Raw genomic sequence first — 48098 nt, forward strand, 5'->3', positions numbered from 1 at the left:
AACCGTGACTACACCCTGATTATGGGTCTGACCATCTTCATGGGCTTCCTGGTCATTGTTATGAACCTTCTCTCCGACTTGGTGGCCGCCGCGGTGGACCCCCGGATCAAACTGGACAAGTAAGCAGGTGACTGACATGAAGGAAATCATCAAGCAAGCCTCCGCCCCCAATCCGCTGCCGCCCGACGCCTTCGAGCCGCTGCCGGCATCGGAAAAGAACGCCGAGTTCATCGCAATGGAGTCCAAGACCTTCCTGCAGGACGCCTGGCGCAACTTCCGGCGCAACAAGCTGGCGCTCATCAGCCTGTGCTTCATCATTCTCATGTGTCTGATGGCCATCTTTGTCCCCATCCTCTCCCCCTACACCTATGACGGCATGGACGGCAGCGCCCTCAACCAGCTGCCCTCCCTCCAGCACTGGTTCGGCACCGACAAGTTCGGCCGGGATATCTTTGTGCGCGTCATGTTCGGCGCCCGCATCTCCCTGGCCGTGGGCTTTGCCGCCGCCGGCATCAACATGGTCATCGGCATTGTCTACGGCGGCATCGCCGGATATGTGGGCGGCAAGGCCGACCTCATCATGATGCGGGTGGTGGACATGCTCTACTCCATCCCCAACCTGCTGTACATCATCCTGATCATGCTCATCTTCGGCAGCAACATGTTCTCCGTGCTGCTGGGCATCTGTATCTCCTCCTGGGTAGGCATGGCCCGTCTGGTGCGGACCCAGGTCATGTCCCTGAAGGAGCAGGAGTTCTCCCTGGCCGCCTTTGTCATGGGCGCCAGCAAGTCCAGAATCCTGTTCAAGCACCTGATCATCAACTCCATCGGCCCCATCATCGTCTCCCTGACCCTGATGGTCCCGTCGGCCATCTTCCAGGAGTCCTTCCTGGGCTTCGTGGGCATCGGCATCTCCGCCCCCATGTCCAGCTGGGGCACCCTGGCCAACGACGCCCGGCTGGTCATCAACAGCTATCCGCTGCAGATTGTGTGGCCGGTGCTGTCCATCTGTCTGACCATGCTGGCCCTGAACTTCCTGGGCGACGGCCTGGGCGAGGCCCTGGACCCCAAGAAACGGTAGGTGAATGTCATGTCTGTTCTCAGCGTAGAGCACCTTTCAACTGAATTTTCCACCGAGCAGGGGACGGTACGCGCCGTCCGGGACGTGTCCTTTACCGTGGAAAAGGGCGAAATCCTGGGCATCGTGGGCGAGTCCGGCTCGGGCAAGAGCGTCACCATGTTCTCCATCATGGGCCTGCTGGCCGGCAACGGCACCGTTACCTCCGGCAAGGTGATGCTCGACGGCACCGACCTGTCCGTGTCCAGCTTCCCCTCCCCCAAGGAGTACGAGAAAAAGATGCAGGCCACCCGCGGCAACGAGATGGCCATGATCTTCCAGGACCCCATGACCTTCCTCAACCCGGTGCTGCGGATTGAGACCCAGCTGGTGGAGCCCATTATGAACCACACCAAACTCTCCCGGAAGGAGGCAGTGGCCCGGGCCATCGAGCTCATGCGCAAGGTTGGCATCCCCTCCCCGGAGAAGCGGATCAAGCAGTATCCCCACCAGTTCTCCGGCGGCATGCGCCAGCGCATCATCATCGCCATCGCCCTGGCCTGCAACCCCAAGCTCATCATCGCCGACGAGCCCACCACCGCCCTGGACGTGACCATCCAGGCCCAGGTGCTGGACCTGATTGCCGACCTGAAGGAGGAATTCAACTCCTCGGTCATCCTCATCACCCACGACCTGGGCGTGGTGGCCCAGGTGTGCGACCGGGTGCTGATTATGTACGGCGGCAAAATTGTGGAGCAGGGCACGGCGGAGGAGATCTTCTACTCCCCCAACCACCCCTACACCAAGGGACTGCTCAGCTGCGTCACCAACCCGGAGGCGGACGACAGCGTCCTCACGCCCATCCCCGGCTCTCCCCCCGACCTGCTCAAGCCCCCCGCCGGCTGCCCCTTCCTGGACCGCTGTGAGCACGCCATGAAGATCTGCCGGGACTACATGCCGGAGGAGACCGTATTCAGTCCCACCCACTCCAGCTGCTGCTGGCTCAATCAGAGAGAGGGGGCGAGCCAATGACCGAGCCCATTTTAAAGGTGGACCAGTGCTGCACCTGGTTTGACGTGACCAAGGGCGTCCTGGCCAAAAAGCAGATCGTCAAGGCGGTCAACGGCGTGTCCTTTGAGATCTACCCCGGAGAGTCCTTCGGCCTGGTGGACGAGTCCGGCTGCGGAAAGAGCACCCTGGGCCGCACCATTGTGAAAATCTACTCCCCCGCCTCGGGCCATATCTACTACAAGGGCACCGACATCACCACCCTGAAGGGCGCCCAGCTGCGGGACTACCGCAGGCAGGTCCAGATGATCTTCCAGGACCCCTACGCCTCCCTGGACCCCCGCATGACCGTGGGCGAGATCATCCGGGAGCCCATGGACATCCACCATCTGTACACCCCTCAGGAGCGCGAGGACCGGGTGGTGGAGCTGCTGCGGACCGTGGGCCTCAAGCCCGACCACATCCGCCGCTACCCCCACGAGTTCTCCGGCGGCCAGCGGCAGCGCATCGGCATCGCCCGCACCCTGGCCCTCAACCCCGAATTCATCGTCTGTGACGAGCCCATCTCCGCCCTGGACGTGTCCATCCAGGCCCAGGTCATCAACCTGCTGGAGGAGATTCAGGAGCGGACCGGCCTGTCCTACCTCTTCATCGCCCACGACCTGTCCATGGTCAAGCATATCTCCGACCGCATCGGCGTGATGTACCTGGGTCATATCGTGGAGACCGGCCCCAGCAACGAGCTCTACCGCAATCCCCTCCACCCCTACACCCAGGCGCTTCTGTCCGCCATCCCCATCCCCGACCCCCACACCGCCCGGGCCCGGAAGCGTATTGTGCTGGAGGGCGAGATCCCGACCCCCATCAATCCCAAGCCCTGCTGTCCCTTCGCCACCCGCTGCCCCAAGGCCAGCCCGCGCTGCTTCCAGTCCACGCCCCCCACTGTTCAGGTGGACGGGAGACAGGTGAGCTGCTTCCTGTATGAAGAGAGCGGTTCCTCCGCTTCCTGAAAACGCAAAAAGGAGAGAGAGAATTATGAAGAAGATCACACGACTGCTGGCCTGTGCCCTCAGCCTGGCTCTGCTGGCCGGCTGCGCGCCGTCCACCCCCAGCGAGACCGGCTCCGGCGATTCCCCCGACGGTACCCACACCTTTACCTACGGCATCTCCAGCGAGCCCGATTACCTGGACCCCGCTATCTGCATGAACTCCAACACCAGCGCCGTTCTGGCCCAGCTCTACTTCCCCCTGTTCCGCTATGATGAGCACGGCAACGTCCAGAACATGGCCTGCGAGAGCTACACCGTCAGCGACGACGGCCTGACCTACACCTTCAAGCTGGTGGAGGGCAACACCTGGAGCGACGGCCAGCCCGTCACCGCCGCCGACTATGAGTACGGCATGAAGCGCAGCATCGGCTACGGTCCTGACTCCGCCTACGCCTACCTGCTGTACAGCACCGTGGCGGGCGGCGCCGAGGCCAACGAGAACATGCTGGACGTGGCCGACATGACCGACGTGGGCATCCACGCCCTGGATGACACCACCCTGGAGATCACCCTGGCCGCCCCCTGCCCCTACTTCACCGGCCTGCTGAGCAACGTGGTGGCCTATCCCCTCCGCAGCGACTTCGCCGTGGAGCATGAGAGCACCTGGGCCAACGACCCCGCCGTGCCCACCAACGGCGCCTTCAAGCTGGAGGCCGTCCGGGACAAGGAAGAGGTGGTCATGGTAAAGAACGAGCACTATGTCTACGCCGACCAGGTCCAGACCGACACCCTGATCGCCAAGATCATCACCGATCCCCAGGCTCAGCTCTCCGCCTTCCAGACCGGCGAGCTGGATCTGGCCCTGTATGTCCCCGCCGACGTGTCCGTCAACTACGCCGATGACCCCGCCCTCATCCATCTGGACCCTGTGGTGTCCAACACCTTCCTGTGGATGAACTGCACCGGCGAAACCAACCCCGCCCTGGCCAACGCCGACGTCCGCCGCGCCCTGTCCATGGCCATTGACCGTGAGCAGCTGCTGGTCCTCATCGGCGCCAACGACACCAAGTACCCCCTCTACGGCTACGTGCCCAAGGGCATGGCCGATGCCGACGGCGGCGACTTCCGTGAGAACGCCGATGCCGACGGCCGCTACGCCGACTACGACCTGGAGCAGGCCAAGGCCCTGATGGAGTCCGCCGGATACAACGAGAACAACCGTATGCCTCTGACCATCAGCTACATCGGCACCAGCGGCAATACCGATATCTGCGTGGCCCTTCAGGCCATGTGGAAGGAGATCTACGTGGACGTGGAGCTGAGCGCCGCCGAGCAGAAGGCCTATGCCCAGGCCCGTAAGGCCGGCCAGTACGAGGTGGCCACCGGCTCCACCAGCGCCGACTATCTGGACCCCTTCTACTATCTGGAGCGCTGGGTGTCCTACAACCAGTCCTACAAGCAGGTCAACGATACCACCTATGACGCCATGATCGAGGAGGCCAACGCCCAGACCGATCCCGCCAAGCGTATGGAGATGCTCCACGAGGCCGAGAAGTATCTGGTGGAGGAGAACGCCTATACCATCCCCCTGTACGGCTCCGGCGCGGTGGCTCTGATGAACACCGCTGTCTCCGGCCTCAAGCACGATCCCACCAACTCCGTCTACTTCGACGGCCTGACTTACTGATCAGTCTGCGCCAAACGGCGCGCCACTTCCGGCGCGCCGTTTGGTTCCCCATCACGGGCTGAGGAAAGGAACCGATATGAATTGTTCAACCGAAACCCTCTCACTGATGGAGACCCTCACCCAGGCCGTCGGCGTCTCCGGTCAGGAGCGGCAGGTCTGCCGCCTGCTGGCAGACTATTATAAGGACGTATCCGACGAGATTGTCCGCGACTACAACGGCTCTCTCTTTGCCGTCAAGCGCTCCAAGGCGCCCAACCCCTTCCGGGTGATGGTGGCCGCCCACAGCGACGAGGTGGGCCTGGTGGTCCGCCAGATCCGCCCCAACGGCCTGATCCGGGCCCATGTCATCGGCGGGCTGTGGGAGGACGTGCTGCCCGGCGCCCGGGTGCGCATGCGCACCGACCAGGGCAGGGAATTCAAGGGCTGTGTCTCCGCCCTGTCCGTCAAGATTCTCCGGGAACGGATCGGCAGCGGCCGGGTACCTCTGGACCAGCTCTACCTGGACTTCGGCTTCCTCAGCGAGGAGGACGCCAGGAGCCAGGGCGTGCTGGAGGGCTGTCAGATTGTGGTGGACGGCCCCTTTGAGGTGCTCAACGGCGGTCAGAGACTGCTCTCCAAGGCCTGGGACGACCGCTTCGGCTGTATTCTGGGCGTGGAGCTGCTGCGCAGTCTGCGGGACGTGGAGCTGCCCTTTGACCTGTATGTGGGCGCCGATGTGCAGGAGGAGGTAGGCCTGCGGGGCGCCCGCACCGCCTCCAACCTGGTCAAGCCCGACCTGGCCATCATCCTGGACTGCACCGCCGCCAACGACGTGGACCGCTTTGAGCCCCCCTGCGGCGGCATCGGCCAGGGCGTCATGGTCCGTTTCGCCGACGGCACCTATCTGCCCAACCGCACCATGTTTCTGGACTACCTGGACCTGCTCCGCAGCCGGAACATTCCCTATCAGTTCCACCAGTCCAAGGGCGGCACCGACGCCGGGTGCATCAATACCTCCGGTCTGGCCGTGCCCGCCCTCACCGCCTGCATCTGCGCCCGCAACGTCCACACCGGCAGCCTGATGATCGACGCCGGGGACTACCTCCACTGCCTGGAGGCGGTCACCGCCTTTGTCTCCCAGCTGGACCGTGAGAAGCTGGAGCGCTACCGCAACAACAACGCATAAGAAAGGAAGTCTTTGTTATGAGTCTGGCTACCAACCGGGACAAAATCGTCCGCCAGTCCGTCATGGGCCGGGTGCACCACCCCGTCCTCACCCCCCAGAAGGTCTACCGGGTAGGCAGCGACGGCGGCGCCCGCTTCACCCCCGCCCACGGCGCCATCACCTACGACATTGAGATTGGCGACAGCTGCATGGGCCTGGTGGGCGACCACATCGAGCCCGGCGTCAGCTCCAAGAACGCCGACGACATCGAGAACCGTGCCTACACCCACCTGTCCTGCATCGGCAACGTGGCCGAGGTGGTCACCGGCAAGGCCGCCGGCGACAAGGGCTTTGTCACCGGCACCCACGGCGGCATCGACCATGTGATGATCTGGTTCTCCCAGGAGACCCTGAACAAGATGGTCTGCGACGACAAGATCCTTGTCAAGGCCTACGGCCAGGGTCTGGCCCTGGTGGATTACCCCCAGGTCAAGCTGATGAGCGTGGACCCCGATCTCTTTGACAAGCTGAACATCCAGGAGGAGGACGGCCATCTGGTGGTGCCCGTGTCCGCCGTGATCCCCGCCTACCTCATGGGCTCCGGCCTGGGCGCCATGGAGGTCTTCGGCAGCGACTACGACATCATGACCCGCGACCCCGCCTCCCGGGCCGAGTTCCACCTGGACGACCTCCGCTTCGGCGACCTGGTGTTCATCCAGGACCACCAGTGCTTCCACGGCCCCGACTACCTGCGGGGCTCCGGCACAGTGGGCGTGATCATCCACGGTGACTCCAACCTGGCCGGCCACGGCCCCGGCGTCACCCCCATCATGACCTGCCGTGAGCCTGTTCTGGTGCCCAAGCTGGACCGCAGCGCCAACATCGCCTTCTATCTGGGCACCAAGCAGCCCAGTTAACCCATGGATACCGTCAAGCTTGGAACCGGCAATATCCGCAGCATCTTCTTCTCCCTGGCAGGCCCGTCCATCCTGGCCCAGATCGTGACCGTCATCTACAACATGGTGGACCGGATCTACATCAGCCAGCTCCCGGACAGCCGGAGCATGATGGCCGCCATCGGCATCACCGCCCCCATCTCCCTGATCGTCACCGCCTTCACCGCCCTGCTGGGCAACGGCGGCGCCCCTCTGTGCGCCATCTGTCTGGGCCGGGGCGAGACGGAGAAGGGCGAGCGCATCATGTCCAACAGCTTCGGTGCGCTGATGGCTGTGGGCGCGGTGATTATGGCGGTGTGCCTGGCCTTCGGCGAGCCCCTGCTCTACGCCTTCGGCGCCCGGGGCGTCACCCTGGAGTACGCCCTCTCCTACCTGCGGATCTACATCTGCGGCACCTTCTTCGTCCAGATCTCCGTGGGTATGAACGCCTACATCAACACCCAGGGCTTTGCCAAAATGGGCATGCTCACCGTGGCCACCGGCGCGCTGCTCAACGTGGTGCTGGACCCCATCATGATCTACGGCCTGCACATGGATGTGGCGGGCGCCGCCCTGGCCACCGTCATCTCCCAGGGTGTGTCCGCCGTGATGGTCATGCGCTTTCTCCTGGTAGGCGGCAGCACCCTGCGGCTGCGCTGGTCCCTCATGAAGCCCAACTGGCCCATCCTGCGGCAGATCATGCTGCTGGGCGTATCCCCCTTTATCATGAAGCTGACCGAGAGTCTGCTGTCCATCGCCTTCAACAACCAGCTCTACCGCTTCGGCGGGGACCTGGCCGTCAGCGTGATGACCATTATGAACAGCGTCTGGCAGATGGCCCAGCTGATGACCCACGGCTTTACCGACGGCGCCCAGCCCATCCTGGGCTACAACTACGGCGCCGGAAAGCTGGACCGGGTGCGCTCTGCCTTCCGGCTGGAGCTGCTCACCTGCTGGGGCTGGACACTGCTGTGCGCCGTGGTCGTGCTGGCCTTCCCCTCCCTGTTCCTGCGGATATTCAACGCCGACGCGGAGACCATGGTTGCCGGTCCGGCCATGCTGCGGGTGTACTTCTTCGGCATGATCTGTTACGGAGCCTTCAACGCCTGCCAGCAGGCCTACATCGCCCTGGGCAACGCCAAGAGCTCCCTGTTCTTTGCCGTGTTCCGCAAGGTCATTCTCCTCATCCCCCTGATTTACCTCTTCCCCGCCCTCTTCCAGGGCGACAAGGTGCTGGCTGTACTGGCCGCAGAGCCGGTGGCGGACATTGTCTCCACCGCCGTGGGCGGCGCCTGCTTCTTCTCCTTTTACCGCAAAAAGCTCAGTACCCAGCCTGCTGCCCCCGGGAAGCCGGTATGAACACACAAAAAGCACCCCTGAACCCAATCGGTTCAGGGGCGCTTCTTTTTATCCGATTTCTATGGTTTTCCGCTTTTCTGCCCTCTGCCGGGCTCCTCCTCCGCCTGGGCCAGACTGCTGCCCAGAAAGACAATGAGAATCTCAATAAACACGAAATTGATGGCCTGCTGGTCCAGGAAGTAGTCCGTGGTCACCATCCGGGTTGTGGGGAGCACCACCTGATAGGTGGCGTAGGGTGCCATCTGACTGTCCCGGTGCATGGTGATCAGCACCGTGGTCACGCCCTGCTGGAAGGAGGAGCGGATAGCCTCCCGGATCACAGGCGTCTCACCGCTGACGGAGAAGTAGATATGCACGTCTCCCGCCCTGCCTGCGGCGGACAGGTCCCGCACCAGCACCGCCTCGGTCACCGCCTCGGCGTCAAAATTCAGCGTGTGGAAGTGGTGGCGCAGCTGCTGGGCGCTGTATCCGTTGCGGTTCATGCCAAAAATCTTCACCCGGCGGGCGTGGATAATCTGCTGGGCAATCTCCCCCATCCGGCTGTCATCCACGCATTCGGAGATTTTCCGCACCGCCGTCTCATAGTAGGAGGCCACCTGCTGAACCCGGTTGGCGCTCTCCTCCTGTGTGACCAGTCCGGCGTGTACAAACAGAGAGAAGTCATACCGGAACTCTGTAAAGCCGGAGTAGCCCAGCTTCTGCGTAAAGCGCAGCACTGCTGAGCGGGACGCGCCGCACAGCTCCGCCAGCTCGGCAATGTTTACCCGCACCGTTTCCGCCTGGTGCGCAAGCACATAGTCGGAAATTTTCCGCTCTGTATTGGTCAGCCTGGAGGAGTGGTACTCCAAACGCTCCAAAAAGTTCACTGTTTCGCCCCCGTCCCCATTGCTCAGGCAGCTTTTTCCGCCCTTCCCCCGGCCTTTTGCGGAGAAAGGGTCCTCTGTCAGTGGTTTTTCTGCCGTCGGAGCGTCCTTGCTCCGGGCTGTCTGCATTTGTTTTATTATACCAACCGCCGGAGCTCTTTGCAACCAAAGGGGCGGCGGGTTTTTCTCCTCATTCCGCCGGATAGGCGGGGATGGGGTGGAGGGCATAGTACCGCTGGGCGTACTGGAGCAGCCGGGCGGGCAGGTCGTCCTCACCGCAGTAGAGGGGTACGCAGCCGCAGAGGTAGCCCTCGCAGGGCAGAATCAGCCGCCGGATGCGGACGTCCGGGTTGGTCACCCGCAGAGCCATGGCCGAGTTCAGTGTGGCCACTCCGATATTCTCCGCCATAGTGTTGATAATGTCCAGATTATGGCTGGAGGCCAGGGAGATCCGGGGGTGGATCTGGGTGAGGACGCAGCAGTAGTCAAAAAACTGCCGCATGGCATTTTCCGGCGATCCGGTGATGAGGGCCTCCCCAGCCAGGGCCCGGAACTCCAGCGGCCCCTCCTCCGCCGCCAGAGGGTGGGTCTTGTGCATGGCGGCGTACATGTGGTCGGTAACAATGCGGCTGGTGCGGAACAGGTTCTCCGGAAAGGGGTTGATGAGAAAGGCCACGTCCAGCCGGTTGTGGAGCAGCTTCTGGATGCACTGCTCCTTGGACCACTCCTGGATCTCCACCTGCACCTCCGGGTGGCGCCGCTGGTACTCCAGCAGGTAATCCGCCCCGCCGCCGCTGGCAATGCCGTAGGCAAAGCCGATACACAGCTTCTGCCGCTCTCCCTTCCCCGTCCCCAGCGCCTGCTGAGACGCCCGGTAGAGCTCCAGAATCTGCCGGTAATAGGGGTAGAGACGATGGGCCGCCTCGGTGGGCTGGGCGCCCATGCGGCTGCGGTCAAAGAGGGTCTGCCCCACCTCCGCCTCCAGAGCCCGGATCTGTCTGCTGAGGCCCTGCTGGGTGATGAACAGGGTCCGGCTGGCCCGGGAAAAGCTTCTGGCCTCATACAGGGAGAGAAATGCCTCAATTACCTTCATCTGCACTGTCTGTCCCCCCATTTTCGTCCTGTCGAATCTTTGATTTCACTATACAATATTTTGTTGTGGACTGCAACGACAAGTTGTTTATTTACGGTCTCAGGAGCAGCTGATACAATCTATGTAGATAATTTCACAATCTCTGCCGGAATGGAGGAGGCGTTGCCGCAATGGCCTTTAAGGTGATTGAAATCAAGCAGGGAATTCTGGAGCACAACGACCGGGACGCAGAGCAGCTCCGGGGGCGGCTGAAGGAAAAGGGCGTGTTTCTGCTCAACCTGATGTCCAGCCCGGGCAGCGGAAAGACCACCACCCTGATGGGCACCATCCCCAGGCTGCAGGAGAGGCTGCGGGTGGGCGTGATGGAGGCGGACATCGACTCGGACGTGGATGCTCGGACGGTGTCGGCCACCGGAGCCAGGGTCATCCAGCTCCACACCGGCGGCATGTGCCACCTGGACGCGGAGATGACCCGCCAGGGCCTGGAGGAGCTGGGCACCGAGGAGCTGGACCTTATCATCCTGGAGAACGTGGGCAATCTGGTGTGCCCGGCGGAGTTCGACACCGGCGCGGTGAAGAACGCGGTGATTCTCAGCGTACCCGAGGGGGACGACAAGCCCCTGAAGTACCCCCTGATGTTCACCGTGGCCGACGTGCTGCTGGTCAACAAGATGGACGCTGCCTCCTTCTTCGACTTTGACCTGGAGGCCCTGACCCAGCGGGTCCACGCCATCAATCCCAGGGTGGAGATCATCCCCATCTCGGCCAAGACCGGAGAGGGCATGGACCGGTGGTGCGCCTGGCTGGAGGAGCAGGTGGCACAGTGGAAGAAATGACCGTCTGAGGCAGGCGGAACATCACAACAGGAGGGAATGCGAGATGGCAGCCAGAAAGAACATCATCAAGCTGGCAAAGAAAATCAGCGGCCCGGTGGCCATGCTCATCACCCTGGATGAGAACGCCCCGGAATACAAGGTCCTCAACTGCGTCGTCACCGACGAGATGGCCGAGGTGGCCCTGGCCATGGAGCTGCGCAAGCCCTTCCCCATCGAAACCATCGCAAAGCGGTGCGGGAAGCCGGTGGACGAGACCCAGCGGCTGGTGAACCAGCTGGCCGGGGCCGGCGTGTGTATCTTCCACTCGGAAAACGGGGTGGACGTGTACGAGCTGCCTGTGTTTGTCCCCGGCGTCATGGAAAAGATGATGAACAACCGGGCCCAGTGCGAGAAGCACCCGGAGATCCCCGCCGGCTTTGAGGAGTACGCCCGGCTGCGGGGCGGACTGCTCTCACCCAAGCTGCCCGTTGGCGCGTCCCCCATGCGGGTCATCCCCATCCAGAGCGCCATCGACGGCGACAGCCACAGCGTGCCCTATGAGGAGGTGGCCACCATCCTCAACAAGAGCACCCGCTTCGCCGTAGCCGACTGCTCCTGCCGCACCTCCCGGCGTCTGCTGGGCGAGGGCTGCGGCCATCTGGAGAAGGATATGTGCCTCCAGCTCAACGCCGGCGCCGAGTACTGCATCCGCACCGGCCGCGCCCGGGAGATCACCCGGGAGGAGGCCTTTGAGATCATCCGCAAGGCCGAGGAGAACGGCCTGATGCACTCGGTGCCCAACATCGACGGCGAGGAGACCTACGCCATCTGCAACTGCTGCGGCTGCGGCTGCTACGCCATCCGCAACGCCGCCTACTACAACGCCCCCGACATGGTCCGCTCCAACTATGTGGCTGAGACCGACAGCGAGAAGTGCGTGGCCTGCGGCCAGTGCGTGGAGAACTGCCCGGTGAACGCCCTCAAGCTGGGCGAAAAGCTGTGCGGCACGGCGGATGAGAAGCAGTCCGAGACCCTCTCCCCCCGTGACCACGTCTGGTCCAGGGACCACTGGAACGTGGACTACCGGGAGAACCGGGAGAACGTGATGGAGTCGGGCACCTCCCCCTGCAAGGCGGCCTGTCCCGCCCACATCGCCGTCCAGGGCTACATCAAGCTGGCCGCCCAGGGGCGGTACATGGAGGCCCTGGAGCTTATCAAGAAGGAGAACCCCTTCCCCGCCGTGTGCGGCCGCATCTGCCCCCGCAGCTGCGAGAGCGCCTGCACCCGGGGCGACGTGGATGAGCCGGTGGCCGTGGACGAGATCAAGAAGTTCATCGCCGACCGGGAGCTGTCCCGCTCGGACCGCTTCATTCCCCCCAAGGCCCACGACTACGGCAAGTCCATCGCCGTCATCGGTGCCGGTCCCGCCGGTCTGAGCTGCGCCTACTTCCTGGCGGTGGATGGCTACCGGGTCACCGTGTTTGAAAAGGAGCAGGTGCTGGGCGGCATGCTCACCCTGGGTATCCCCTCCTTCCGCCTGGAGCGGCAGATCATCGAGGCGGAAATCGACATCCTGCGGGACCTGGGCGTCACCTTCCGCACCGGCGTGGAGGTGGGCCGGGACCTGACCCTGGACGACCTGCGTGCCCAGGGCTTTGAGGCCTTCTACGTGGCCATCGGCGCTCAGGGCGGCAAGACCCTGGGTCTGGCCGGCGAGGACGCCCAGGGCGTCATGACCGGCGTGGACTTCCTCCGCTCCATCAACCTGGGCAAGGGCCAGCCCCTCCACGGCAAGGTGCTGGTGGTGGGCGGCGGCAACGTGGCCATCGACGTAGCCCGTGCCGCAGTCCGCGAGCAGGCCCAGTCGGTGGACATGTACTGTCTGGAGAGCCGGGAGGAGATGCCCGCGCTGGACGAGGAGATTGAGGAGGCCGAGAGCGAAGCCATCACCATCCACAACGGCTGGGGTCCCAAGCGGCTGGAGGTCAAGGACGGCAAGATCCAGGCCGTGGAGTTCATGCGCTGCCTGTCCGTCTTTGACGCGGACCACCATTTCTCCCCCAAGTACGACGAGAATGACACCGTCACCGTGGCGGCCGACTGGGTGCTGCTGAGCATCGGCCAGGAGATCCGCTGGGGCGGACTGCTGGAGGGCAGCGGTGTGGAGCTGGGCCGGGGCAAGACCGCCCAGGCCGACCCCCTCACCTGGCAGACCGGACAGCCCGACGTGTTTGTGGGCGGCGACTGCTGCACCGGCCCCAAGTTCGCCATCGACGCCATCGCCTCGGGCAAGCAGGGCGCTATCTCCATCCACCGCTTTGTGTGGGAGGGCGTGAGCATGACCGCAGGACGGGACCGCCGGGTGTACAAGCCCCTGGACAAGGCCTCCGCCAGCCTGGAGAGCTTCGACCGGATGCCCCGCCAGCGCCCCCAGCACAAGGCCCTGCCCAAGGACAGCTTCCAGGACGGCCGGTGCACCTTCACCGAGGAGCAGCTGCGGCGTGAGACCGAGCGCTGCCTGGGCTGCGGCGCGGTGGTGCTCAACCAGGAGATGTGCATCGGCTGCGGCCAGTGCACCACCAAGTGCAAGTTCGACGCCATCCACCTTGTCAAAAAGTATAATGTAACCTACAATACCTATGAGCAGATCCCCCTGAAGATGACCCCCAACATGGTCAAGCGGGTGGGCAAGATCGCCGTGCGCTCCGTAAAGGACGCCATCACCGGCAAGGGGAAATAAACCGCCCGGAGAGGAGAGTGCGCCCCATGCATGAGCTGGGTCTGGTGTTCCAGATGGCAAAGGTGGTGGAGGAGTCCCTGGCCGGGGAGGAGGATATCACCGCCATCGACACGGTGGTGGTGGAGATCGGCGAGATCTCCTCGGTGGTGCCCCACTACTTTGAGTCCTGCTTCCCGGCGGCCGCCTCCCGGTGCCCCCTGTTTGAGGGGGCCAGGCTGGTCATCGAAAAAATTCCCGCCGTGGCCCGCTGCAAGGGCTGCGGAACCGTGTTCCCCGTGGTGGAGCACGAGGGCTACTGCCCCGACTGCGGCAGCTTTGACAAGGATCTGCTCAGCGGACGGGAATTCAACATCAAGGAGGTCGTGGTCCGCTGAGGACCCGGCCCCGATACAGGAGGTTTCCATGGATAAACAAGATATCAGGCGCTATGACGTGGTGGTCATCGGCGCCGGCAACGGCGGTCTGACCGCCGCCATCCGGGTGCTCCAGGGCGGGTATTCCTGCCTGCTGCTGGAGAAGCACAACCTGCCCGGCGGCTTTGCCACCAGCTTCAAGCGGGGCCGCTTCGAGTTCGAGGCCAGCCTCCACGAGCTCAACGACTTCGGCTCCCCCGAAGAGCCCGGCGACATCCGCACCCTGTTCCGCAGCCTGGGCGTGGAGGACAAGATCGACTGGATCCGCATTCCCGAGGCCTATCACCTCATCACCACCGACAAGAAGTACGACTGCGAAATGCCCTTCGGCATCAAGGCCTTCATCGACAAGATGGAGGAGTATGTCCCCGGCTCCCGCAAGTCCATGACCGACTTCTTCGACCTGTGCAACGAAGTGCGGGACGCCCAGACCTACTCCAACTCGGTCAACGGCAACACTGACTCCAACTATATGAAGTCCCACTTCCCCAACTTCATCAAGGCGGGCAGCTACTCGGTCAACGAGGTGCTGGAGTCCCTGAAGATGCCCCAGGAGGCCCGTGACATTCTCAACGCCTACTGGTGCTACCTGGGCGTGGACTGCGACCGCATGAGCTTCCTGCACTACGGCTCCATGGTCATCCGGTACATCACCCGGGACGCCTGGATGCCCAGAATGCGCTCTCACGAGATCAGCCTGGCCATGGATCAGCGGATCCGGGAGCTGGGCGGCCACATCTGGTACCACTCCGAGGCCGAGACCATCCTCACCGACGACAACAACGCCATCCGGGGCGTCCGCCTCACCGACGGCACCGAGATCGCCACCCGCCACGTCATCGCCAACTGCTCTCCCCATCTGGTGTTCGGCAAGATGCTGGAGAAGAAGTCGGTCACCGAGCAGATGATCCGGGCCACCAACTCCCGTACCTTCGCCGGCCGCGGCTTCACCCTGTTCCTGGGCCTGAACAAGTCCGCCGAGGAGCTGGGCATCAAGAGCCACAACTACTTCATCTACGACACCGCCGACTCGGTGAAGCAGTACGACCTGATGCGGAAGGTGGACACCAACCACGTCCAGGCCACCGTGTGCCTCAACAACGCCTTCCCCGAGTGCTCCCCGCCGGGCACCTGCATGATGTACTTCACCACCATGTTCATGTCCGACGACTGGGGCAATGTGAGCGAGACCGAGTACTTCAAGGCCAAGGATAAGGTGGCCGACGACATGATCCGGGTCTTTGAGCGGGAAACCGGCTGCAAGATCCGGGACGCCATTGAGGAGATCGCCGTGGCCTCCCCCACCACCTACGCCCGGTACTGCGGCCATCCCCAGGGCGTCATCTACGGCTACGAGACCGCCGAATGGGACAGCCTCATGCCCCGCATGATGATGATGAAGGAGGACGCCGCCCTCTCTCCCGGCCTCCGGTTCGCCGGCGGCTACGCCATGCGCTCCAGCGGCTATTCCAGCTCCTACGTCTCCGGCGACCTGTCCGGCCGCCAGACTGTGGGCGATCTCAAGCGGGAGGTGAAGTGAGATGAACTTCAAGAGACAGATTTTTGGTTTTATGGACATGCTCCGGTTCAAGAAGCTGGTGCCCAACCGCCGGGCGGCTCTGGCCGCCGGCTCCAACGCCCCCCTGCCCACCTCCTACCGCACCAATGAGCTGGCCAAGGCCCTCCATCCCGGCGAGATGGAGGTGGAGGTGACCGCCATCCGCCCCCTCACCGACGCTATGACCGAGCTTACCTTCAAGCGGGTGGATTCCTCCGCCTTCCCCTTCTTCCGGGCCGGACAGTACGTGTCCCTCCGGGGCCAGGTGGGCAGCAGCCTGGTCAGCCGCCCCTACTCCATCGCCTCCAGCCCCAGAGAGGCCCTGGAAAACAAGCTGGTGCTGGGCGTGGAGAACGTGGGCTTCTTCTCCAGCTACCTGAACAAGCAGGTGTCGGTGGGCGACCGGTTCGCCATGACCGAGCCCTCCGGCGAGTTCCACTATGAGGCCCTGCGGGACAAAAAGCGCATCGTCTGCATCGCCGGCGGCACCGGCATCACCCCCTTCCTCTCCATGGCCAAGAGCATGGCCGAGGGGGACGAGGACTATGAGATGACCCTGTTTTACGGCGCCCGGGACGAGGCCCGCATCGCCTACAAGCAGGAGCTGGACGCCCTGGCCGCCAAGGGCCTGCGGGTGGTGTACGTGCTCAGCGACGAGGAGAAGCCCGGCTATGAGCACGGCTTTGTGTCCGCCGCGCTGCTGGAGAAGTATGTGGACATCCGGGACGTAACCTTCTTCCTCTGCGGTCCCCAGGCCATGTACAACTTCTTGTTCAAGGAGCTGGCCCCCTACAATCTGCCGGTGAAGGCTGTCCGCAAGGATGCCTCCTTCTGCGGCGACCGCGAGGTAGCCAAGCCCCGCTCCTTCCGCCTCACCGTCCGCATCCGGGACCAGGTGTACACCGTGGACGCGGCGGAGAATGAGACTCTGCTCACCGCCATGGAGCGCGCCGGGATTCCCGCGCCCAACAAGTGCCGTGCCGGCGGCTGCGGCTACTGCCACAGCAAGTGGCTGAGCGGCGAGTTCGTGGTGGCCGACGGCCGTGACGGCCGCCGGGAGGCCGACCGGAAGTTCGGCTTCGTCCACCCCTGCGTCACCTACCCCCTGAGCGACATGGAGATTGACGTGCCTCCGGCAGAATAAGGGAGGATACAGCATGGATAAAAAGTACGAAGCCCTGTTTACCCCCTGGAAAATCGGCAATGTGGAGATCAAAAACCGCATTGTCATGTGCCCCATGGGAGGCACCTCCCTCTTCGGCTGGATGGAGCCCAACCACTTCGACAAGGTGGCGGCCGAGTTCTTCATGGAGCGGGCCAAAAACGACGTGGGCCTTATCATCCCCGGCATCGCCCCCCTGCGGGACACCATCGGCGGCCGCTGGCTCTACCAGAACCCCCGCATGTTCCGCCAGCTCAAGGACTACATGGTTGAGTTCCACAAGACCGGCGCCAAGCTCTTTGTCCAGCTCACCGCCGGCTTCGGCCGCAGCTTCGCCATCACAGACCACCTGTCCATCCTGCTGCGGAACAAGGCCCTGGGCGCCATCGCCAAGCCCATTGTGGATGCCTCCTTCATCTGCGCCTCCCCCAGCCCCCTGCCCTCCCGCTGGGCGGAGGACGTCATGTGCCGGGCCATCACCCGGGAGGAGATTCAGAAGCTGGTGGACGCCTTCGCCCGCACCGCCAGGCTGTGCCGTGAGGCGGGTGTGGACGGCGTGGAGGTCCATGCCGTCCATGAGGGCTACCTGATGGACCAGTTCACCCTGCCCTACACCAATTTCCGCACCGACGAGTACGGCGGCAGCTTTGAAAACCGTTACCGTTTCGCCGTGGATACGGTCAAGGCCATCAAGGCCGCCTGCGGGGACGACTTCCCCGTGTCCCTGCGCTACTCCGTCCTCAGCAAGACCAAGGGCCTGTGTCAGGGCGCGGTGCCCGGCGAGGAGTACGTGGAGGTGGGCCGTGACATGGCCGAGAGCGAGAAGGCCGCCCGCTACCTCCAGGACGCGGGCTACGACATGCTCAACGCCGACAACGGCACCTACGACGCCTGGTACTGGGCCCATCCGCCCCAGTACATGCCCCAGAACTGCAATCTGGAGGACGTGGCCCACATCCGCAAGTTCGTGGACATCCCGGTGGTGTGCGCCGGGCGCATGACCCCCGAGGCGGCCGCCCAGGCCATCGGCGGCGGTCAGATTGACGCCATGGGCGTGGCCCGCCAGTTCCTGGTGGACGGCCAGTGGGTGCGCAAGCTGCGTGAGGGCCGCATGGAGGACATCCAGCCCTGCATCTGCTGCCACAACGCCTGCTTCCCCCTGGCCCACTACAAGGGCGTGGCCAACGACGAGACCTTTGAGGACGCCAGCCACATGGCCCGCTGCGCCCTCAACCCCGCCACCATGCAGGGCCACAAGTTTGACATTCTGCCTGCCAAACGGAAAAAGACCGTGGCCGTCATCGGCGGCGGCGTGGGCGGCATGGAGGCCGCCCGTATCGCCGCCCTCCGGGGCCACAGCGTCACCATCTACGAGAAGAGCGGACAGCTGGGCGGCGTGTTCATCGCGGCCGCTGCCCCCGACTTCAAGGAGAAAGACCGGGAGCTCATCGCCTGGTACCGCCGCCAGATCGAGGCGCTGCGCATCCCCGTGGTCTACCACCGGGAGGTCACCGATACCGCCTCCCTGAACGCCGACGAGGTCATTGTGGCCACCGGCGCACGGCCCAGAACCCTGCCCATTCCCGGCGTGGAGCGGGCCATGGACGCGGTGGACTACCTGCTGGGCAGGGAGACCGGCGAGAACGTGGTCATCATCGGCGGCGGCCTCAGCGGCTGCGAGATCGCCTTTGACCTGTTCCGCCAGGGCAAAAAGCCGGTGATTGTGGAGGCCAAGAACGACCTGATGGCCGCCCGCGGCCTGTGCCTGGCCAACTCCTCCTTCCTGCGGGACTTCTTCGCCTACAAGAAGATGCCCGTCCACCTGGAGAGCACTGTGGCCGAGATCCGGCCTGACACCGTGGCCGTCCGGGACAAGGCGGGCAAGCTCCAGGTCATCCCCGCCGACAGCGTTATCCTCTCAGTGGGCTACACCCCCGCCCCCGCCATCCCCGCCGGCAAGCACGTCCATGTCATCGGCGACGCCTGCAAGGTTGGCAACCTGCGCACCGTGGTCTGGCAGGCCTGGGAGGTCGCCCAGAAGCTGTAACCAACTGCAAAGAAGACAAAAAGCCCTTCCCCATCTGCGATGGGGAAGGGCTTTTTCGTGTTTACTTGAGCACGTTCTCGCAGAACCGCATCAGCAGCGCGGCGGCCTGGGAGCGGGTGGCGAAGCCGGAGGGCAGCAGGGCGCCTGCGTCGGTGCCGGTCAGCAGGCCCTGGGCAACCGCCCACTGCATGGCCTCCACCGCGTACTCGCCCACGCTGGCGGCGTCGGTGTAGCCGGAGAGGTCTGCCCGGGCGCTCACATCCCGGCCCAGCAGCTTGGCGGTACGGTAGAGGATGACCGCCGTCTGCTCCCGGGTGATGGTGTCCTCGGGACCGAAGCGGCCGTCGCCGTAGCCGGTGACAATGCCGTTGGCGTTGGCCCAGTTCACCGCGTCGGTGTACCAGGTGTCAGCGGCCACGTCGGTAAAGCCGGCGGAGGTGGTCACAGCGGGGCTGTTCTCCAGGCGGTAGAGAATGGTGACGATCATGGCCCGGCTGGTGGTCAGGTCGGGGGCAAAGAGCCCGTCGCCGGTGCCGCCCATGAGGCCCTTCTCGTAGACATAGGCCACGCTGTCATAGTACCAGCTGTCGGCGGCCACGTCGGTGAAGGGCAGGGTGGCGGCGGTCTCGCCGCCCTGGAAAGCGGCGGTGACGGTCACCGCGGAGGAGGGCATGGTGAAGGTATACTTGCCCTCTCCCTTGTCCGTCAGGGTCAGGGCCTTGCCGGAACGGTCGGAGACGGTCAGCTGCTCCAGCTGATAACCGTCCTCAGGCTGGACGGTCAGGGTGACGGTGGTACCGGCGGCAGCACGGGTGGGGCTGGCGGTCACCTTGCCGCCGGCGGCGGACTTCACGGTAATGGGCCAGGTGGTGACCACCGTGCCGGTAACGCCGTCCTCATCCACAGTGGGATAGGTGGTCTCGCCCAGACCGCTGTCCAGGGTCTTCATGTCCAGAGCCTTGGCCACGGTAAAGGGGGTGTCAACGGTGGAGATGACGCCCAGGGTGAGGGCGCCGTTGTCGGTCAGCGCGCCGGACTTGGCGGTGACGTAGACGGTCACCTTGGCGCCGTCCTGCTTGAAGGTGGTGTACACGCCGGGGATGCCGCTCACGCTGTTGTCGGCGGCAAAGGCGTACACGGCGCTGTCAGCGGACAGGTCAAAGGTCACCTGCAGGCTCTGGCAGCCGTCGGGCAGGCCGGTGAAGCCCACTTCCTGGCTGGTGGCCTCCTCAGAGGAGGTCACCAGCCGGGGGCCGGAAGAGGCGGCGGCGACAGGGACGGCCAGCATGGAAACCACCATGGCCAGGGCCAGAAGCAGGGAGAAAACAGAGGTTTTACGCACGATTTTCATCCTTCCTCATTATCCGGCATTGCCGGTCAGTACAATCTCGGGCAGCTCAACAGGGTGCTCCTCGTCACCGCCGTCGGGGAAGCTGATCCACAGGGTCTGGCTGGTGACGCGCTTGCTGTCGGCGCTGTTGGGGTCATCGGTGCGGTAGAACACGGCACGGATCTCAATGGGGTAGTCGTCGGTGACGCCGGAGGTGCTGTTGAGCTCCTTCTCCTGCTCCATGTTGGGCACGAAGATGAAGAAGCCGTCGCTGGTGTCGCTGACTGCGCCGTCGCCGGGGATCTCGGCCAGCAGGTACAGCTCGCCGTTCATGGGGCGCTCAATGCTGCTCACAGTGCCAGCCTCGGGGGTGGTGTTGTAGCGGGCCTGAATCTCCACGGTGTTGTACACGGGGTTGCCGCGGTAGGTGCCCAGAATCACCAGGGTACCGGCGGGGATGCCGTAGTAGGCCTCCTTCAGGATGCCCACAGTGGCGCCCTCGTAGAAGTCCACCCGGTCGCCGGGGTAGTCCAGCAGCTCCACAGAGGCGGTCTCAGACAAGCCGGTGATGGTCAGGGACACCACGGAGTAGGTCCAGATGCGGGTGTCGTCGTCAGCAGCGCCGGGCTTGGTGAAGTAGGCCACCAGCTCGGTGCCGGACAGGGTGCCGTTCTTGACGGTGACGGTCTTCTCCTCGGTCTGCTCGTCGGCGTTGGTCACGCGGATCTGGGCGGTGACGGTGTACGCGCCGCTCATCTCGCTCTCATCGGTGACCTTGATGCCGGTCACATTCACAGCGGCGTCGTTCTTCATGGTGAAGGTGAGGGTGCCCTCGCCCTTCTCCTCGGTGTACAGGTCGGCGCTGATGGTCTTGTCGTAGGCCACACGGACCTCGTCGGCCTCAGCCTCAGCGCCCAGGTTGCCCAGCTTATCCACGGGCACCACGGAGTAGGTGTAGGTCAGGTTGTTGGCCGCGCGCAGGTCGTCCACATAGGTGGTCTTGGTGGTGAAGGCGATGGCCTTGCCGTTGCGGCGGATCTCATAGCCCAGGATGTTGGCGCTGTCGGTATGGCTGATGGTCAGGGTCACCTTGGACTCGCTGACAGAGGCGGACACAGTGGCGGTGCCGTCGGCAGCGCTGCCGCTCTCCAGACGGTAGTTGCGGGAGGCGTCGTTCAGGTACCAGATGGCCCGGGTCTCGGCGGTGTAGTCGTCCAGAATGGCCTTGGCGCCGTCGCTGAGGGTCATGCCCCAGCGGGTGAAGAACTCGGTCAGGTTCCGGTCGGCCACCTTGGAGGCGATGAGGGCCACCCGGTCGTCGTAGGAGTAGCTGCCGTACTCGTTGGCCTTCCACAGCTTGAAGAACTGGTTGAAGAAGGCCAGGGGCTGGTCGGCCTCGTCATAGGCCAGGTGGAGCTGCCAGTAGAGCCCCAGCTGGACGAACACGTTGTTGGCGGAGCCGGGGCGTCCCTGGGCCACCTTGTTGAAGATGTCCTCCCAGCGGCCGTCCTCGGTGAGACGGGTGTTCAGGGTCATGGAGGAGCCGTCCCAGGCCTGGAGGGCCAGGGAATAGATGTTGTTGGTGCACTCGGCCTTACCCAGCTTATCCATGTTGTGGCCGATCTCGTGGGCGATGCCCCAGCCGAACAGACCGTTGGCCTGACCGGCGCCGGTGACGGAGGTGGGCTTGCCCTGGACCAGAGCGGCGGTGGAGCCGTACTCCACGCCCACGTGGTTGACAGCGGCGTACATGAAGGCGCCGGGGAACATGCGCATGTAGCGGATGTTCTGGCGGGTGGTCATGGGATAGGTGTAGCCGGACAGGGCGGTGTCAGCGTCGATGATGCCCTGGACCTTGTTGGCGATGAAGAGCTCTTCCTCCCAGGCCAGGATGTTGTTGTACATGGCGTTGACCATGGCGTCCTCGTCATTGTTCACGCCCTTCAGGCCAGAGAGCACCTGGTCGGCGGGCAGGGACAGGAGCACGCTGGGGGTGGAGATCTCGGTGGCGTTGCGGATGTTGGTGGTCAGGCCGGTGGAGGACAGGCCGCCGACATAGGCGGTCAGCTCCTGCACGTAGGTGCGGATGGCCTCCTTCCGGGCGCCCTCATCCAGGGTGTACCAGTTGGACAGCTCCAGCACAGGCATCTCCCAGGCGTTCTGGAGCACACGGACCTGAATCTTGATCTCCTCGGGGCGGCTGCCGGCGTAGGTCAGGTAGAGCATGCCGCCGCGGGTGGCCTTCAGGTTGCCGATCTGGGGCACGGTGATATAGTTGCGGCCGTTCTGCAGGGCCACGGGGGTGCCCTTCCACACGCCGGACTCGCCGTAGAACTGGGTGGGCACCACATAGACGGTGGCGTCGTCGGACAGCTGGGCATAAATGGCCACGGTGGCGCCCGCAGCGGCGGTGATGCCCAGGGGCTGGAGCTCGCTGGCGGTCTGGCCGGCGGCCTTATCGGCGGCGGCGGTGGTGCTGCGGCTCTGGAAGTCGTTCTTCACCAGGCCCAGGGCGCTGGTGTCCTCAGCCAGCAGCTTGGCGGCCAGATTCAGCTCATCGCGGAGCCGGTTCAGGTCCATGTAGAAGCTGCTCAGGGCGGTGAGACGCTCGCTCAGGGCGGTGATGTCCGCCTCCTCCACAGTGCCCTTCAGCTCGGTGAAGGTGCCGTCGGTGAAGAGGTTGGCAATATCCTCAGCCAGGGTGTCGCTCTCGTAGAAGGCGATCTCGGAGATGCTCACGCGGGGACCGCCGGCCTTCTCGCCCAGAGCCAGGGTGACGCTCTTGACGCCCTCGGTCTCGGGGAAGGTGACGATGTAGTAGTCGCTGCCGGTGATGTTCACACCGCTGCGGTAATAGGTGGCCAGAGTCTCGCCGCCCTCACCCTTGAGAGTGACGGTGTAGTTGTCAATGCGGTTCTTGTAGGCGGCGTCCAGGTAGGGCACCACCAGCAGATAGTTCATCTTGTGGGTGGAGGCAAAGGTGTAGGTGATGCTGCTGTTGTTCCACCAGGTGGCGGCCACCCAGTAGGTGTTGGGGTCGTTGTCGGTCAGGTCGGTGCTGACGTTAAAGTTGGGGCACAGGTTCTTGTCCACATTGCTGCGGTCGGCCATGACAATGGAGGTGACCTCGCTGTTTTCAATGCGGCCGGTGGTGGGCAGCTCGGGCATGTTGAAGCTCTCGCGCTTGGGGGTGCCCAGGGCAATGGCGGAGTAGTCGCCCAGGCCGTGGTTGTTGCCCGCTCTCACAGCCACCTCATACTCGGTGCCGTTGGTCAGGCCGGTGATCACCGCGCCCAGAGAGGCGGTGGTGCTGCCCCAGGCCTGGAACTGGTCGGCGCCCTTCTCGCGGTAGTAGACCTAATAGTAGGTGGCGTCCTTGGTCTTGCTCCAGGACAGGCGCAGCGCGGTGTCCGCAGCCTCAACCACCAGGTTGGAGGGGGCGCCGGGCACGGAGGCGGGCAGGGGCACGGCGGACAGCACCGTGGAAGGGGTGCCGGTCCAGTCGCCGTTGGTGGCGGCAACCTGGAAGTAGTAGGTGGTATTGTTCTCCAGGCCGGAGATAACCGCCTTGTTGGTGCTGACGGCGGTGCTCTGGTTCAGGTTGCCCTTGCTGGCGCCGTAGCTGACGGTGTAGCCGGTGACGTTGTTCACGCTGTCCCAGATCAGAGTGATCTCCTTGTCGCCGGCGGTGGCGGCCAGGTTCTTCACCTGGTTGTCCTCCACCACGGCGTCGGACACGATGTCCTTGAGGAACTCAATCTGGGTGACGGTGGCAAACTCGGGCTTGTCGCCGGTCTGGCCCTCCACCTTGGAGACGGTGATGGTCACCTTCTTCACGGGCACCTTCTTGCCCAGGTCAATGGTCACCACGTTGGCACCGGCAGTGCGGCTGATGGCGTGGGTGCCGGCGGGGGCGGCGACATTGAAGGGAATCTCCATGGGCTCATCCTGGCCCTCCACCTCCACCAGGGCGGTACCGGCCTGAATGCCGCCGTTTCCGCTGGGGGAGGTAATGGAGATCTCGCTCATCTCGGTGGGCTCCTCCAGGGTGATGGGAATGGACAGCTCCTCCGCCTCTGCGGCAGGAGCCACGGTAACCGTGCTCTCGCCGGTGAACAGATTCTCCAGGCTGCCGTCAGCAACGGTCAGACCCTCCTGCTCCACGGTGGCGGAGACAATGGCGGCAGTGTCCAGCTCCTTGGGGGCGCCGCTGACGTCCACCATCTTGTTCACATAGGACAGGTCGGTGATATCCACCACGCCGTCGCCGTTCAGGTCGTAGAGGTCCAGCTCATCGGACTCACCCAGCTGACCGTCCATGGCGGTCAGGTCGGCGCTGTCCACGGCGCCGCTGCCGTCCATGTCGCCCAGGGAAAAGGTGCCGTCGTCAGTGGACACAATCACATGCTTGGAGTAGTCCTTGAGGGTAACGGTGGTGGTGCAGTCGGCGTAGCCGGCGCCGGTCAGGGTGAGAGTGTACTCCTTGCCCACGGCCTTGTCGGCGGGCAGGCCGGAGAGCACCACCTGATAATAGCCGATCTGCTCCTCAGTGGTCCGGGTTACACCCTGAACATTCTGCTTCTCCACGGAGACCTGGCCGGCGGTGATGCCGGTGCCGGAGACCGCCTTGGTCTCCAGGTCAATGGTGGCGGTGTTCTGGCTGCCGTCGGTCAGCTGGAGCTTGATGCCCCGCCTGGCCACGCCTGCCGCCGTCTGGGGCAGGGCAAAGCGGATGGTCAGCGCGATGGAGCCGGTGGTCTGGCTCACGCTCTTCGCGGTGTCCTCCCGGGTGGAGACGGCGGCTGCGGACGGCAGCCAGGTGGTGCAGAGGGAGCCCACCATGGCCAGGCTCAGCAGGCCGGAAATGACCCGATTCGTATACTTCAATGCAGTCAACCTTCCTCTCTGTATCATTCAAACACAGTTGTTCCCAGCCTGAGCCGGAACGGCGGGGCTCTGCCCCTTTCTGCCGTTGTACGGCACAGCTGGGATATTGCGGAGATTATACCTGATAAGTCCTACTCTTTCAATAGACATTTGGTCACTTTTCAATTTTTATACTGTCTATCCAAATTTCTATTGTAACTTTTCATTTTTCAGATGTTCTGCACAATCCCTTGTCTCACAACGGCTAAAGCCATGTTCTCCCTCATTTTGGAGCAAAAAAAGGACAGCCTGTCCGTTTTTCTCCAGACAGGCCGTCCTTTTGTGTCTATTCACCTGTTTTTCTCAATTCCGGCTCGTACATGGCCAGGATATTTTCAGTGGGAACATCATTCTGCAGGTAATGGGCGGAGGTCATGATATAGCCGCCCTTCTCCCCCAGAATGGAGATTGCCCGGCGCACTGCCGCGCGCACCTCATCGGGTGTGCCCTTGGGCAGGGTGGACTGGAGGCAGATGCCGCCGTGGAAGCTGAGCCGGTCTCCCCAGGTATCCTTGAGCCACCGGAAATCCATCCCCTTTGCCATGGGCTGGAGGGGGTTGAGCACGTCAATGGGCAGCTCCGCCAGCTTGGGCAGCTGGGAGAGCACTGCGCCGCAGGAGTGGTACATGATGGGCTTGCCGTAGGACTTGATCACAGCGTTCATCCGGCGGTGATAGGGGTAGACAAACTCCTCCAGCATGTCCGGGGACAGGAGCAGGGCGTTCTGGGCGGCAATGTCATCGTAGGTATACACCATATCCAGATACTGCCCCGCCGCCTCCATGGCCCGGCGGATGAACGTGCACCAGTAGGTACAGAACTTGTCCATAATGTAGTGGACTATCTCCGGGTCCATGACCAGATCCATCATGAACTGCTCGTAGCCCCGCAAGGCCCAGGCGTACTCAAAGATGCCTCCCGCGTGAAGCTTGAGAAACCGTTTCTCATGAAGAGGCGCAATCTGGGCGGCAAAGTGCTCCCACTCAAAGGCCTCCGGGTCGGGCCACTTGTTGTAGCGCTCCAGATCCTCCACCGACCGGGCGTAGGCCAGGGGATAGGATGCGTACTCGTCATAGGTGCAGTACTGGTTGCGCACCGGACGGCGGTGGACTCCCATGTGGTCAAAATAGCTGCCGTCGGGCAGGATCTCAGGGTCCGGCAGCGTGGAGCGGGGAAAGACGAACTGCATGTCCACATCCAGCAGGTCGTACAGCTCCGCCTCCTCCCGGGCGTCAAAGTGCTTCAGCAGCCGCTCCACCACCTCGGGCACCGCCCAGAAGTCCACCGGGCAGCGGTCCAGCTGCCGGTGGGCCAGAGCGGCCAGTACCCGTTCTCTGTGTGTCATAGCGCATCTCCTCTCATTCTGCGTACCAGGGGTCATCCTCCGGCCCCAGCGCCTGATTGTCCTTTGCCAGCTGTCGGAGCACCGGCTCCTGGAGGAAGGAGGCGCCCCAGCAGAGCAGCCCGGGGAGCAGAAGAATCAGGGGCGGCAGCAGTACCGTCAGAAAGACTGTGGCCAGCAGCATGGCCGCCACCCCAATGGTGCGCAGCGGGTGCCCCGCGGCCAGCAGAACGCTGGATGCCAGCAGCCGCCCGGCGGTCATGTCGTACCGGGACAGCGGCGGGAATAGCCAGGCCAGCACCGCCAGAAACACCACTGCCAGCAGCACCACCAGACCGAAGTAGAGGGCGGAAAAGACCTCCACATCGCTTATGGCGAAGCGGTAAAAGACCAGCAGTCCTCCCACCGCCAGCATGAGCAGGGAGAAAATAATCCCCTGCTTCAGATTCTGGCGGAAGCTGTGCCAGTAGCAGCTCCAGATACCGCTTCTGTGCCGCCGCAGGGCCTTGACCGCCGTGTAGTAGGCGGCAGCCCAGGATGCCCCGGCTGTGACCACCGGGATGCAGCCCAGCAGCAGCAGACCGCTCAGCGCCATCCACTTGGACAGCATATCCATGAAGCCGAAGAACAGCTCCTTCAACCCACCATTGCCTTCCATACTGTCAAACCTCCTGTCTCCGCCCGGCGTCCGGGCTCTGTCTCTCCTGCCGCCGTCCAGCCCAGGCCAGCAGCGCGCAGGCCAGGAAAAAGACGCCGCCGCAGAAGAGAAACAGGCTTCTGTATGTTCCTGTCCCGTCCCGCACCAGTCCGTAGGTCACCGGCGCCAGGGTGGAGGCCAGGCCTGTGCAGACAAAATACAGCCCCATCAGGTTTCCCGCCCCGCCCTCACGCCGGAAACTCAGCCACAGGGGGTAGATGTAGATGTTGACCATGCCCCAGCAGCCGCCGTACACCACGCACAGCAGCCAGGCGCCCGCCAGCGCCATGGAGGGTCCGCTGCCGCACAGGGCGAAAAACAGAATCTGTACACAGGCGGAGGCCCCCAGGAACAGTGCGACCATCCGCCACGGAGTGCGTCTGCTCCGCAGAATGCTGCAGGCCAGTGAGGCCAGGAAATAGGCCCCCATGTACACCGCCAGATACAGCGGTGCCCGTCCTGCCTCCAGTCCCATCCACTCGGTGGAAAACAGGGTGAAGAAATACTCGAAGGCGGAGTTTGCCATGAAGGCCAGGGCCACCGCCAGCAGTATGGCGGCCAGCGCGGGCAGGTCCTGTCCACGGAGAGCGGCAGCCAGCCCGCCCGGCTCCCGCTGACGTTCCGTCAGCGCCATCTGCCGGGAGTCCTCTTCCCGCACAATGGAGCAGCCCCAGAGCGCCGCGGCCACCGCCGCGCCGCCTCCCACTGCAAAGACCAGCCGCAGGTCTGCCCCGCCCGACACCAGACGGTTGCTGAACAGGTAGGCCATGACGCTGGCCAGCGCCAGCATGCACGAACCAACCGCATTGGACTGAACAATGTGCTCCGGTGGAACACAGTCCACCTGAATGGCACTGAGCGGCGCCCGCCAGTAGGCAACCGTCAGGCTGTACGCCACCAGGACGGCCAGCAGGCTCCACATTCCCTCCAGCCACGGGATCAGCAGGAAGAAGAGGCCGCAGCTCACCGCGCCGGACAGAATATAGGGCCGCCGACGGCCGAACCGGCAACGGGTCCGGTCGGACAGAGCGCCTACCGCCGGGTGGATCAGCATGGCCAGGAAGTTACAGGCTGACAGGATGGCCCCCACCTGTGCCGCCGTGGAAAGCCGCTGGGTGAGCAGCAGAGGGACGAAAGCGCTGTACAGTGGCTGGGTGATGTAGTTGGAAAAGGAAAACAGCGCAATGCCAAAGGCCAGTTTCCAGTTAAAGGGGCTGTATGTCTCCATAGAGGCCTCCTCGCGGATTCGGCAGGCACCGTCTCATGCAACAGGGGCCCGGCCCATACGGGCCGGGCCCCTTGTCTCCGTTCAGGCCAGAGACAGCGCCATGAGAATCATGTCGTCAAAGCTCTCCTGCCGCTCCTGAGGCGTGCAGGCAGCGCCGTTGAACATCAGGTCGGAGATGGTGCACAGGGCCACCGCCCGCTTGCCCGCCTCCATGGCGTTCATATACAGGGCCGCCGACTCCATCTCCACGGCCAGCATGCCCATGTCCGTCCACTTCTTCATCCACTCGTCGGAGTAGTAGAAGCCCTCGCCGGACACCACCGGACCCACCCGGACCGACATGCCGTGGGCCTTGGCGTAGTCCACCGCGCCGGCAATCAGGCCGTAGTCCGCGCAGGGGGCAATGTCGCCGGGCAGGTTGAAGTGCCGGGCGTAGCCGTTGTCGGTGGAGGAGGCCAGCGCCACCACCACGTCCCGCAGCTTCAGGCTGGGGTGCATGCCGCCGGCAGAGCCCACCCGGATGATGGCGTCCACATCGTAGAAGTGGAAGAGCTCATAGGAGTAGATGCTCATGGACCCGGCGCCCATGCCGCTGGCCATGACCGAGACCTCCTTGCCCTGGTAGGTGCCGGTGTAGCAGTAGATGTTGCGGATGTCGCTGACCAGCCGGGGGTTCTCCAGGAACTTCTCCGCGATGTACTTGGCCCGCAGAGGGTCGCCGGGCATCAGCACGGTCTTGGCAATCTCCCCGTACTTGGCCGCGTTGTGAATGGTGGGGGTCTGTTCCTTCATGGCTGTCCCCCCGCTCACTGCTTGCCGCCCAGGGCCTCGTAGAAGGTCTGCTGGTACTTCTCGCCATCAATGGCGAAGACGGTGCGGATCTTGGGCAGGTGCTCCCAGCGGAAGTGGTCGCGGCGATCCCAGATGGTCATGCCGCGGGTCAGGGTGCCGCCGCAGTCGATGGCCACGTTGATCTCACGCACGTCGGTCATAATCTCGGGGTTGATGAAGCAGCACATGGCGGTGGTGTCGATGGGGCCGTTGATGAAGATGCCCTGGTCCTCGATGGAGTTGTTGCCGTCGATGTAGTCGATGATCTCCAGGGCGTACTTGGCCTGGCGGTTGTTCAGGGCCTTGAGCTTCTCAATGGTCTCCTCGGAGATGTTCACCGCCTCGGGGTTGAAGGCGATGTCCAGGCCGATGGAGGTCAGCTTCACGTCAGACTCGTAGACAATCTTGGCGGCCTCGGGGTCCACGAAGATGTTCCACTCGCTCATGGGGTTGTCGCCGGTGGCGTTGCGGAAGGCGTACTCGGTGATGCCGTAGGCGCCGCCGATGTGGTAGATCTCCTTGATAAGGGGAATGATCTCGGGGCGGCTCATGAAGGCGATGGCGATGTTGGTCAGGCAGGAGGTGCACACCAGGGTCACCTCACCGGGGTTGGCCAGCACCGTGTCCACGATGAACTGGGCGGGTGACTTGTCAATGGGCTTGAGCTTGGGCTCGGGGAAGAAGTGGTTGCCCAGGCCGTCCACGCCGTGGGAGTAGGGGTCCTTGGGGTACTCCCGGAGCATGGGGTGCATCATGCCCTGAGCCACGGGGATGTCGCCGCGGTCCATGTACTCCAGAATACGCAGGGCATTGGCGGTAGTCTTGTCGGCGGGCAGGTTGCCGCTCTCGGTGGTGATGCCCAGCAGCTCCACGTCGGGGTGGGTGAGGGCCATAACAATGCAGACGGAATCATCGGTTCCGGGGTCGCAGTCCATAATGATCTTTCTCTTGTCGCTCATGTGTATTCCTTCCTTTCCTCTCTCTTCAATTCATCTGCTCCAGGCTGGGGAACCAGTTTTCCTTGCCGGCCTGGGCCTTCTTCATGTCCATCTGGTGGAGGATGGCAATGCCCTCCAGAGCCAGGTCAATGGAGGTCTCAGTGCCGGCACCCTCCCGGAACTTCTCGCCGGAGATCAGGTTGTCGGTCACGTTGAACACAGCGCCGCCTCTCCGCTCGAAGAGGTTGCACATGGTCATAATGATGGAGGACTCCCGGTCGGTGTTCAGCACACCCGCCCGGTTGTAGGTGCCCAGCTTGTTGATGTTGTCGGGCTGGAGGTAGCCGCCCACGGAGGGACGGCCGTTGCCCACAAAGTCGCTGTCCATACAGGCGGTGACGCCCACATGGTAGGACATGCCCAGCTGCTCGGCGGCCTGGACCAGAGCGGTCACCACCTCATAGTGGCAGTAGGCCGGGAAGCCGTCGCCGATGTAGGCCCGGGAGGTGCCGTCCTCGCGGAATACGCCGGAGGTGATGACGCAGTCGCCCACCTTCACCTTCTCGGCCACGCCGCCGGAAGTACCCACCCGCAGGAAGGTGGAGCAGTTGGTGTACTCCATGAAGTCGTTGATGGCCAGCTCCACCTCGGGGCAGCCGCTGCCGCCGCTGACGCAGGTGATCTTGGCACCCTTGTAGTAGCCGGTGTAGCTGAGGAACATGCCGGAGTTGCCGATGCACTCGGCGTTCTCCAGCCGCTCGGCCATGCGCTCGGCAGGGTCCTTGCCGTAGGCGCCCAGGGGGTCACGGACCAGGTAGATGAGGTAGTCTCCCACCTTGTCGATGTCCACCTGGGTGATGGCGGGCTTGTTGTCAATGACCAGGCCGGGATAGGGCACCCGGCTCCAGTACTCGTACCGCTCCTGCATCAGCTGGATGGAGGGCTTGCTGCGGATGATCTCGCTCTTTTTCACAGTCTGGGGGCTCCTTTCCCGAACTCGTTTACTTCTCGGCCAGAATCTTCAGGTAGCACTCCCGGTTGCGGGGGCCGTCGAACTCCAGGAAGTAGATGCCCTGGGAGTGGCCCAGCAGCAGCTTCCCGTTCTCAATGATAAAGGTGAGGGAGGGACCGATGAGGGTGCTCTTCACGTGGCCGGCGGCATCCTCGGGGGTGTCGTGCTGGTGCTTGAAGTCCACACGGGTGGGGATGAGGCGGCGGATCTCGTCCTGAATGTCCTCATGGCCCAGGGGGTCCCAGAAGGAGTTGACGGTCAGGCCGGCGGTGGTGTGGGTGATAAAGGCACACAGCAGGCCGCTCTGGACACCGGACTTCTCCACAAAGGCGTTGATCTGCTCGGTGAGCGAGGTCACGCCGTCCTTTTCGGTACGGAACTGAATCTTCTCAAGCATTGCTCTTCTCCTCCTTAGTCCAGGCAGACCGTCTCGGAGACGGTAGTGGAATAGGCTCCGTCGGGCTCGGCCCAGATACCCTGGAAGGCCCGGCTGTAGGGCTCCTCCCGCATGGCGGCCAGGTAGCCGGCGATGAGGGCGGGCACCATGTGGGCGGCCATGGACAGGAACAGACCGTTGGACGACTTGGGCACCAGGAAGCGGTACTTGGCCTGGAGCTCGCTGTCGTCGGTCACCAGCACAAAGTCACGGCCCATCTGGTTCAGGCGGGCCACCAGCTCCTTGGTGCGGCTGTGGGCCTCGTTGGCGGCGCTGTCAAAGACCATGGTCAGGGTGTGGGCCACGTCCTTGACAAAATAGTTGACGTGGAACCAGTTTTCGCTGTCCAGGTGGACGGCGGGCAGGCCCACCGCCTCGTACATCTTGGCGTGGCCGTACCAGGCGGTGCCGTAGTCGGAGCCGCAGCCGATCATCTCGGCGCTGGCGGCGTCCCGGAACTGCTCCGCTGCCTCCAGAGCCAGGGCGCAGACCTGCTCGGCGTCGGCCAGGAAGGCCTTGGGCAGCTCCTTGAGCTCCTTCCGGTACACGTTGGCCTGGTCCATGGGGTACTTCAGGCGCACCTCGCCCATGCGGATGGCCAGCAGATAGACGATCATCTGGAGCACCGCGTAGGAGCGGATGCCGGGAGAGCTCTCAAAGGCGGGGATGGTGGGCACGATGACCTTCTCGGCCGCCTTGCCCAGGGGGGACTCGGGGTTGGAGGTGATGGCCACGGTGAGGGCGTTGTGGGCCCGCATCCGCTTGACCGCCTCCACCACCCGGGTCACCTGACCGGAGTTGCTCACGGCGATGACCAGGGGGTCACAGGGGGACTCGCCCACCCACTTCATCTGGTAGTAGCGGGACAGAGCCAGAGGCTCCACCACCTCAATAGGGATCTGCAGGAACCGCTCAAAGGCCCGCTTGGCGGCCAGACAGGCGGCGTATCCGTCGCCGCAGCTGGTGAGCACTACCTTTTTCACGGAGAAAATCTGGGGGGTGGTGAGCACATAGCGCACCTGGGGCTCCACATCGGGATAGACCTGCTCCAGGAGCTCGGGCACGCTCAGCACCTGGAGCAGCATAGCATTTTCATACTTACCGCTCATTTGTCGTTCTCCTCTTCTCAGTCATTCTTTTCCCCGCACAGCCGCTGGGCACGCTCCATGGCGCCCCGGGTCAGCTCGGGGGTGAACAGCTCGGGGACGCCGAACTGCTTGATGATCTCCGCAGCAGCGGCAGAGCCCATGCAGCCCGCCATGCGGGGGCTGTACCCCTCGCAGCAGGCGTAGAGCACCGCGCCGGAGGAGCTGTTGCCGCCGCCGGTGGTGTCCACCACCTGGATGTCCTTGGCGCTGGGGCAGTCGTAGCTGACGCCCTGGGCCAGCATGTGGGCCCCCTGGGAACCCCGGCGGAAGAACACCCAGTTGGGGGAGGCGGCAGCCAGCCGCCGCTCTGCCTCGGTCTCGTCGTCAATGCCGTAGAGCAGCTTGGCCTCGCCCCGGTTGATGGAAAAGATATCAATGTACTTCAGATAGGACTCAATTACATCCGCGTTCTCCGGCTTGCAGGCGTCCTCGGAGATCTCCCACATCAGCTTGTAGCCGAAGCGGAGCCTGCCGCCGATGAGGCCGTCCAGGTAATCCCGGTCCAGGTCCTTGAACACGTACACGCCCTTGGTCTCCGGCCCGCAGCAGCGGAACACCTCGTCCAGCGAGGGGTCCAGGGCCCGGAACTCGGACAGGCCCACATTGGGCTCGTCGGTGCGGGAACCGTCGGGGTAGTAGTGAATGACGATGGTGGGGGCCACGGCGCCCCGCACAATCAGTCCGTCGGTGGACACATTGTTGTCCCGGTACCACTTCTCGTGCCGGGGCAGATACTCCGGGCCGATGCCGCCGCAGATGCCCACCTTGTCGGTGAACACCCGCACGCCCGCCAGGGCGTAAAAACCGGCGCTGCCCGGCTGGTTCTCCATGACCGTTCCGTCGGCCAGGTGAACCTCGTCGGTGGAGACGGTGGTGGCAATGACATATTCCACGCTCTTACACTCCCTCCAGCAAAAATCCGTCGATAAACATGGCCCCGCTGTCCACCAGATAGCCGGCGGCACCGCGGAGATAGGGCTGATCCTCGTCCACAGTCGTCAGCTCCACGTCTCCGGCACGGGCGGTCAGCCGGTTGCCCTCCGCCCGCAGGGACAGAGCACAGGGCACAAACTGCTCGTAGGCAAAGGGAGCCTCGGCCAGAACAATTTCCTGCTCATCCATCCGCTTGATAATGCGCAGGGTGTCCCCGCCGGTGAGGACGGCGGCGTAGTACCGCCGGTGGCCCTGGCTGCGAACCACCAGGCCGCCCTGGCGGTGGAGGCTGAACTTCAGCCGGGAGGACACGGTGTAGTCGGTGAAGTCCCGGGTACCCACGGTGGCCACGCCGTTTTCCTCGTTGTGGCTGATGCAGTAGGTGCAGTTCAGGTTGGGGGCAAAATTCTTGGCGCTGGACACGAACATCTTGGCCCAGAAGGGGTTCAGGTCCCACATGTCCTTCATCATGATGCCCTTCTGCTCCAGCCTGACAGGGGTGTTGCTCCAGTCCGCGCCGCGGAGGAACACGTCCCCTGTGTACCGCTTCACCGAGGAGAATTCCACGCCGAAGCGGAGCACGGGCAGACCGCCCAGGTCGGGCACGGTCCAGCGAATCTCACGGGTGACGGGGCCCAGCTGCTCCCAGGGGCCCGCCTCTTTTTTCAGATTGTTGTCCCGGTCGGCGTACCACACATAGGGCCGCAGCTTGGGGCCCTGCTCCGAGGGGCAGTCCGCCTTCAGCACCACGGTCTGGCCGCCGTACAGGGTGGGAGAGACGTAGGTCTCGTAGTTGCGGTACTCCTCGTGGAGGTCCAGGAAGGTGGCCACGCTGACACTGGCGTTGGCGCCCTCAGCCAGAGCCGCAAAGCGGACCCGCAGGCCGTCCCCCGCCCCCTCCATGTTGCCGTTGCCCAGGGTGAATTCCGCCTTGGGGAAGGGCTCGTAGGGGCAGGGCATGAAGCCCTGGACGCTACCGGGGTACTCAAAGGCGAACCGGGCGGGCGCCGGGGTCTCCTCCAGGCCCGTGGTGCGCTCGGCGGCCCGGACGATGCGGCGGGTCTCCTTCACCGCGTCGGTGATTCCCTCGCCGCCGTCGGAGGTGATGACCAGCAGCCGGTCGGCCACGGGGCCCCGGAAGTCGGGGCCGGTCTCCAGCCCCTCCAGACCCAGGCGGATGCCGTTGAAGCAGCCCACATTGCCCGCGTTGCAGTCGGTATCCCAGGCGGCGGAGGCGCCGATCTTCACCGACTGGGCGAAGTCGTCTCCGGCGCAGAGGATAGCCGCCAGTACCATGGCGTGGTTGGGAATCATGTGGCAGGGGCCGGGGTAGAGGTGGTAGCCGTAGCGGCTGTCCAGCACCTCCCGCACCTTCCGCCAGTCGGACTGGGCGGCGCAGATGTTGCGCACGTCGTCCACCAAGCTGCGGAGCTGGTCGGTCTCCACATAGGCCATGCAGCTGTCGAAGAGCTTGTTCAGGTCCTTCTCATCAAAGGCCGCCGCCTCCAGGGCCCCCAGGAAGCCCGCCGCGTCCAGCGCCACACCGTCGTGGGACACGCCGGCGCAGGCGCGCACCAGACGGTTGGCCCGCTCGGGGTCGCCGGGGCACATCATGGCGTAGGCATCCATGAAGATCTGGGCGCCGATCTGCTGGGCAAGCACCGGGCCGTTGCGCTGGATAGATCCGCTCTCAGGGGCGGGGATGCCCCGCTTCAGGTTCAGGTAGGCGGTGTGCTCGGTGGAGTTGCCCATGCCGCCCCACCAGAGGATGGAGCGGTCCTCGATGATGTAGTTGAGCCAGGTCTTGCCGATCTGCTCCGCCGTAACCTCCGCGGGGAAGCCGTTGTCCTCCACGGCGCGGAAGAAGGCGAAGGTGCCCGACAGATCGTCGTCGGCCACAATGAGGGGCAGGTCCAGCTCTTTGTTGACGTAGTAGGGGATCTCGCCGAACCGGTCGATGATGGTCTGGTAGGGCCAGCCCTCCACCGGGCGGCCCAGGTACACGCCGATCATCTTGCCCAGAACACCGGCGTAGATCTTGTTGCGATAGGCTTGGGATAGCTGCATATTCTTATCCTTTCACTGCGCCGCTTACCATGCCTTCAATGAACCGCCTCTGCATGAGGATGAAGAAGATGATAATGGGCGCCACAATGATAACCGTTGCCGCCATATTGGTGCCGTGGTTGGATGTATTGGTACCGTTGAGGGACATAAGGGACAGCATGGCGGTAAAGTTCTTCTGTCCGGTCAGGAAGGTGGAGGACACCAGGAACTCGTTCCAGGAGTTGAGTCCGGTGATGATGCCCACCGTCACCAGGCCGGGAGAGAGGAGGGGCAGGATGATGTGACGGATGACCTGCATGGTGCCGGCGCCGTCGATGCGGGCGGCCTCCTCCAGCTCCTTGGGAATGGACATGAAGAATGCCCGCAGCAGGGAGATGGCCAGGGGCAATCCGCAGGCCGCCAGGATAAAGGACACAGCCACATGGTTGCCCAGCCAGCCCATCTTGGCGTACACCCGGTACAGGGGGATGAGGAACAGGTACACCGGCATGGTCATGGTGACCAGGAAGTAGCTGAGCACCACCGAGGTGCCCCGTACCTTCCGCCCGGCGATGACGTAGGCCGCCAGGGTGGCGAACACCAGCACAACAATTACTGTACTGCCGGTGTATACCACGCTGTTGAGCAGGCCCTGGGCAAAGCGGCCGTCGGTCCAGGCCTTGACGTAGTTGCTCAGACCGGCGGTAAACTGGATGGCCAGGGGATTGTGGACGATATCCTGGTGGGTCTTGAAGCTGTTGATGAGCACCAGCAGCATGGGCAGGGCGCAGATCACCGCCAGCAGGCACAGCACTATCTTAATCAGAACCCGGGTTGTTTTGCTCTCTTTCATGCTCTCACCCCTTACTGAGACTCACTGCGGTTCATACGGGCGTAAATGACCGACGCAATCAGGCCCAGAATGGACATCATGACCGCGATGGCCGCCGCCTTGCCGAACTGGAAGAGCGTGAAGGCGTAGTTATAGGTCAGGGTACCCAGCATCTCGGTGGCGTGGGCCGGGCCGCCGGAGGTCAGCAGGTAGACATAGTCGAACTGGAGGAAGGACTGGATGACGATGAGCACCATCATCAGCTTGAAGGTGGGCAGCATGCTGGGGAAGTAGACATACCGGAACAGCTGCCAGCCGTTGCAGCCGTCCACCGTGGCCGCCTCAATGTAGTCGCCGGGGGTCTGGCGCAGGGCGGCCAGGAAGACCACGGCCAGGTAGCCCCAGTAGTGCCAGATGTCCACCACGGCCACACCCACCAGGGCCGAGCTGGTGGAGGTCAGGGGAGAGGAGACCCAGGACCAGCCCAGCACGTTCTTGAAGAAGCCGAACAGACCGGTGACCGGGCTGTAAATCATATTCAGCCAGATGAGGGCGTTGGCGATGGGGGCGATGACGTAGGGGAGCAGGAAGATGACCTGAAATGCAGAGCGGCCCTTCTTCTGCTTGAGCAGGCACATGGAGGCCGCCAGCGCCAGCAGCACGGGGACGGTCAGGTACATGATCATCCACTTGATGTTGTTGGTCAGCGCCTTGCCGAAGACACTGTCGCCAATCAGCTCGGCGTAGTTGGAGAAGCCGACAAGGTTCATGTCGGAGGAAATGCCGTTCCAATCGGTAAAGGAGGATACGATGGTGGTAATGGAGGGGATCAGAATCACACAGACACTGAGAATCACCGCCGGTGCCATCAGCAGATAGTAGGGAATTTTCTGTCGGATCCGTCTGCCTGACACAGCGCATCACCTCTTTCTATAAAATACGGTGACCGTGCACAGACGACACGGTCACCGTTTCCTCTCCGAAGGAGAGTTTCCTTATGGTTATTTGCTTCCGCCGGGAGCGGGGCAAATGGGACAGGAACCGGCATCAAAGTCATTCTGGAAGGAAGTATCAATTTCCTGCATGAACTCGGTGGCATCCTTCTCCCCCAGCCACACGGCGTCCACCACGCACATCAGGTCAAAGGCCTCGGCGGGCATGTAGGAAGAGTTGTAATAGCCGAAGTTGCCGGCATCGATGGCGGCGCAGGCCTCAGCCACGCCCTCCATAAACATCTTGGACAGTCCCTCGAACTGGCTCATATCGATCTCGCTCAGGGTGGTCAGAGGCACCGCCCAGTAGCCGGGCCAGTCCTTGGCCATGGCGGTGACGAAGTCGGTGGTCATCATCATGTCAAGGAACTCGGCACAGACATCCTTGTGCTCGGTCTTCTCGTTGATGGCCAGCAGACCGGTGGCGCCCACGGTGTAGGTGGCGGGGACATCGCCGACGGCGGGGAAGACGGTGAAGCCGAAGTTGTCGGCGTTCTCATCCACAGCGTAGGGCATCAGGTTCTGGATAAACTTGAGGGGGCCGAAGTAGAAGGGCGCCTTGCCCTCCGCCAGGAGCATAGCGGAGTCGGACCAGTCCAGAGAGAAGTAATCGGTGCCCAGGTAGCCCTTCTGGTACCACTCGGCAGAGGTCTCAATGGCGCTCACCAGGGACTCGTCGGTCCAGGGAATCTCGTCCACCAGGGCCTTGTACACGTTGTCGGCGCCGCCGAAGGAGTTGAGGAACAGGGAGGTGTAGTCCTCATTGGTGGGCTGCCAGCCCTTGTTGCCGGTGACGGAGCCGTACATGCCCTTGGCAATGGCCTCGTCCATGGTGGCGGTCAGCTCATCCACGGTGGTGGGAACGGACCAGCCGTTCTCCTCCAGCACCTGCTTGTTGTACACCATGCCGATGATGTTCATGCCCATGGGCAGGGAGTACAGGGAGCCGTTGTACACGCCGGAGTCATACATGCAGCTGAGGATCTTGTCCTTCCAGCCGTACTTCTCAGCGTACTCGTCCAGGTTGGCGTACTTGCCGGCCTGGATGTAGGTCAGCGCCAGGGAGGGAGAGGATTCGTAGATGATGTCGGGACCTTCGTCGGCGGACAGGGCCACGGCCATGTCCTTGTTGACCGAGGAACGGTACTCAACGGTCATGTGGTAGCCGGGATGGGTCTCATTGAACTTGTCCACCAGGTTGGCGGCCATGGCGGCCTGCTGCTCGGAGGTGGAACCCCAGAACCACATGGACAGCTCTACGGTCTCGCCATTGCTTCCGCTGGGATTGCCGCTGGGGTCGCTGCTGCCGCTGGGCTGCTCACTGTTGCTGCAGCCAGCCAGAATGCCAAGACACATGACCAGTACCAACAAGAAACAGGATACTCTCTTCATAGCTGCTACTCCCCTTTTGTTAAAACGTTTATTCTTTTTGTGCGGTTTCCTCATCCGCACCTTACATTTAAAATCCTAGCATCAAAACGGTCATATGTCAATCTTAAAATCATTTACGTTAAAAATATACATATATTTTTTGTCTTTTTTGGTCGTTTTGTACTTAATTTTCTTTTGCTCACCTCTCTGATTTTTTGATAAAACGTTAATTCAATCGTGTTTTTCGTTTTTTTCTCCAAAACAGATTGCGTAACTCACCCATTTTGGCTATAATGTGTCTATCACACTTTCACCTTGTACCGCTGGTATCGGACTGCAAAGGCTGTTTCCCTCCCCACCGGCGGCGCGTTCAACCCACAGGATGGAGGCATTCTTTTGGCTTGTACAATTCGTGATATCGCCAGGGCAGCCGGCGTCTCTGTCACCACTGTGTCTCTGGTGCTGCGAGGAAAGGAATGCCGCATTTCCGAGGAGACCAGGGCCAAGGTCCAGCAGACGGCCAGAGAGATGAACTATGTCCCCAATCAGGTGGCCGTCTCTCTGGTCACCAAGAAAACCAACACCATCGGTCTTGTCTACTCCGACATGCTCAACCCCTTCTATGCCGAGATGGCTGTCGGACTGGAGCGCAGCGCCCGTCTCCACGAGTACGGCCTGCTCATCTGCAACTGCGACGAGCAGGTGGAGCGGTGTATTGACAACATCTCCCTGCTGGAGAGCCGGTGCATTGACGGCTTTGTGCTCCAGCCGCCGGAGACCATCAACGCCAGTCCCTCCAAGCTGCACGCCCTTCAGGAAAAGCTGAAGGCCTGCTCCACTCCCTACGTGATTCTGGACCGGGCTATCCACGATGTGTACCACGACTATGTGGCCGCCGACCACCAGCTGGGCGGGCGTCTGGCTGCGGAGTATCTGGTCCGGCTGGGCCACACCAGAATTGGCTGCATCACCGGCTCCCTGTCGGACTACGGTTCAAAGCGTCGTCTGGCCGGGTACCGTGAGGTGCTGGAGGCCCACAACATCCCCTATGATCCAAGTCTTGTCTACGAGGGACTCTACCAGATTGAATCAGGTTATCGGGGCGCCTGTGAGCTGCTGAAAAAGGATATCACCGCCATTTTTGCCTTCAGCGACCTGATTGCCGTCGGTGTGCAGCGGGCGGCGGCAGAGTTCGGCGTATCCATCCCCCACGACCTCTCCCTGGTGGGTTACGACGACAGCTCCATTGCCCACCTGTGCTCCGTCCCTCTCACCACCATCCGCCAGCCCACCGAGCTCATCGGGCGGCAGGCCTGCGAAATTCTGCTCTCCCGCATCAAGAACCCCTCCGCTGAGCATACGGACTACTTCTACCCGCCCGCACTCATCCAGCGCAGCTCCTGCTCCCTCCCCAGATCCAATCCCGCTCCCCTGCTATGAGCATAAAAAGCCGGGGCACTCCTGAAGGAGTGCCCCGGCTTTTTTCTTCCGAAACAGCTTGTCTTACAGCTTGGACAGGGCCGCCTTGTCCGCCACCAGGGTCACATCGGGGTGGAGCTGCAGGATGGAGGCGGGCAGCTGGGGATTCACAGGGCCCTTCACCATGCCGTACACGGCGTCCGCCTTGTCGGCGCCGCTGGCCACCATCACAATCTTCCTGGCACCCATGATCACGCCGATGCCCATGGTCAGAGCCTGGCGGGGCACCTCGTCCCGGGAGGCAAAGAACCGGGCGTTGGCCTCAATGGTGCTCTCGGTCAGGTCCACCACATGGGTGGGCACCACGAACTCATCGCAGGGCTCGTTGAAGCCGATGTGGCCGTTGCGCCCCACGCCCAGCAGCTGCAGGTCGGCGCAGCCCAGGCTGCGGACAAAGGCGTCGTACCGGGCGCACTCGGCCTCGGCGTCCTCGGCCAGGCCGTTGGGCACGTGGGTGCACTCGGGGTGCACGTCGATATGGTCAAACAGGTTGTGCTGCATGAAGTAGCGGTAGCTCTGGTCGTGGGCGCCGGACAGGCCCTTGTACTCGTCCAGGTTCACGGTGGTCACGCCGGCAAAAGAGAGTTTGCCCGCCTTGTACCGCTCCACCAGACGCTGGTAGGTGCCCACGGGAGAGGACCCGGTGGCCAGGCCCAGCACGCACTCGGGCTTCACAATCACCTGAGCGGCAATGATACGGGCCGCCTTTTCGCTCATCTCATCATAATTCTCTGCTGCATAAATGCGAATCATGGCATATTTCTCCTTTTATATTTTATGTTGTGTCCTCCGGAGCGGCTCACTGTCCGCCCAAAATATATCGCTCAATGGCCATGGCAGCGCCCTCCTCCATGTTGGAGGCGGTCACCGCGTCCGCCGCGTCCTTGACCTCCTGGGCTGCGCTCTCCATGGCCACGCCCAGGGCTGCGGCTTTGAGCATGGGGATGTCGTTGCCGCTGTCGCCGATGGCCATGGTGCGGGCCGGGTCAGCGCCCAGAAGCCGGCAGGCCGTCAGCATCCCGTTGGCCTTGGTGGCCAGGCTGTGGGTGACCTCCACACTCTGGGGGCTGGACCAGGCAAAGGAGATGGGGGCTCCGGCCAGAAGCCGCTCCGCCTCCGCCCTCAGCCCACAGGGGATGTAGGGCAGGTTGACCTTGTCCAGGGCCAGATCGGGCTGTTCCAGCACCGCATCCAGGCTGGGCACCTCCTGCCCCCGTGTCGTGAGGATGTTGTTCAGGTGGAACCGGAGGTCCTCCCCGTGCTCCCGCTGCATATTCCAACTCTCCCGGGTGAGATAGAGCCGTCCGCCTGCGGAGAGCTCCACCGGCAGGCCCAGGCTGGCGGCAATTTCCATCACTTGCCGGGCCGTGTCCGTCTCAATATAATGGGCCTCCAGCAGCTCACCAGTGCGGAGCCGGCGGACCTCGCCGCCGTTGCACAGGACGCACAGGTCCTCCCAGTCCGCGCCGGTGTGGACGGCAGGCGGCAGCATGGCGTACTGCCGTCCGGTGGTTGGCACAATGGCCACACCCCTCCGGGCCGCCGCGTCCAGGGCGGCGTACAGCCGGGGGCTGAAGGTCTTGCGGTCATCCAGAAGGGCGGTCCCGTCCAGATCCATGGCCAGCAGGGAAATCTCCATAGGGGCACCTCATTTTCGCAGAATACGGGACAGCGTCCCGGCACAGCATACCATCTTTTCCCCCGCGCCGCAACCGGCCCGGGGCATAAAGCAGGCCGCAGGCTCCCTTCCGGGGCCCGCGGCCTGCTGTTGTCCGTGCGGAAATCTTCAGTCCCGGGTCAGGACAAATTTCTCTCCTCTGCGGACACAGTCCGCCAGAAGAAGCCAGGGCTCCTCCACCCGGCCAATCACGTTGACCCGGTTGTCCGCCGGCAGGTCGGAGCGGACCAGCTGCACCTCACCGGAGTAGCGGCCGTAGCCGTCGTTGTCCACGGTGATGCTGCCCCTTGTCCGGGGCAGGCAGTTTTGGGGCGTCACCTGTCTGCCGAAGCAGGAGTACTCTCTGGACTCGGCAAGTCGGATGAGCCGGGAGGGGGAATCGGGCCGGTTGGTAAAGACCCGGCCGTACAGCCATTGCGCCTCGGGTGCAAGCTGAGCGGGCAGCTCCAGCACTCCATCCCGGCAGAACCGGAGAATGCGCGCCCGCTCCCGGGGTGAAATGCCCGGGTCGCCTACAAAGACGCCGTCCACGCCCAGACGGACTGCCAGATCGGCAAAGCAGGCCGAAGGGGGCATGCCTCTATGCCGCTCCAGTGTGGGCAGGCCCGCGTGAATGGGACCCCGCAGCGTCCCGTCGCCGGGGATGAAAGCCAGCACCTTCAGCCCGGCCGCCCGGAGCGCCTTTGTGCGCTCCAAAAAGAAGTCGTCGTCCAGGCCGGTCTCAGGCCGGGGGTAGAAGTTGTGCATGGCCATCACCAGGGGCCCGGCAGCGGCAATGCGCTCCGCGTCCTCCGGGCTGGTGGTGGAGGCGTTGACCACCACAGGGATGCGGGCCGCCAGGCCGGCAATCTCCTCTGCAGAGAAGCCGTAGTCCACCCGCAGAGCCCAGATACCCAGCCGTTCGGCCAGCCGGATCAGATCCGGCTGGCCGAACTGGGCCACTGTTTTTGTGGATACATCCGCGATAATCCGAAAATCCCGGGCGCTGAGCCACCGGCAGGCCTCCTCTGCCCGGCGGCAGTAGTCCGCCGAGAACTCCTCGCTGATGTGGAGGGAGAGGAACACGGCCGCGCCGCTGCCTGCGAGGGTCTCCAGTTCCTCCCGCTGCTGCTCAAAGGAGGTCAGGTAGACCGAATAGCCCAGTGACTCAGGCCGCGGCCACATCCTGATCCTTGATGCCGAACCAGGTGAAGATAAAGCCCATGATGTAGCTGATCACCAGGCCGATGAGGAAGTAGACGATGGACACGATAGCGCTGTTGGGGCCGGCGGTCATGACGAAGATGCCCAGCAGGCCGGAGGGGCCCCAGGTGGTGGCAGCCACCTGCATCAGCATGACGAAGGCGCCGCCGAAGCCGGCGCCCAGGCCGGCGGTGAAGAAGGGCTTGCCCATGGGGAGGGTGACGCCGTAGATGAGGGGCTCACCCACGCCCAGGATACCGGCAGGCAGAGCGCCGCCGATGACCTGGCGCAGACGGTGGTTGCCGGTGCGCTTGGCCTTGATGGAGAGCGCGATGGCAGCGCCCACCTGGCCGGCGCCGGCCATGGCCAGGGCGGGATACAGGGTGACATAGCCGAAGGCCTCAAGCTGGACAGTGTACAGAGCCACCAGGCCGTGGTGCATGCCCATGGCCACCATGGGCAGGAACAGGGCGGCGCCCAGATAACCGGCGACCATACGGACCACGGGGTTGGTGCTCATGGCCACGACCTCGACCGCCTTGCACAGGCCGGTGGAGATGAGGCCGGTGATGGGCATGACGATGAGGATGTAGGGGATCAGGGTGATGATGAGGGTCAGAATGGGGGTGAAGCAGATGTCCACGGCGTCGGGCATCTTGCTGCGGATGGCCTTCTCAATCTTGCACATGACCCACACGCCGATGATGACGGCCAGCACACCGCCGCGGCCGGCACGGAGGATGGCGTCAAGGGGCTGGGCCTCGTTGTACAGGCCCACAATCTTGGAAATGGCGTCGATGTTGCCCAGAGTGGTGATCATACCGACCATGCCGCCCAGGATGGGGGTGCCGCCGAACTTCTCGGCAGCGCGGTAGCCGGCCCAGGCAGTGATGTAGGTCATGAAGGCGGTGTTGATGAGGCTGAGCAGGTTATAGATGATGGCCAGGACGGAGTTCTCAGCGTAGGTGGGAACCGCCTGGGCCAGCAGGGTGGCCAGACCGGAGCAGATACCGGCGGCGATAACGCCGGGAATCAGGGGCACGAAGATCTCGCCCAGGGTCTTGAGCATGGACTTGATCTTGCTCTCCTTCTGAGCGCCCTTGATGGCGGCCTTGTTGGCCTTCCAGTCGCTGCTGGCGGACACGCCGGCGTCGCCGCTCTCAGCGGAGACGGGAATGCCCATGTCCTTGTAGATGTCGGCCACCTTGCGGCACTTGCCGGGGCCGACAACGACCTCCACATAGCCGGGGTTGTCGTGGACCAGACCCAGAACGCCCTCCACGTTCTTCAGCGCGGCGTCCTGAATGGCGCTGTCATCCTTGACATGGATGCGGACGCGGGTCATGCAGTTGGTGGCGCTGACGACGTTGCTTCTGCCGCCGACCAACTCCAGGATCTTGCTGGAAAGTTCCTGATTTGTCATGTTACACCTCTCCTTTTTCTATTGGGGTTACACACAATCGTTCCGCTGGGCGGAACGCAAAAACAGCCCCCAGGCTGTTCTCGCCATAAGTACCTGACCGGCTTCCGGCCTTACTGAATGGCCTCGCGGACATGGCCTCTGGCCTTGTCCAGGCGGGCCTTGGCCTCCTCGGCATCGCAGTTGGCCAGAATCATGGTGATGGCGGTCTTCACGCTGCCGCCGGCCGCCGCAATGGTGGCCTTGGCGGTGTCACGGTCCACGCCGGTGGCCTCCATGACAATCTTCTCAGCCCGGACGTGGAGCTTCTCGTTGGTCTGCATTACGTCCACCATCAGGTTCTGATAGGCCTTGCCCACACCCACCATGGTGGCGGTGGAGATCATGTTCAGGATCAGCTTCTGCGCGGTGCCCGCCTTGAGCCGGGTGGAGCCGGTGAGCACCTCGGGGCCAACCACCACCTCGATGGCCAGGTCGGCAGCCTGGCCCACGGCGGAGCCGGCATTACAGGAGATGGCCACAGTGCGGCAGCCCAGCTCCCGGGCATAGTCCAGGCCGCCCAGCACGTAGGGGGTGCGGCCGCTGGCGGCGATGCCCACCACCAGATCGTCCTTGCTCAGATTGTGGGCCTTCAGATCATCCCGGCCCAGGTCCCGGCTGTCCTCAGCGCCCTCAACCGCCTTGATAAAGGCCTTCTCGCCGCCGGCGATGAGGCCCACCACCAGGTCAGGAGAAACGCCGAAGGTGGGAGGACACTCGGCGGCATCCAGCACGCCCAGCCGGCCGCTGGTGCCGGCGCCCATGTAAAACAGCCGTCCGCCCTTCTCCAGGGAGTCGATGGCCCACTCCACCGCTTTGGCGATGTTGGGCAGCAGAGGCTCAATGGCCTGGGGGACTCTGGCGTCCTCCCGGTTCATGGCCGTCACAACCTCCAGCGGGGTCATGGTATCCAGATTCATGGTGGCCTGATTGCGGGTCTCCGTGGTCATTGCGTCCAGATTTAAATTCAACGCCCATTCTCCTTCCGCGCCTGAGTGGAGCCGGTGGTGCGTTCCGCTCCCATCTCCTCTCAGCCCGTCCGAAAGCCGGGAGGAGAAATCATATTATTGCAAGCAACAGCCTTCGCTGTGCATTCATCCTAATAAATACTGCATTTCATGTCAATTATTTGAGCAGTTTATGGCACATTGTTTCGCTAACTGGCTTCTTTTCTTCCTAATCCATCATTTTGATGAAACTTTCCTGGATGAAAACTTTCGAATTGTCTGATATGCACATATATTTCGAAAAAAGTTTTATTTTTTTACTTGACACATGAAACTTTAGTTGCTATACTGTGCTCGCAAGCAAAAGTTGAATACAATAGCCGCCTGAGTTTTGTGCGTTCTGACGTCCGATCTGGAAAGTCCTCTGTGCCGGGGCATTGTCCCCGGAAGAGTTCTGTCCGGAGGGACGTCTTTTATTTTTTTCGCAGCACAGTCATTGCAGAAGCTTGAAAGGAGCGAGCATTTTACCATGTCTGAGAAAAAAGGATTTGCCTCCTGGCTCTTTGGAAAGAAAAAGGGCGCGGAAGAGGTCCCCGCTGAGGAGCCCGGCGTGGAGCGCCTGGGCAGCCCCCTGACCGGCAAGGTCATCGGGATTGAGCAGGTGTCCGACCAGGTCTTTGCCGATAAGATCCTGGGCGACGGCGTGGCCGTGATCCCCGCCGACGGCAAGGTGTACGCCCCTGCCGACGGCACCGTGGAGAACCTGCTGGAGAGCCATCACGCCGTGTGCCTCCTCACCACCGGCGGCGCCGAGCTGCTGATCCACGTGGGCAAGGACACCGTGGCCCTGGGCGGCAAGCATTTTGCCGCCCACGTGAAGGAGGGCGACAAGGTCAAGCGGGGTCAGCTGCTGCTGTCCTTTGAGCGTGAGGCCCTGCTGGCCCAGGGCTTCGACCTGGCCACTCCCGTGGTGGTGAGCAACGGCGACGAGTTCGTCATGGAAAAGGCGGAGGGCGGCGAGGTCCGTCCCGGCGACACCATCATCACCCTGACCAAGCGGGCCTGACCTACATCTATAATATAAAAAGAGGTATTCTGATATGATTCAGTTCCAGTACACCATTACCGATCCCAACGGGCTCCATGCCCGTCCCGCCGGCCTGCTGGTGAAGGAGGCCCAGAAGTTCTCCAGCACCGTGAAACTGACCCGGGGTGAGAAGAGCGCCGACCTGAAGCGGCTCTTTGCCATCATGGGCATGGGCGTCAAGTGCGGCGAGACCGTGGAGGTGGCCGTGGACGGCGCCGACGAGGCTGAGGCCGCCCAGACCCTGGAGAAGTTCTTCCAGGGGAACTTTTAAAGGAGGCGCTTGTCATGACGGTACTGCACGGTGAAGGTGTGTCCCGGGGCGTGGCCTCGGGCAATCTGCGCTTCCTCCGCCGGGACGCCCAGGCTCAGCCCCGCCGGGAGGTGGCTGACGCTGAGGCCGAGGTGCTCCGCTTCGACCAGGCCCGGGAAGGAGCCATGGAGCAGCTGGGCGCCCTCTATGAGGAGACCTGCGCCAAGCTGGGCGAGGAGAAGGCTCTCCTGTTCCAGATCCACCAGATGATGCTGGAGGACCTGGACTACTGCGAATCCATCACCGGCATGATCCGGGATGAACACGTCAACGCGGAATACGCGGTGGACCAGACCGCCGCCCAGTTTTCCGAGATGTTCGCCCAGATGGACGACGACTATATGAAGGAGCGGGCCGCCGACGTGCTGGACGTGTCCCGGCGGGTCATCCGCCTGCTCACCGGCCAGGAGGACGAGGAGCTGGGCGGCAGCGAGCCCTGCATCATCGCCGCCGACGACCTGGTGCCCAGTGAGACCGCCCGGCTGGACCAGAACAAGGTGCTGGGCTTTATCACCGCCCAGGGCTCCTCCAACTCCCACACCGCCATCTTTGCCCGCACCATGGGTATCCCGGCTGTGGTGGGCCTGGGGGACAGCCTGCTGGAGGATTTTGACGGCAAGAACGTGTTTGTGGACGGCGCCTCCGGCGAGGTCTTTGTGGACCCGGACGCCCGGACCACCGCGGAGCTGGAGAGCCGCCGGGACCAGGAGGCGGCCCACCGCCGCTATCCGGACACCTTCCGTGGCCGTGAGGCCGTCACCCCCGACGGCCGCCGGGTGCTGGTGTGCGCCAACATCGGCGCACCCAAGGATCTGGAGGCCGTTCTGGGCGCCGACGCCGACGGCATCGGTCTGTTCCGCAGCGAGTTCCTCTACCTGGGCCGGGACAACTATCCCCCCGAGGAGGACCAGTACCAGGCCTACCGCCAGGTGCTGGAGGCCATGGACGGCCGCATGGTGGTCATCCGCACCCTGGACATCGGCGCCGACAAGCAGGCCGATTACTTCGAGCTGCCCAAGGAGGA

At 63.2% G+C, this 48098-nt stretch carries 41 protein-coding genes (1 of these 41 only partly in view); 18 read left to right on the forward strand and 23 right to left on the reverse strand.

What is annotated here, in order from left to right; genetic code table 11:
* The 8 genes from ACOX7T_RS09215 to ACOX7T_RS09250 form a co-directional block, all read left to right on the forward strand.
* Positions 1-123 carry the final stretch of an ABC transporter permease gene (locus ACOX7T_RS09215; protein ID WP_433442041.1) on the forward strand. The gene continues 804 nt to the left of window position 1, outside the view, so the window shows 123 of its 927 coding nt (coding positions 805-927); its start codon lies off the left edge, out of view; it ends in the stop codon at positions 121-123.
* 13 nt (positions 124-136) lie between these two features.
* Positions 137-1081: an ABC transporter permease gene (locus ACOX7T_RS09220; RefSeq protein WP_433442043.1), complete on the forward strand. Its 945-nt coding sequence runs from the start codon at positions 137-139 to the stop codon at positions 1079-1081.
* A 9-nt stretch (positions 1082-1090) separates the two neighbouring features.
* A complete protein-coding gene (locus ACOX7T_RS09225) occupies positions 1091-2089 on the forward strand; it encodes an ABC transporter ATP-binding protein (protein WP_433442045.1) in 999 nt (332 codons plus the stop codon).
* Positions 2086-3075: an ABC transporter ATP-binding protein gene (locus tag ACOX7T_RS09230; RefSeq protein ID WP_433442047.1), complete on the forward strand. Its 990-nt coding sequence runs from the start codon at positions 2086-2088 to the stop codon at positions 3073-3075. The genes ACOX7T_RS09225 and ACOX7T_RS09230 overlap by 4 nt, the downstream gene beginning before the upstream one ends.
* Before the next feature lie 25 nt (positions 3076-3100).
* On the forward strand, positions 3101-4741 hold the full coding sequence (locus ACOX7T_RS09235) for a peptide ABC transporter substrate-binding protein (RefSeq protein WP_433442049.1): 1641 nt from the start codon (positions 3101-3103) through the stop codon (positions 4739-4741).
* A 76-nt stretch (positions 4742-4817) separates the two neighbouring features.
* Positions 4818-5906, forward strand: a complete 1089-nt coding sequence (locus ACOX7T_RS09240; RefSeq protein ID WP_433442051.1) for a M42 family metallopeptidase — start codon at positions 4818-4820, stop codon at positions 5904-5906.
* Positions 5907-5923: 17 nt separating this feature from the next.
* A complete protein-coding gene (locus tag ACOX7T_RS09245) occupies positions 5924-6802 on the forward strand; it encodes a DUF4438 domain-containing protein (protein ID WP_433442053.1) in 879 nt (292 codons plus the stop codon).
* 3 nt (positions 6803-6805) lie between these two features.
* On the forward strand, positions 6806-8179 hold the full coding sequence (locus ACOX7T_RS09250) for an MATE family efflux transporter (protein ID WP_433442055.1): 1374 nt from the start codon (positions 6806-6808) through the stop codon (positions 8177-8179).
* A 59-nt stretch (positions 8180-8238) separates the two neighbouring features.
* Here ACOX7T_RS09250 and ACOX7T_RS09255 read toward each other — a convergent pair whose 3' ends face one another.
* On the reverse strand, positions 8239-9045 hold the full coding sequence (locus tag ACOX7T_RS09255; RefSeq protein WP_433442057.1) for a MurR/RpiR family transcriptional regulator: 807 nt from the start codon (positions 9043-9045) through the stop codon (positions 8239-8241).
* Between the two features lie 187 nt (positions 9046-9232).
* Positions 9233-10135: a LysR family transcriptional regulator gene (locus ACOX7T_RS09260; protein WP_433442119.1), complete on the reverse strand. Its 903-nt coding sequence runs from the start codon at positions 10133-10135 to the stop codon at positions 9233-9235.
* A 170-nt stretch (positions 10136-10305) separates the two neighbouring features.
* On the opposite strand from ACOX7T_RS09260, the gene hypB reads away from it, so the two are divergent.
* The 6 genes from hypB (at position 10306) to ACOX7T_RS09290 (ending at position 18870) form a co-directional block, all read left to right on the forward strand.
* A complete protein-coding gene (hypB, locus tag ACOX7T_RS09265; protein WP_433442059.1) occupies positions 10306-10971 on the forward strand; it encodes a hydrogenase nickel incorporation protein HypB in 666 nt (221 codons plus the stop codon).
* Positions 10972-11071: 100 nt separating this feature from the next.
* Entirely contained in the window at positions 11072-13690 is a 2619-nt protein-coding gene (locus ACOX7T_RS09270) for an FAD-dependent oxidoreductase (protein WP_433442121.1), read from the forward strand.
* Between the two features lie 26 nt (positions 13691-13716).
* Positions 13717-14064 carry a hydrogenase maturation nickel metallochaperone HypA gene (locus ACOX7T_RS09275; protein ID WP_433442061.1) on the forward strand — a complete coding sequence of 116 codons (348 nt, stop codon included), beginning with the start codon at positions 13717-13719 and terminating at the stop codon, positions 14062-14064.
* Between the two features lie 28 nt (positions 14065-14092).
* Entirely contained in the window at positions 14093-15643 is a 1551-nt protein-coding gene (locus ACOX7T_RS09280; protein ID WP_433442063.1) for a phytoene desaturase family protein, read from the forward strand.
* Position 15644: 1 nt separating this feature from the next.
* Positions 15645-16805: a 2Fe-2S iron-sulfur cluster-binding protein gene (locus tag ACOX7T_RS09285; RefSeq protein WP_433442065.1), complete on the forward strand. Its 1161-nt coding sequence runs from the start codon at positions 15645-15647 to the stop codon at positions 16803-16805.
* 13 nt (positions 16806-16818) lie between these two features.
* A complete protein-coding gene (locus ACOX7T_RS09290) occupies positions 16819-18870 on the forward strand; it encodes an FAD-dependent oxidoreductase (protein ID WP_433442067.1) in 2052 nt (683 codons plus the stop codon).
* 61 nt (positions 18871-18931) lie between these two features.
* On the opposite strand, the gene ACOX7T_RS09295 is transcribed toward ACOX7T_RS09290, so the two are convergent.
* The 16 genes from ACOX7T_RS09295 to ACOX7T_RS09370 all read right to left on the reverse strand — a co-directional run bounded on the left by ACOX7T_RS09295 (position 18932) and on the right by ACOX7T_RS09370 (position 38953).
* Entirely contained in the window at positions 18932-20221 is a 1290-nt protein-coding gene (locus ACOX7T_RS09295) for an S-layer homology domain-containing protein (RefSeq protein WP_433442069.1), read from the reverse strand.
* 9 nt (positions 20222-20230) lie between these two features.
* A complete protein-coding gene (locus ACOX7T_RS09300) occupies positions 20231-23488 on the reverse strand; it encodes a M60 family metallopeptidase (RefSeq protein WP_433442071.1) in 3258 nt (1085 codons plus the stop codon).
* 69 nt (positions 23489-23557) lie between these two features.
* Complete coding sequence (locus ACOX7T_RS09305; protein ID WP_433442073.1) at positions 23558-25087, reverse strand: fibronectin type III domain-containing protein; 1530 nt, start codon at positions 25085-25087, stop codon at positions 23558-23560.
* Positions 25088-25412: 325 nt separating this feature from the next.
* On the reverse strand, positions 25413-26471 hold the full coding sequence (locus ACOX7T_RS09310) for a uroporphyrinogen decarboxylase family protein (protein WP_433442075.1): 1059 nt from the start codon (positions 26469-26471) through the stop codon (positions 25413-25415).
* A gap of 13 nt (positions 26472-26484) precedes the next feature.
* Positions 26485-27126 carry a DUF624 domain-containing protein gene (locus tag ACOX7T_RS09315; protein WP_433442077.1) on the reverse strand — a complete coding sequence of 214 codons (642 nt, stop codon included), beginning with the start codon at positions 27124-27126 and terminating at the stop codon, positions 26485-26487.
* 4 nt (positions 27127-27130) lie between these two features.
* The gene (locus ACOX7T_RS09320; RefSeq protein WP_433442079.1) at positions 27131-28393 is read right to left on the reverse strand and encodes an MFS transporter; all 1263 of its coding nucleotides are present in this window, start codon (positions 28391-28393) and stop codon (positions 27131-27133) included.
* Positions 28394-28474: 81 nt separating this feature from the next.
* Positions 28475-29185 (reverse strand): purine-nucleoside phosphorylase, encoded by a 711-nt coding sequence (gene deoD / locus ACOX7T_RS09325; protein ID WP_433442081.1) that lies wholly within the window; start codon positions 29183-29185, stop codon positions 28475-28477.
* 14 nt (positions 29186-29199) lie between these two features.
* Positions 29200-30183 carry a nucleoside hydrolase gene (locus ACOX7T_RS09330; protein ID WP_433442083.1) on the reverse strand — a complete coding sequence of 328 codons (984 nt, stop codon included), beginning with the start codon at positions 30181-30183 and terminating at the stop codon, positions 29200-29202.
* Positions 30184-30208: 25 nt separating this feature from the next.
* A complete protein-coding gene (locus tag ACOX7T_RS09335) occupies positions 30209-31135 on the reverse strand; it encodes a nucleoside phosphorylase (protein ID WP_433442085.1) in 927 nt (308 codons plus the stop codon).
* A gap of 28 nt (positions 31136-31163) precedes the next feature.
* Positions 31164-31571 carry a secondary thiamine-phosphate synthase enzyme YjbQ gene (locus ACOX7T_RS09340; RefSeq protein ID WP_433442087.1) on the reverse strand — a complete coding sequence of 136 codons (408 nt, stop codon included), beginning with the start codon at positions 31569-31571 and terminating at the stop codon, positions 31164-31166.
* Between the two features lie 14 nt (positions 31572-31585).
* Positions 31586-32719 carry an SIS domain-containing protein gene (locus tag ACOX7T_RS09345; RefSeq protein ID WP_433442089.1) on the reverse strand — a complete coding sequence of 378 codons (1134 nt, stop codon included), beginning with the start codon at positions 32717-32719 and terminating at the stop codon, positions 31586-31588.
* 17 nt (positions 32720-32736) lie between these two features.
* A complete protein-coding gene (locus ACOX7T_RS09350; RefSeq protein ID WP_433442091.1) occupies positions 32737-33651 on the reverse strand; it encodes a carbohydrate kinase family protein in 915 nt (304 codons plus the stop codon).
* Between the two features lie 4 nt (positions 33652-33655).
* The gene (locus tag ACOX7T_RS09355; RefSeq protein WP_433442093.1) at positions 33656-35758 is read right to left on the reverse strand and encodes an ADP-ribosylglycohydrolase family protein; all 2103 of its coding nucleotides are present in this window, start codon (positions 35756-35758) and stop codon (positions 33656-33658) included.
* A 4-nt stretch (positions 35759-35762) separates the two neighbouring features.
* Positions 35763-36590 (reverse strand): carbohydrate ABC transporter permease, encoded by an 828-nt coding sequence (locus ACOX7T_RS09360; RefSeq protein WP_433442095.1) that lies wholly within the window; start codon positions 36588-36590, stop codon positions 35763-35765.
* Positions 36591-36601: 11 nt separating this feature from the next.
* Complete coding sequence (locus ACOX7T_RS09365; RefSeq protein ID WP_433442097.1) at positions 36602-37483, reverse strand: carbohydrate ABC transporter permease; 882 nt, start codon at positions 37481-37483, stop codon at positions 36602-36604.
* A gap of 87 nt (positions 37484-37570) precedes the next feature.
* The gene (locus tag ACOX7T_RS09370; RefSeq protein WP_433442099.1) at positions 37571-38953 is read right to left on the reverse strand and encodes an ABC transporter substrate-binding protein; all 1383 of its coding nucleotides are present in this window, start codon (positions 38951-38953) and stop codon (positions 37571-37573) included.
* 375 nt (positions 38954-39328) lie between these two features.
* Here ACOX7T_RS09370 and ACOX7T_RS09375 point away from each other — a divergent pair, with 375 nt between their 5' ends.
* Positions 39329-40372: a LacI family DNA-binding transcriptional regulator gene (locus ACOX7T_RS09375; protein WP_433442101.1), complete on the forward strand. Its 1044-nt coding sequence runs from the start codon at positions 39329-39331 to the stop codon at positions 40370-40372.
* A gap of 63 nt (positions 40373-40435) precedes the next feature.
* Here the strand turns inward: ACOX7T_RS09375 and nagB are convergent, their stop codons facing one another.
* From nagB to murQ, 5 genes are all read right to left on the reverse strand, one after another.
* The gene (gene nagB / locus ACOX7T_RS09380) at positions 40436-41161 is read right to left on the reverse strand and encodes a glucosamine-6-phosphate deaminase (RefSeq protein WP_433442122.1); all 726 of its coding nucleotides are present in this window, start codon (positions 41159-41161) and stop codon (positions 40436-40438) included.
* Between the two features lie 49 nt (positions 41162-41210).
* Positions 41211-42050, reverse strand: a complete 840-nt coding sequence (locus ACOX7T_RS09385) for an HAD family hydrolase (protein WP_433442103.1) — start codon at positions 42048-42050, stop codon at positions 41211-41213.
* A gap of 147 nt (positions 42051-42197) precedes the next feature.
* Positions 42198-43253: a MupG family TIM beta-alpha barrel fold protein gene (locus ACOX7T_RS09390; RefSeq protein ID WP_433442105.1), complete on the reverse strand. Its 1056-nt coding sequence runs from the start codon at positions 43251-43253 to the stop codon at positions 42198-42200.
* On the reverse strand, positions 43237-44694 hold the full coding sequence (locus tag ACOX7T_RS09395; protein WP_433442107.1) for a PTS transporter subunit EIIC: 1458 nt from the start codon (positions 44692-44694) through the stop codon (positions 43237-43239). Before ACOX7T_RS09395 ends, ACOX7T_RS09390 begins: the two co-directional genes overlap by 17 nt.
* A 110-nt stretch (positions 44695-44804) precedes the next feature.
* The gene (gene murQ / locus ACOX7T_RS09400; protein ID WP_433442109.1) at positions 44805-45701 is read right to left on the reverse strand and encodes an N-acetylmuramic acid 6-phosphate etherase; all 897 of its coding nucleotides are present in this window, start codon (positions 45699-45701) and stop codon (positions 44805-44807) included.
* A 505-nt stretch (positions 45702-46206) separates the two neighbouring features.
* Between murQ and ACOX7T_RS09405 the strand changes: the two genes are divergently transcribed.
* The 3 genes from ACOX7T_RS09405 to ACOX7T_RS09415 all read left to right on the forward strand — a co-directional run.
* The gene (locus ACOX7T_RS09405; protein ID WP_433442111.1) at positions 46207-46743 is read left to right on the forward strand and encodes a PTS sugar transporter subunit IIA; all 537 of its coding nucleotides are present in this window, start codon (positions 46207-46209) and stop codon (positions 46741-46743) included.
* 34 nt (positions 46744-46777) lie between these two features.
* Entirely contained in the window at positions 46778-47035 is a 258-nt protein-coding gene (locus ACOX7T_RS09410; RefSeq protein ID WP_433442113.1) for an HPr family phosphocarrier protein, read from the forward strand.
* Between the two features lie 14 nt (positions 47036-47049).
* Positions 47050-48098: phosphoenolpyruvate-utilizing N-terminal domain-containing protein (locus ACOX7T_RS09415; RefSeq protein ID WP_433442115.1), on the forward strand; the 1049-nt coding region annotated here is incomplete at its 3' end.

The sequence above is a fragment of the Pseudoflavonifractor sp. genome, from assembly GCF_050943825.1.
GTDB lineage: Bacteria > Bacillota > Clostridia > Oscillospirales > Oscillospiraceae > Pseudoflavonifractor.

Excerpts from the sequence above, each read along its gene's own strand:
- ACOX7T_RS09220 (WP_433442043.1), top strand. The coding sequence starts at position 137 with ATGAAGGAAATCATCAAGCAAGCCTCCGCCCCCAATCCGCTGCCGCCC.
- ACOX7T_RS09225 (WP_433442045.1), top strand. The coding sequence starts at position 1,091 with ATGTCTGTTCTCAGCGTAGAGCACCTTTCAACTGAATTTTCCACCGAG.
- ACOX7T_RS09230 (WP_433442047.1), top strand. The coding sequence starts at position 2,086 with ATGACCGAGCCCATTTTAAAGGTGGACCAGTGCTGCACCTGGTTTGAC.
- ACOX7T_RS09235 (WP_433442049.1), top strand. The coding sequence starts at position 3,101 with ATGAAGAAGATCACACGACTGCTGGCCTGTGCCCTCAGCCTGGCTCTG.
- ACOX7T_RS09240 (WP_433442051.1), top strand. The coding sequence starts at position 4,818 with ATGAATTGTTCAACCGAAACCCTCTCACTGATGGAGACCCTCACCCAG.
- ACOX7T_RS09245 (WP_433442053.1), top strand. The coding sequence starts at position 5,924 with ATGAGTCTGGCTACCAACCGGGACAAAATCGTCCGCCAGTCCGTCATG.
- ACOX7T_RS09250 (WP_433442055.1), top strand. The coding sequence starts at position 6,806 with ATGGATACCGTCAAGCTTGGAACCGGCAATATCCGCAGCATCTTCTTC.
- ACOX7T_RS09260 (WP_433442119.1), bottom strand. The coding sequence starts at position 10,135 with ATGAAGGTAATTGAGGCATTTCTCTCCCTGTATGAGGCCAGAAGCTTT.
- hypB (WP_433442059.1), top strand. The coding sequence starts at position 10,306 with ATGGCCTTTAAGGTGATTGAAATCAAGCAGGGAATTCTGGAGCACAAC.
- ACOX7T_RS09270 (WP_433442121.1), top strand. The coding sequence starts at position 11,072 with ATGCTCATCACCCTGGATGAGAACGCCCCGGAATACAAGGTCCTCAAC.
- ACOX7T_RS09275 (WP_433442061.1), top strand. The coding sequence starts at position 13,717 with ATGCATGAGCTGGGTCTGGTGTTCCAGATGGCAAAGGTGGTGGAGGAG.
- ACOX7T_RS09280 (WP_433442063.1), top strand. The coding sequence starts at position 14,093 with ATGGATAAACAAGATATCAGGCGCTATGACGTGGTGGTCATCGGCGCC.
- ACOX7T_RS09285 (WP_433442065.1), top strand. The coding sequence starts at position 15,645 with ATGAACTTCAAGAGACAGATTTTTGGTTTTATGGACATGCTCCGGTTC.
- ACOX7T_RS09290 (WP_433442067.1), top strand. The coding sequence starts at position 16,819 with ATGGATAAAAAGTACGAAGCCCTGTTTACCCCCTGGAAAATCGGCAAT.
- ACOX7T_RS09295 (WP_433442069.1), bottom strand. The coding sequence starts at position 20,221 with ATGAAAATCGTGCGTAAAACCTCTGTTTTCTCCCTGCTTCTGGCCCTG.
- ACOX7T_RS09310 (WP_433442075.1), bottom strand. The coding sequence starts at position 26,471 with ATGACACACAGAGAACGGGTACTGGCCGCTCTGGCCCACCGGCAGCTG.
- ACOX7T_RS09315 (WP_433442077.1), bottom strand. The coding sequence starts at position 27,126 with ATGGAAGGCAATGGTGGGTTGAAGGAGCTGTTCTTCGGCTTCATGGAT.
- ACOX7T_RS09320 (WP_433442079.1), bottom strand. The coding sequence starts at position 28,393 with ATGGAGACATACAGCCCCTTTAACTGGAAACTGGCCTTTGGCATTGCG.
- deoD (WP_433442081.1), bottom strand. The coding sequence starts at position 29,185 with ATGAAGGAACAGACCCCCACCATTCACAACGCGGCCAAGTACGGGGAG.
- ACOX7T_RS09330 (WP_433442083.1), bottom strand. The coding sequence starts at position 30,183 with ATGAGCGACAAGAGAAAGATCATTATGGACTGCGACCCCGGAACCGAT.
- ACOX7T_RS09340 (WP_433442087.1), bottom strand. The coding sequence starts at position 31,571 with ATGCTTGAGAAGATTCAGTTCCGTACCGAAAAGGACGGCGTGACCTCG.
- ACOX7T_RS09345 (WP_433442089.1), bottom strand. The coding sequence starts at position 32,719 with ATGAGCGGTAAGTATGAAAATGCTATGCTGCTCCAGGTGCTGAGCGTG.
- ACOX7T_RS09355 (WP_433442093.1), bottom strand. The coding sequence starts at position 35,758 with ATGCAGCTATCCCAAGCCTATCGCAACAAGATCTACGCCGGTGTTCTG.
- ACOX7T_RS09360 (WP_433442095.1), bottom strand. The coding sequence starts at position 36,590 with ATGAAAGAGAGCAAAACAACCCGGGTTCTGATTAAGATAGTGCTGTGC.
- ACOX7T_RS09370 (WP_433442099.1), bottom strand. The coding sequence starts at position 38,953 with ATGAAGAGAGTATCCTGTTTCTTGTTGGTACTGGTCATGTGTCTTGGC.
- ACOX7T_RS09385 (WP_433442103.1), bottom strand. The coding sequence starts at position 42,050 with ATGGAGATTTCCCTGCTGGCCATGGATCTGGACGGGACCGCCCTTCTG.
- ACOX7T_RS09390 (WP_433442105.1), bottom strand. The coding sequence starts at position 43,253 with ATGTGGCCGCGGCCTGAGTCACTGGGCTATTCGGTCTACCTGACCTCC.
- ACOX7T_RS09395 (WP_433442107.1), bottom strand. The coding sequence starts at position 44,694 with ATGACAAATCAGGAACTTTCCAGCAAGATCCTGGAGTTGGTCGGCGGC.
- ACOX7T_RS09405 (WP_433442111.1), top strand. The coding sequence starts at position 46,207 with ATGTCTGAGAAAAAAGGATTTGCCTCCTGGCTCTTTGGAAAGAAAAAG.
- ACOX7T_RS09410 (WP_433442113.1), top strand. The coding sequence starts at position 46,778 with ATGATTCAGTTCCAGTACACCATTACCGATCCCAACGGGCTCCATGCC.